We start from the raw sequence: 56,039 nt of genomic DNA, 5'->3' as shown, positions 1-56,039 counted from the left end.
CACTGTGGACAGGTAGTCGGCGTCGTAGTCGGAGGAGTCGGTGTCCTGGTAGTGGATCGGCGCCCAGCGCAGCGCCAGCTCGGCGTCGGAGACCGCGTGCGCGGGGTGGACGAGGGCAGCGGAGAGCGCGACGGCCGCGGACAGGGCGGCGACCGCTGTGCGTGCAGGGATCATGCTCCACCTCTCGGGATCGGGGGTGCCCGCCGTGGAGCGAACGGGCCGCCCGGAACCCTGGGGTGAACCACCGGCCAACACAAGGGGCGGTTCAGGTGATCTTTCCCCGCCGCGTCAGGCAGCGGGGAACATGCGCGCCATGCCGGGCGGCGGGGCGAACGGCCGCCAGCGGCCGTGCCGCTGGGCCAGCCGGTCGGCGATCACCCACAGCACGGTGGCGTTGTAGCCGTAACCGAGGTGGCTCGACGCCACGGCCACGTTCTCGCGCGGCGGCGCGGGTTCCTCAACGCAGGTCCGCCACGCCACGATGCCGTCGGAGCGGGAGTACACCGACGTGGCGGCCACCGGGAACGGCGGTCGGGTGTGCTCGGGCGGCGGCAGGCCCGCGCCCGCCACGTAGAACCGGGCCAGCAGCTGGTAGACCGGGTTGACGCGGGTCTGCCGCAGGTCGCGCATGGCGTACGGGCTGCCCAGCGTGATCACCTGCCGCACCAGGTCGGGGTACTGGCGGGCCAGCTCGCGGGCGAAGACCCCGCCCAGGCTCCACCCGACCAGGCTGACCTTCCCCCCGCGCGCCAGGGACAGCAGCAGCAGCCTCAGCCCCTCGACGACCCGGACGGAGGGGCCGATGTTGCGCCCCAGGCCCCAGCCGTGCACGTCGTAGCCCAAGCCCGCGAGGAACCCGCGCAGCACGGCGGTGGCGCTGTCGGTGGTGCCCAGGCCGGGCAGCACCAGCACGGTGTGACCGTCACCGCTGGGCGCGGCGCGCAGCAGCCGCCGGGCGGCGGTGTACTGACCGATGTCCACCACGGCGCGGGTCGGCTCGGTGAGGTACCACAGGAGTCCGGGCGGCGGCACCGCGTCCGGCTCCGCTCGGGTGCACGGCTGCTCCGACATGGCCACCCCCCGACTCGCCGTCGAGCCACCGGCCTCCATGGTGTTCGCCGCCCGGCGACCGCGCCAGCACCGGCGCGTCTCGATCGCGCACCACTTCGGGGCAGGCCGACGCCGTGGCGCGGTCCCGTCGGACCGCGCCACGGCGAGCGGTCAGCTCAGGCCCGCGCGCCGCAGCGCCTCGGCCATCGCGCCGTTGACCGGCGGCCGCTCCTGGCGCTGCGGGCGCTGCTGCTGGCGCGGCTTGCCGTTGCCGCCGCCACCGCCGCGCTGCTGCTCCTTGGGCTTGCGGCCCGGCTCGTCCTGCAACCGCAGGGTCAGGCCGATCCGCTTGCGCGGGATGTCGACCTCCAGCACCTTCACCCGCACCACGTCGCCGGACTTGACCACGTCGCGCGGGTCCTTGACGTAGGTGTTGGACAGCGCGGAGATGTGCACCAGGCCGTCCTGGTGCACGCCGATGTCCACGAACGCGCCGAACGCGGCCACGTTGGTGACCACGCCCTCCAGCACCATGCCGGGCTTGAGGTCGGCGATCTTCTCCACGCCGTCGGCGAAGGTGGCGGTCTTGAACGCCGGTCGCGGGTCGCGGCCGGGCTTCTCCAGCTCGCGCAGGATGTCGGTGACCGTCGGCAGGCCGAAGGTGTCGTCGACGAACTCCTCCGGCCGCAGCTTCTTGAGCACCGCGGTGTTGCCGATCAGCGGCTGGTCGCCCGCGCGCTGCTGGATGCGCCGCACCACCGGGTAGGCCTCGGGGTGCACGGCGGAGGCGTCCAGCGGGTCGTCGCCGTTGGGGATGCGCAGGAAGCCCGCGCACTGCTCGAACGCCTTGGGGCCCAGGCGCGGCACGTCCTTGAGCGCCTTGCGGCTGCGGAACGGGCCGTGGGTGTCGCGGTGCTGCACGATGTTCTCCGCCAGCCCCGCGGTGATGCCCGAGACGCGGGTCAGCAGCGGCGCGGAGGCGGTGTTGAGGTCCACGCCCACGGCGTTGACGCAGTCCTCGACCACCGCGTCCAGCGAGCGGGAGAGCTTGGACTCGGACAGGTCGTGCTGGTACTGGCCGACCCCGATGGACTTGGGGTCGATCTTGACCAGCTCGGCCAGCGGGTCCTGCAGGCGGCGGGCGATGGACACCGCGCCGCGCAGCGACACGTCCAGGCCGGGCAGCTCGGCGGAGGCGAACGCGGAGGCCGAGTACACCGACGCGCCCGCCTCGGACACCACGACCTTGGTCAGCTTGAGCTCGGGGTGGCGCTTGAGCAGGTCGCCCGCGAGCTTGTCGGTCTCCCGCGAGGCGGTGCCGTTGCCGATGGCGATCAGCTCGACGGAGTGCCGCTTCGCCAGCGCCGCGAGCTTGGCGATCGACTCGTCCCACCGGTTGGCGGGCACGTGCGGGTAGATCGTGTCGGTGTCCACGACCTTGCCGGTCGCGTCGACCACGGCCACCTTGACGCCGGTGCGGAAGCCGGGGTCCAGGCCCATCGTGGCGCGGGTGCCCGCGGGCGCGGCCAGCAGCAGGTCGCGCAGGTTGGAGGCGAACACCCGCACGGCCTCGTCCTCGGCGAACTGGCGCAGCCTGCCGCGCAGGTCGATGCCGAGGTGGACCAGGATGCGGGTGCGCCACGCCCAGCGCACGGTGTCGGTGAGCCACTTGTCGGCCGGGCGGCCCCGGTCGTCGATGCCGAACTTGGCGGCGATGGCCACCTCGTAGCCGCTGGGCCCGGTCTCGGGGGCCTGCTCCGGCTCCAGCGCGAGGTCGAGCACCTCCTCCTTCTCCCCGCGGAACAGCGCCAGGATGCGGTGGGAGGGCAGCTTGGTGAACGGCTCGGAGAAGTCGAAGTAGTCGGCGAACTTGGCGCCGTCGGCCTCCTTGCCCTCGCGGACCTTGGAGGTCATCCGGCCCTGCGCCCACATCCGCTCGCGCAGCTCGCCGATCAGGTCGCCGTCCTCGCCGAAGCGCTCGACCAGGATCGCCCGCGCGCCCTGCAGCGCGGCGGCGGGGTCGGCGACCTCGGCGGTGAGGAACTGCCGCGCGAACTCCTGCGGGTCGCGGGTCGGGTCGGCGAGCAGGCCGTCGGCCAGCGGCTCCAGGCCCTGCTCGCGGGCGATCTGCGCCTTGGTGCGCCGCTTGGGCTTGTAGGGCAGGTACAGGTCCTCCAGCCGCGCCTTGGACTCGGCGGCGAGGATCTGCGCCTCCAGCGCGTCGTCCAGCTTGCCCTGCGAGCGGATCGAGTCCAGCACCGCGGCGCGGCGGTCCTCCAGCTCGCGCAGGTAGCCCAGCCGCTCCTCCAGCGAGCGCAGCTGGGCGTCGTCCAGCGCGCCCGTCGCCTCCTTGCGGTAGCGGGCGATGAACGGCACGGTCGCGCCGCCGTCGAGCAGCTCGACGGCGGCGGTCACCTGGCCCGCCCGCACGCCGAGCTCGTCGGCGATCCTCTGGTGAATGGCTGTCGTCACAGCCGGTCATTGTGCCCGGTGGCGCGCGGCCGGTGGTTGCCCGGCTCCGAACGGGGTACAGCACCGGCATGGAGGTCGTCGTCACCGGTGCCAGCGGCAACGTGGGCACGGCCCTGCGCCGGGTGCTCGGCGCGCGTTCGGGCACCCGCGTCGTCGGCATCGCCCGGCGGGTGCCCGCCAGCGGCCACTGGGTGCGCTGCGACCTCGGCGACCCGACCGCCGAAGATCTGCTGACCAGGACTTTCACCGGGGTGGACGCGGTGGTGCACTTGGCGTGGGCGATCCAGCCGGGCACCGACGAGCCCGCCATGCGGCGCACCAACATCGACGGCAGCGCCCGCGTGCTGCGCGCGGCCGAGCGCGCCGGGGTGCCGCACGTGGTGGTCGCCTCGTCGGTGGCCGCCTACTCCCCCGGACGCCGCTGGGAGCGGGTGGGCGAGGACTGGCCGTGCGGCGGGGTGACCGGCAGCGCGTACAGCGAGCAGAAGGCCGAGCTGGAGCGGATGCTCCAAGATCACTCGAACGTGGCACGGGTGCGGCCGTGCGCGGTGGTCCAGCCGGACGCGGCCGGGGAGGTGGAGCGGTGGACCATGAGCCCGCTGCTGCCCGCCTCGCTGGCGGGCCGGTGGTGGCTGCCGGTGCCGCTGTGGTCCGGGCTGCGGCTGCAGCTGGTGCACGCCCAGGACGTGGCGCGGGCGATCGCGCTGATCCTGCGCGAGCGGGCGGTGGGCGCGTTCAACGTGGCCTCGGAGCCGGTGCTGGACGCCGACGAGCTGGCGCGGGCGTTCGGCGGGTTCCGGGTGCCGGTGCCGCTGCCGCTGGCGCACGCGGTGGCCTGGCCGACCTGGCGGGTGGGTCTGCAGCCGCTGCACCCCGGCTGGCTGCGCCTGGCCGACCGCGCCGCGCTGGTGGACACCGGGCGGCTGCGCGCGCTGGGATGGGCTCCCCGCCACGACGCCCGCGCGGCGCTGGAGGAGTTCGTCGAGGCGCTGGCGGCGGGGCGTGGCACGTGGGGACCGCTCGCGCCGGGTGGCGCGCGGCGGTGGCGCAGGCTGGGCTGGGGTCGCCCGGCCCGCCAGGACCAGGGAGGAGACCGGTGAGCGAGACCGTCGACGCGGTGGTGGTCGGGGCGGGGCCCAACGGGCTGGTGGCGGCGAACCTGCTCGCCGACGCCGGTTGGGACGTGGCGGTGCTGGAGGCCGCCGACCGGCCCGGTGGCGCGGTGCGCACCGAGGAGCTGACCGCGCCGGGGTTCCGCAACGACGTGTTCAGCGCGTTCTACCCGCTGGGCGCGGGCTCGCCGGTGCTGGCCGGGCTGGACCTGGAGCGGCACGGGCTGCGCTGGCGGCACGCGCCCGAGGTGCTGGCGCACGTGCTGCCCGACGACCGGGCGGTGCTGCTGTCGCGGGACGTGGACCGCACGGCGGCGTCGCTGGACTCCTTCGGCGCGGGCGACGGCGAGGTCTGGCAGGAGGAGTTCGCGCTGTGGCAGCGGATTCGCGACGACCTGCTGGACGCGCTGCTGCGGCCGTTCCCGCCGGTGCGGGCGGGCGCCCGGCTGCTGCGGGCGCTGGGCGCGGCGGACGCGCTGCGGTTCGCGCGGACGTTCGTGCAGTCGGTGCGGGCCTACGGTGACGACCGGTTCGCGGGCGAGGGCGCGCGGGTGCTGCTGGCGGGCAACGCGATGCACACCGACCTGGGGCCGGACCAGGCGGGCGGGACCGCGTTCGGCTGGCTGCTGACCATGCTGGGACAGGACGTCGGCTACCCGGTGCCCGAGGGCGGCGCGGGCGTGCTGGCCGAGGCCCTGGTGCGGCGGCTGGGCGGGGTGGTGCAGTGCGGGCGGCCGGTGGCGCGGATCGTCGTGGCGGGCGGCCGGGCGCTGGGCGTGCGGGACGCGGCGGGCGGGTTCGTGCGGGCGCGCAAGGCCGTGCTCGCCGACGTGCCCGCGCCGTCGCTGTACCTGGACATGGTCGGGGAGGAGCACCTGCCCGCGCGGTTCCGGTCGGACCTGGCCAAGTTCGAGTGGGACGACGCGACGATCAAGGTGGACTGGGCGCTGTCGAAGCCGATCCCGTGGACCGCGCCGGAAGCGCGCGGCGCGGGGACCGTGCACGTGGGCGGGGACCTCAACGGGCTGGCCGCGTTCAACACCGAGATCGCCTGCGGGCGGCTGCCGCGCACGCCGTTCCTGATCATGGGGCAGATGACCACCGCCGACCCGACCCGCTCACCGGAGGGCACCGAGTCCGCGTGGGCCTACACCCACGTGCCCAGGGGCGAGACGTGGACCGCCGACCGGCTGCGCAGGCGGGCGGACCGGATGGAGCAGGTGATCGAGCAGCACGCGCCCGGCTTCCGGGCCTCGATCCTGGCCAGGGCCGTGCACGGGCCGCAGGAGCTGCAGGAGCGCAACCGCGCCCTGGTGGCGGGGTCGACCAACTCCGGCACCGCGGGCATCCACCAGCAGCTGGTCTTCCGGCCGGTGCCGGGGTTGGGCCGCCCGGACACCCCCGTCGACCGGCTCTACCTGGCGGGCGCCTCGGCCCACCCCGGCGGGGGCGTGCACGGCGCGCCGGGGGCCAACGCCGCGCGCGCCGCGCTGGCCCGCAACGGCCTGGCGGGCGAGGCGTACCGCCTCACCGTCCAGTCCCTGCACCGCGCCCTCTACCGCTGACCCATGACGCCTGCAAGTACTACCCGCCGCACTCGTGAGGGCCGGTAACTACTACCCGGAAGCTCGGTTCCGGCACCGCGAACGCTCGGTTCGCGGTGCCCGAACACGCGACTCGCGGGATCAGCCGCCTTCCCGCCGCACGGCCAGGTCGGCGAGCCTGCGCAGCGCCTCCTTGTTGCGCGGGGCCAGGAACAGCGCCTGCACGGGCTCCGGCAGCACCGACAGCGGTCCCTTGATGACCTCTTCCACCATCCGCACCGTGGTCCCCGTCCCGCCGGGGTCCTCGGTCAGCTCCAGCCGCACCACGGCCGCCCCCAGCGGCCACATGCCCGCCTCCAGCTCCAGCAGCCGCTCGGGCTCCACCGCGCGCACCGTCGAGACGTCCTCCACCTGCACCGGCCACGCCCCGATGCTGTGGTGGATGCGCGCCCCCACCGCGGGCCACGTCGAGTCCACCTGGCGGATGTGCGACGCGCCGACCACCCACCCTGCGTAGGACCACCCGTCGGCCAGAACGGCGAAGACCTGGTCGGCTGGCGCGGGCACGTGCAGGCTGACGTCGCTCATGGTCAGCGGGTTTCCCCACGTCACCAGCCCGAAAACTACCGGGCGGGACTACCGGGCGCGGGTGCCCTTGAGCGGCACCAGCTCGGACTCGAACAGCTCCGCCACCACCTCCAGCCCGCCGGGCACGTCGCGGGAGGGCCTGGCCACGTAGGACTGCGTGCTGGAGGGCCTGCCCGCCAGTGAGAAGCGCAGCGGACCGGTCAGCCCGCCGGTGTCGACCGACGCGGTGTCCTGGAAGGCGCGCAGCACCCCGTCGCGGGTCAGGTCACCGGCCTGGCAAGCCTTCTCCAGCACGGTCGCGAACGCCGTGGCGGTGGCGTAGCCGTGGTCCACGAACGCGCTGGGCACCAGGTCCGGGTGGGCCTTGCCGAACGCCTCGGCGACCGCGCGCGGGCCGGGCTGGTCGGTGGCGAACGGCGCGATCGGCGAGACGACCAGCACCTGCTTGAGCACCGCAGGCGCGGCGGGCGTGTCGAGCATCTGCGGGTCGTAGCCCACCGCGTTGACCATGAACGGCACCTGCCAGCCCAGTTGCGCGGCGACGCCGACGGCGACCGCGGTCTGCGTCGGCGCGGTGCTGAGCAGGACCGCCTTCGCGCCTGCGGCCCTGAGCTGGGCGACCTCCTCGGCCAGGTCGGTGTCGGTCTCGGCGACCGACTTGGTCACCAGCCGCATCCCCCACTGCTGCGCGGCGAACTGGCTGCCCTCCAGCCCGTTGTCGCCGTAGTCGCTGTCGACGTGGATGTGCCCGATGGTGTCGCCGTCGCGGATGACGCCGTTGGCGCGCAGGTGGTCCATGCCGTTGATGACGTCGAGGTCGTAGGTGGTGCCGACGACCATCATGTGCGGGTTGCCCAGCAGGCTGGCCGACCACGACGCGGGCGCGGCCAACACGCGGGTCTGCAGGATCTCCGGTTCCAGCGCCTCGGTCATCGGCGCGCCGGTGATGTCGATGAACCCGAGCACCTCGGGTTCGAGGCGGAAGAAGCCCTCCAGCGCCCGGTTCACGTCGTAGCCGTGGTCGGCGGTGCGCAGTTCGACCTCGCGTCCGCACACGCCGCCGCGCGCGTTCAACTGCTCCAGGAACAGCTCGTAGGCGGTGATCCGGAGCTTCGCCGAGGTGGAGAACGGGCCGGTCATGTCCGTGAGCACGCCGAGGGCGATGCTGTCCTGGCCGACGCCCGGCCCGGCCTCGACCCGCGCATCGTCGCCTGCCGGGGAGGAGCACCCGCTCGCGAGCACTGCGGCGGCGGTCAGGACTAGGGCGAAAGCACGCACCGAATACTCCTACCGTCGTAGCTACTGGCCGGTAGGAGTATTCGGCGCGCCCCTCGGAAAACCTAATCCTGTGAGCGGCGGCACACCGCCGCGCTAGAGGTACGAGCGCTGCCCCCAGGGCATCGCCGCGGCCAGCTGCGCGCGGCGGCCGATGTCGAGCTTGCGGTAGATCCTGGTGATGTGCAGCTCGATCGCGCGGGTGGAGACCGAGAAGTGCTCGGCGATCTGGCGGTTGGTCATGCCCTCCAGCATCATCAGCGCGATCCGGTGCTCGTGCGGGGTCAGCGCCTCGCGCGGCCGCGACTCCGCGCCCCGCCCGTCGCGGGGCCGCACCAGGGACGGCACCCGCTCGTGGTCGGGCAGTCCGAGCAGCACGTGCCACTGCCGGATGCGCACCTCGGCCACCGACTGCGAGCGCACGTACGGGTCGCCGCGCACCAGGTCGCGTGCCGCCGCCTCGTCCGGCACCTGGCACACCAGCAGCACTCCGGACCCGTCGGCCCACGGCCCGGTGCCCACGAGCACTCCCTGCTCGGCCAGCGGCCGCCAGTATTCACGGTGCGCCAGGTGAATCGATCTGCGCACTTGGCGCGCATCGCGAAATGTCAACTCAACAGCGAAAGCCACTGGACTGATCCCCATTTCATATCCGCGGCCCGACTTTTCGTCATTACTCAACTGGGACACCCGAAACCTGTCAAGTGAGACAGATCACAGCTGATATACTGAACCCTAATGGACCCTATAGCCGCTTTTCGAACCAGTGCTCGGCGTAGCGGGCGTCGTTGAAGGCGGGCGCCTCGCGGTAGCCCTGCCGGGCGTACAGGGCGCGGGCCTCCACCAGGTCGTGCCGGGTGTCCAGGCGCACCGCCGTCGCGCCCAGCGCCGCGGCGGCCCGCTCCACCTCCGCCAGCAGCACCGCCCCGCCGCCCCGACCGCGCACCGCCGGGTCGACGAACAGCCGCTTCAACTCGACCACTCCCGGACGCGCCAGGCGGAACCCCGCGCACCCGCGAGGCGTCCCGCCCCAACTGGCGACGAAGAAGCCCACCAGGTCGTCGGTGGGGTCCTCGGCGATGGCCAGGTCCACTTCCGCCTCGGTGGCCGGGCGGCCGTAGTAGCGGCCGATGATGTCGGTCAGGTAGCGCCGCACCAGCGCGGTGGCGATCGCGCCGTCGTGCGGCACTCGTTGAACGGTCCACGTGGTCATCGGCGGATCATCGACAGCGGCGGGCCGTTCGGTCACCCGGTTTTCACCGCCGCGGGCGCGTGTAAAGTCCCCGCCCGTGGTTGACCAACTGGTCCGCGTGGAGCGGGACGCCGCCGGCCTGGCCGTGCTCACCGTCGACGCGCCCCCGCTCAACCTCTACACCGCCGAGTTGCAGGACCTGCTCGGCGCGGCGGTCGACGACCTGGCCGAGCGGCCCGCGCGGGCCCTGCTGGTGCGGGCCGAGGGCCGGGTGGTCAGCGGCGGCGTGGACGTCAACCTGTTCGCCGCGCAGCGCGACGCCGACGAGGCCAAGGCGCTGTTCGACGACATGCTCGACCTGCCGGAGCGGATCGCCGAACTGCCCTTCCCCACCGTCTTCGCCGCCCACGGCCTGTGCCTGACCTGGGCCTTCGAGGTGGCGCTGGCGTGCGACGTGCTGCTGGCCTCGGAACGGGCCTCCTTCGGGCTGGTGGAGCGGGTCATCGGGCTGACCCCGACCATGGGCGGCACGCAGCGGCTGGCGGCGCGGGCGGGCGTGGGCCGCGCCAAGGAGCTGGTGATGACCGGCGAGCGCTACGGCGCGGCGGAGCTGGAGCGCTGGAACGTGGTCAACCGGGTGCTGCCGCACGAGGGCTTCGACGACGCGGCGCTGCGCTTCACCCAGGACCTGGCGGCGGGCCCGACCAGGGCGCACGCGGCGACCAAGCGCGTGCTGGCGCACTTCGAGAGCGGCGGGGTGGCCGAGGCGACCGCGCACGTCACCGGGATCGCCGCGGAGCTGTTCGACACCGAGGACCTGCGCGGCGGGGTGCGCTCGTTCCTGACCGACGGGCCGGGCAAGGCGCTGTTCAGCGGTCGCTGACCCCGCGCGAGTCGCGCGTTCGGAACGCCGGGTGGTGGTCAGCGGCCCGCACGGGCACCTCGGGTGGTACTTGCCCGCGCACCGGTGGGAGGGTCAGCGCGGGTCGTAGACCGCGGAGCCGTACCAGGCCAGCGCCGACCGCAGCTCGACCACGTCCCGCTCACGCCGCTTGCGGTAGCGCTCGTGCGAGATCGGGTAGACCCGCAACCCGCCCTTGTGGGGCTGGAAGCTGCCGCGTCCCAGCGTCTCGGGCTTCTCGGCCGCGCCGACCAGCCACACCTTCAGCCACGGCCTGCCGCGATGCGATTCCACGCGCACCCGCTCGATGGCGTACCAGGGCAGCCTGCGCGTCCGCTCGCCGTTGGACAGCACGATCCCGTCCGGCCCGACCTCCAGCGACAGCGGCGTGCTCAGCACCCCCACCGCCAGCCGCAGCGTCATCGCGGCGAAGACCAGGAACGCCAGGAACGCCAGCAGGCGCAGCGGCGCCCCGACCCCGGAGGAGTCGTGGGCGATCGCCGCGGACAGCAGCGCCGCGAACCCGTTGACCAGCGTCCAGCTCAGCCCGACCACGCGGGAGGTCTTGAAGCGCACCCCGGCGGGCCGGACGACGTCCTCCCGCCCCGGCACCCGCGTCACCGGCACCTGCTTCACCGGCACCTGCTTCACCGGTGCGCTCGCCACCGGCTTGGCCACCGGCGCGACGGGCGGCACGAACGCGGCCGTGGGCGGGCGGTCCCGCACCATCACCCGCGTCGGCGGCTTGGCGGGCAGCTCCCGCAGCTCGGTGTGCCGCTGCTCGACCAGCGTCCGGATGCGCGCGGGCAGCCACGCGCCGTCCGACTGCGGCGGGCCCACCAGCTCCAGCAGCCGGGCGGGGGTGGGTCGGTGGGACGGCTCGCGCACCAGGCAGGGGACGATCAGCGGCACCAGGCCCGGCGGCACGCGGGACAGGTCCGGCTCCTGGTGCACCACCCGGTAGACCAGCGCGGACGTGGCGCCCTCGCCGAACGGGCCGGTCCCGGTGGCGGCGTAGACCAGCACCGAGCCCAGCGCGAAGACGTCGCTCTGCGGTCCGACCTCGGCCCCGACGACCTGCTCGGGCGAGAGGTAGCCCGGCGTGCCGAACACGGTCCCGGCCTCGGTCAGCGCGGAGTGCTCCAGCGCGCGGGCGATGCCGAAGTCGATCACCCTCGGCCCGTCGTCGGCCAGCAGCACGTTCGACGGCTTGAGGTCGCGGTGCACCAGCCCGGCGCCGTGGATGGCGACCAGCGCTTCGGCCAGCCCGCCCGCGAGCCGCCGCACGGCCCGCTCCGGCAGCGGCCCGAACTGCTCGACGGCCTGCTGGAGGGTGGGGCCCGCCACGTACTCGGTGGCCATCCACGGCCGCTCGGCGTCCGGGTCGGCGTCGACCACGGTGGCCGTCCAGAAGCCGCCCACCAGCCGGGCCATCTCCACCTCGCGGCGGAAGCGCTCGCGGAACTGGGGGCTGTCGGCCAGCTCGGGCTTGGCGACCTTCACCGCGATGGGACGGCCGCCTCGGGAGCGGGCCAGGTAGACCGACCCCATCGCGCCGCGGCCCAGCGCGGCGAGCAGCGCGTAGTCACCTACCCGCTGCGGGGCGTTGGGAGGCAGTGGCTGCACGGCATCCACACTAGATGTGTTCGGGAGCGGTTCGCCGCAAGACGACGAGTTCCACGTCTTCGGCGGGGAGTAAGACTACTCACCCCCCGGCGCGGGCGAGCAGGATCTCGGCCACCTCGCGGGCGCGGCGGGCGGCCCCGAAGTCGCCGCGGACCGCCGCGGAGGTGATGGCGCCCTCGACCAGGAGCAGCAGCTGTTCGCCCAGCTCCTCGGGGTCTGCGGCGAACCCGCGCACCAGGTCGACGAGGTAGTGCCGGAGGGCGTCCTTGTGCTCCTTGGCGGTCCGCGCCACGGCGTCGGAGGTGGCACCCAGCTCGCCGAAGGAGTTGACGAAGGCGCACCCCCGGAAGCCCGGCTCCCGGAACCAGTTCTCCAGCCAGTCGAACACCGCGGGCACGCGGTCGTCGCGCCGGGCGACCGACTCGGCCAGCGAGGCGCGCCACCGCTGGTCACGACGCCGCAGGTAGGCGACGACGAGCTCCTCCTTGGAGGGGAAGCACTGGTAGAGGCGCTTGAGCGGGACGCCCGAGGCGGCGCGGACCTCGTCCACCCCCACGGCCCGCACACCGCGTTCGTAGAACAGCCGCTCGGCGGCGTCGAGCAGCCGGGTCCGGTGATCCATGGCCACTCCCCTGGTGTCGAGAACGCGCGTTCTCTACAGTAGCAGTCCGGAGAACGCACGTTCTCCAGTGAGGAGGCGCCCGGTGGCGCGACCGCCCTTCCCCCCGTTCACCGAGGAAACCGCCGCGCAGAAGGTGCAGGCTGCCGAGGACGCGTGGAACACGCGCGACCCGGAGCGGGTGGCGCTGGCCTACACCGAGGACTCGGTGTGGCGCAACCGCGACCAGTTCATCACCGGCCGCGCCGAGATCGTGGAGTTCCTGCGCCGCAAGTGGGAGCGCGAACTGGACTACGCGCTGCGCAAGGAGCTGTGGTCGTTCAGCGGCGACCGGATCGCCGTGCGCTTCCAGTACGAGTGCCGCGACGCGAGCGGCCAGTGGTGGCGCAGCTACGGCAACGAGCTGTGGGAGTTCACCGCCGACGGGCTGATGCGCCGCCGCGAGGCCAGCATCAACGACTTCCCGATCACCGAAGCCGACCGGCGCGTCTTCGGCCCCCGAGCGGCCGACGAGCGCGGCGGGCTGATCCCGGTCCGATGACGCAGGTCTTCATCCAGCCCTCCTACGGCACCCGCGAGACGCGCAGGCACTGGGCGGACACCCTTGACGCGGAGGCGCGGTTCCGGGACCACGCCGACCTGCTCGACCCCGCGGACCTTGCCCGGCTCGACGAGCTGCACCCCGGCGGGCGGGCGCGGTTCTGGGGCGCGACGGCCAAGCACGACAAGCGGATGGACACGGTGACCACGGGTGACGTCGTGCTGATGACCGGGCAGAAGCACGTGTTGGCGATCGGCGAGGTCGGCCACTCCTTCCGCAACCCGGCGTTCGCGCAGCGCCTGTGGAACCCGGCCCCCGGCACGTGCCTGTGGAGCAACGCGTACTCCCTGCTGCGGTACTGGCCGGTCCGGATGCCCTACGAGGAGATCTGGGCGCTGCCGGGGTTCAACGCGGGCGACAACTTCATGGGCCTGCGCTTCCTCGACGCCGCGAAGGCCGCCGTGGTCCTGGCCCACACCGCCCCGGAGCGGCGGACGACGGGGTAGCCACCCGGCCGTGAGCACGAGGTGAGGACGCGGACGCGACGGCGGGCACGAGCCGCGCGACCGTCGAGGGACCGCTCCCCGCCGGAAGCGGAACGCTGAGCGCACAACCGAACCGGTGCGGCGTCCACAAGCGCCATTCCGCGCTGATCAGCAGCGAGTGGGCGAGCAGCCGCCGTCACCGGCAGACAGGTGCGGAATGCGTTCACGTTCCCTGACGGAAAGGTCGGTCGCTCATGAGTTCCCAAGTCACGTCCTCGTCCCGGAAGAGGGTGCTGGTGAAGGTCGGAAGCGCGCTGTCCGGCGCGGTCATCGCGCTGGGGGTGCTGACCGCTCCGGCGAACGCCGAGGCCACGTGGGACAGGTGTCCGCACGGCAGCTACTGCCTGTTCGAGCACCGCGACGGCGGCGGAGCGCTCTACCGGGTGTCCAACCCGAACGGGAACACGCGCGTCAACCTCCCCGGCTGGTTCAACGACAAGGCATCGGCCGTGTGGAACCGGAGCGGTCAGCTCATGGGGCTGTACAAAGACGCCAACTGCAAGGCCCCACTGGTCAAGGCGGGCCCGTACGGCAACCCCGAGAAATTGGGCGCGCACACGCAGGACCGCGCGAGTTCGATCTGCGGCCTGGCCTGAACCCCGCGCCGCCCCAGCGGCCTGGAAGGGATTTCACCTCGCCCGCCCGTGGTCGCGCATCGCGCCTGCGCACACCACGACCCGTCCATTATGGACCTGACAGGACGGTGGGATGCGCATCGACCCACGGCAGGCAAGCGGCGCTGTCAGAGGTATCCCACGCGGCGAAAATCCGGACTCCACAGGGTTTCCCGCCGCGTCAGAGGACTACCGGTCCGCATTCACGCGGACAGCATCCGGGATACCTCACCGGTGTTGGTCGCCGCGACTGCCGTGGGTCGTCCCGCCGCTGATGCGCTCGGTCCCCACCGTGGTGATGCCGATCAACCCGCCGCACGGGCACCGCCCGACAGCCCGCCCGACGGTCAACGCCCGCCGGCGGCGGAGACCACCCTGGCCTTCTCCCCGCTCACGGCCACCACGTCGCCGTGGTGCAGCTGCGCCCCGCGGCGGTTCTCCACGCGCCCGTTGACGGTCACCTCGCCCGCCTCCACCAGTTCCCTGGCGTGCACCCCGTGCTCGGCCAGACCGGCCAGCTTGAGGAACTGGCCCAACCTGATCATGTCGTCGGCGATCTCCACCTCGCGGATGCGCATCGCACCATCATCGCCCGACCCGGTTCCGGCCGCGCGACCGAGTCCGGTAACAGGGAATGCACGAGGTTGAAACGCAACTGACACGAAACATCCGTGGGGCCGGTTACCTTCTCAGGGCGTGGGCACAGCCAGTTCGGACTCCCAGCCGACCGGCGGGCGCAAGCGCCGCCGATCCTCGCGGGGCGAGGTGGGTGCCACCGGTGCCCGGTTCGGCTCCCCCGCCCTGCGTCGCAGCCTGGACCAGGAACCTCCGCAGGAGGAACCACCGCCCAAGACCGCCAAACCGCGGCGCTCGTTACGCGGCGAGGTCGGCGCCACCGGCGCCCGGTTCGGCTCGGCGGCGCTGCGGCGCAGCCTGGAGTCGGAGGAGCGGGTGGAGCCGGTGGGGCAGGCGGAGCAGACCGCCCCCTTCACCGACCCGTTCGCCGACGACCCCCTCGACGTGATGCCCCCCGTCGAACTGGACCCCGAACCGGAACCCGAACCGGAACCCGAGCCGGAGCCGCCCCACTCGCTGGTGCGCCCGTACGCCCGGACCGGTGGCCGCACCACGACCCGCTACGACCTGCGGCTGGAGACGCTGGTGTCGCTGGAGACCAACGGCATCACCACCGCCATGCGCGACACCAGCGCGGAGCAGCGTTCCATCGTGGAGGTGTGCGCGTCGGCGCCCCGCTCGGTGGCCGAGGTGTCCGCGCTGTTATCCATGCCGCTGGGCGTGACCAAAGTCCTGCTGGGCGACCTCATCGCGATGGGCGTGATGGCCGTGCACGACAACGCCGCCGCGCCCGGCGGCCCCGACCTCCCCCTGCTCGAACGAGTCCTCGCGGGTCTCCGCCGCCTCTGACCCGCGTCGGCAAGTACTACCCGTCCCACCACCGCCCACCGCCAACTACTACCCGACGAGTGCGGTCAGCCTGCGTCCTCCGCCGCCATGCCTGCCAGGATCGCGTCGACTTCCGGCTCGAACGGCAACGACTCCCGGCGAGAGCGGCCCCACCCCGGATGTGGTTCGTCGTCGGTGAAGGCGCCTTGACAAGACCTGTCGGCGGCTACGACGTCCTGCGCGGCCAACTCGCACACTTGTCCGACGCCACCGAGCAGTGGCCGCACATCATGGTTCAGGTGGTGCGGAACTGGCCCCCTGACCCCGTCTGCCGGGGTCTCGAGTAGCGCGGTGCTGTCGAGCGGCGCCGGGCCGGGTAGTGGTCAGCTGCCCTCCGGCGGGGTGCGGGTGGTACTTGCAGGCGCGACCTCGGCGCGCAGGGCGGCGAAGACCTCAGCCAGGTCCCGCAACGAGTAGTGGGCGTTGAGGCCGCTGGGGTTGGGCAGCACCCACAGCCGCGACTCGGCGATCCGCTCGACCTGCGGCCCCACCTTGGCGTCCTTGCGCCCGAACGCCGTCCGGTAGGCGGTGATGCCGACGACGGCCACCACCGACGGCCGCTGCGCGCGGGCCAGTTCGGTCAGCACCGCGCCGCCCTCGCGCAGCTCCTCGGCGGTCAGCTCGTCGGCCTTGGCGGTCGGGCGGGCGACCAGGTTGGTGATGCCGAGTCCGTAGTCGAGCAGCTCCTCCTGCTCGGACGGCTTGAGCAGGCGCGGCGTGAACCCGGACAGGTGCAGCGCGGGCCAGAACCGGTTGCCCGGCCGCGCGAAGTGCTGCCCCTTGGCCTCGGACATCAAGCCGGGGTTGATGCCGCAGAACAGCACGGCCAACCCCGGCTTGACGATGTCGGGGATGCTCACCCGAAGACCACCGGCTGCCCGTCCGCCACCAGCCGCCAGTCGGTGGAGGAGAACGCGGCCGGGTCGATCTCGCCCCGCGCCCGGACCCACTCGATGAGCAGCTGCCGGATCTCCAACTGCTGGTTGTGCAGCACCGGCGCGCCCGCGATGTGCGGGAAGTTCCCGCCGCCGGACTGGCGGTAGTTGTTCACCGCCACCGCGAACGCCTGGTCGGCCGCGACCGGCGCGCCGCCGTAGGCCAGGTTCGCGATCCGGCTGCCCACCGGTCGGGCGATGTCGATGTCGTAGGTCAGCGGCGCGTCCAGGCCCGCCAGCACGTCGTAGAGGTAGTCCGGCGTGCCGTTGGCGTTGGTCAGCGCGTCGGGCGCGTGCGGACCGGGGCCGGTGACCTGCTGGAAGTAGCTCGCCGAGCGCTCCAGGTAGTCCTTGATCTGCGCGCCGGTCAGCCGCACCCCGTACAGGGTGTTGTCGAAGGTGTAGAGACCGGCCACGTCGCGCACGGACACGTCCCCGGCCGGGATCGCCGCGGCCCGGTTGAACGGGGAGGCCAGCGACAGCACCGGCAACCCCTCCCCCAGCGACTCCTTGAGCTTGGCGGCCTGCACGTGGTTGATGAAGTCCAGCGCGGCGGTGTCCTCGTACCGGGCGTTGGCCCCGGACATGGTCGCCTTGCAGGTGCCGACCTTGGAGTTGACGTAGGCGACGACCTTGTCGTGGTCGCCGCGCAGCAGCCGCACCACCCGCGGGTCCTCGGGCACGGTGTTGCTGTTGAGCACCTGCGACCGGGACGCCCGCAGCCGCCACCCGCCGCGCGGGGCCCACTCCAGGTCGAACTCCACCAGGCTCAGCCGCTTGCCCCAGAACAGCGGCTCGGTCAGCAGCACCTGCCTGCCGGTGGCCTTGTTGGTGACGAACCGCTGCGCGATCTCCTGGTGGGCGTGGCCGACCAGGATCGCGTCGATGCCGGGCACCTCCTCGGCCACCAGCGCGGCGCAGTTCTCCGGGAACGGCAGCTGATCGCCCAGCGAGGACGACAGGTCCGCGCCGGAGTGCGCGGCCACCACGACCAGGTCGGCACCCGCCCGGCGCACCGCGGGCACCCACTCGCGGGCCTGCTCCAGCAGGCCGGGGAAGGTCATCCGCCCCTCGACGTTGGCCTTGTCCCAGACGGCGATGCCGGGGTTGGTCAGGCCCAGCACGCCCACCCGCAGCGGAGGTCCCCCGGTGCGCCACACGGTCTTGATCACGTACGGCCGGAACGCGGGCCTGCCGGTGGCCGCGTCCAGCGCGTTCGCCGCCAGCAGCGGGAAGTCCAGCTGCTTCTCGAACTGGCGCAGCAGGGGGATGCCGTAGTTGAACTCGTGGTTGCCCAGCGCCGCGGCGTCGTAGCCGATGGCGTTCATGGCCGCGGCCATCGGGTGCACGCGACGCCCGCCGATCGGCTCGACCTTGGCGTAGTAGTAGGCCAGCGGGGTGCCCTGGATGGTGTCACCGGCGTCCAGCAGCAGCACGCGGTGCGCGCCGCGCTCCTCCCGCACCGCCTGGACCAGGGTGGAGATCTTGGCCAGGCCCACGTCGTTGCGCCCGGAGTCGTCGAACTCCCGGTCGGCGTAGTAGTCCCAGTTGAAGACGTTGCCGTGCAGGTCGGTGGTGCCCAGGACGGTCAGGGTGAACGTCCGCCGCGACTCGGTCGCGGGGGCGGCGGAGGCCGTCGCCGGGCGGAATCCGGCGGCGGCGAGCACACCGGCCGCGCCGCCCGCGAGCAGGGCACGACGGTGCAGAGGGGTTCCGGTCATGCCCGGCACGGTAGTCATTGACCGTTGACGAACGGGCTATTCGGCCGACCCGGTGTCCCCCTGAGGTCGGTCCTCGCGCTTGCGCCGGACCAGCGCCACCACGACCGCCGCCGCCACGAGCGCCCCCAGCCCGACCAGGGTCCACAGCAGCACCGACGAGCCGCCCTCGTCGTCGACGGTCGACGTGGGAACGCTGCTGGTGGTCGCGCCGGTGGCGCTGCTGGTCGTGGTGGCCGCGCTGTCGCCGGAGGCCGTCGTGGCACCGGTGGTCTCCGTCGGAACGGCGGCACCGGTCGTGCCGGTGGGAGGCGGCGTCGGGGTGGTGATGCCGGGTTGGGCGGCGGGCGCGTCCAGCGTGAAGCCGATGGCGCCGCTGACGAAGTCGCCGTCCAGCGACTCCACCCGCCAGCTCACCCGGTGCTGGCCCGCGGCGGCGGGACCGGGGTCGACCGACACGACCAGCGCCGTCCCCCGCGCCACCACCTCCGTGGTGCCCCACGCCCGGTTGTCCGGGCCGGTGACCTGGACCTGGGCGCTCTCGGCGGGCACCGGTTCGCTGAAGGTCAGCGTCAGCTGCCGGGGCACCTGCGCGGCCCGCGACCCGTCGGCCGGGTCGCTGGAGACGAGCCGGGTGTGCGCGAACGCGGGGGTCGCCACGCCCAGCGCGGCGAGGCAGGCCAGCAGTGCCGAGAGCGCCAGTCGGGTCATGCGCCAGTTCTACCGCGTCGGCGGCGCCTGCTGCCCGTTCCACGGCCCGCCACGCCGCTGGTGCCCCGAGGCGTCCCGCTCGGTGATCGCTTCGGCGGTGCTCTTGCCGCTGTCGTCGGTGGAGGCGACGACGGTGACGGTGTCGCCCTTGGCGATGTCGCTGATGTCCCGGTCGCGCATCGGCTCCCCGCCCATCGCCCCGATGAGGGTCTCCGAGTCGACGGTGTAGGTCTTGGTGTAGCCGTCGGCGCTGCGCACCGAGATGGACGAGTCGCTGACCTCGGTGACCTCGCCGACCTGGAACTCCCCGTGCTGGGTGTCCCCGAACAGGGGCCCCATCTGGCGCAGCCCCGGACCGCCGATCATGCCGTAACCGCGCGGACCGCCCATCTGGGCGTCGGTCCCACCCGCGGCCCAGATCACCCCGCCACCCGCCGCGGCGATGCCCACGGCGACCGCGACCGCCGCCAGCGTCTTGCGGCCGGACCAGCCGTTGCCCTCGGGCGCCGGGGACTGACGCGGGGCGGGTTCCTCGCCCCAGATCGGGTTCTCGGTGTTGTCAGTCATGGGCACAGCGTGGCCGGGGAAGCTGTGCGTGGGCTGTGGGAGCTTTGGGCGTCACCTGTGCGTCGGGCGATTCCGGTTCACAGGTGTTACACAGGATCGCCACAGGGTTCGCTCATCGGTCCGCGTGACGATTCGGAGGTGCGCCCAGTGACCACCGCGGGGAACTCCCCCGAACTGCGCCGCCCGGACGGCAGCCCGGTGCGGGTCCTCGTCGTCGACGACGAGCCCACCCTGGCCGAGCTGATGTCCATGGCCCTGCGGATGGAGCGGTGGGACGTGCGCACCGCGCCGGACGGGGCGAGCGCCGTGCGCGCCGCCCGCGAGTTCCGCCCGGACGCGGTCGTGCTGGACATCATGCTGCCCGACTTCGACGGCCTGGAGGTGCTGCGCCGGATGCGGGCGGACGCGCCGGGCCTGCCGGTGCTGTTCCTGACCGCGAAGGACGCCGTCGAGGACCGCATCGCCGGGCTGACCGCGGGCGGCGACGACTACGTGACCAAGCCGTTCAGCCTGGAGGAGGTGGTGCTGCGGCTGCGCGGCCTGCTGCGCCGCACCGGCGTGACCGAGTCAGGCGCGGGCACCGAGCTGGTGGTCGGCGATCTGGTGCTGGACGAGGAGACCAGGGAGGTGCGCCGGGGCGGGGACGCCGTCGAGCTGACCGCCACCGAGTTCGAGCTGCTGCGCTTCCTCATGCGCAACCCCAAGCGCGTGCTGAGCAAGGCGCAGATCCTGGACCGGGTGTGGAGCTACGACTTCGGCGGCCAGGCCAACATCGTCGAGCTCTACATCTCATACCTGCGCAAGAAGATCGACGTGGGCCGCGCACCGATGATCCACACGATGCGGGGTGCCGGGTATGTCCTCAAGCCCGCGCCGTGACCGCTGGTCGCCCAGCCGCTGGCCGCTGCGCACGAGGCTGGTCGTGGAGCAGGTGGTGCTGCTGTCGCTGGTGTCGGTGATCATCGGCGTGGTCACCGGTTTCGCGCTGCGCGACTTCCTGGTCCACCAGCTGGACGAGCAGCTGGTCAACACGGCGGGGCGGGTCGAGCGGGCGCCGATGCCGGAGCTGCCCGGCAGTGCCCGGCCGCTGGACCGGCCCGGCTTCGGACCGGGCACGCTGCTGGTGGTGGCGCGCGGCGGCGTGGTCGACGCGGGCAGGCTCACCCCCGTGGCGGGCGAGCGCGAGCCGCTGACCGCGCGGCAGCGGGCGCAGGTGATGGCGATCCCGGTGGACGGCGAGCCGCACACCCTGACGCTGGACGGCCTGGGCGGCTACCGGCTGGTGGCCACCACCAACCCGCGCGGCGAGGTGCTGGTCACCGGTCTGCCGCTGGACGAGGTGGACGCCACCGTGGTGCGCATGGGGCTCATCCTGGGCGGGGTGGCGCTGGCCGGGCTGATCGCGGTGAGCCTCGCGGGCGCGCTGATCACCCGGCGCACCCTGGAACCGCTGGAGCGGGTCGCCGCCACGGCCACCAGGGTGGCCGAGCTGCCGCTGGACCGCGGCGAGGTCGCGCTGGCCGAGCGCGTGCCCGAGCAGGACACCGACCCGCGCACCGAGGTGGGGCAGGTCGGCTCGGCGCTGAACCGGATGCTCGGGCACATCGGCAACGCGCTGGCGGCGCGGCACGCCAGCGAGACCCGCGTGCGGCAGTTCGTCGCCGACGCCAGCCACGAGCTGCGCACCCCGCTGGCCGCGATCCGCGGCTACGCGGAGCTGACCCGGCGCGGCCGGGACGAGGTGCCGCCGGAGGTCGCGCACGCCATGCGGCGGGTGGAGTCCGAGGCGGTGCGGATGACATCCCTGGTGGAGGACCTGCTGCTGCTGGCCAGGCTGGACGCCGGTCGGCCGCTGGACCGGGCCGGGGTGGACCTGTCGCGACTGGTCGTGGACACCGTCAGCGACGCGCGGATCGCGGGCCCCGACCACGACTGGCGGCTGGAGCTGCCGCCGGAGGCGGTGTCGGTGCGCGGGGACGCCGACCGGCTGCACCAGGTGCTGCTGAACCTGTTGACCAACGCGCGGGTGCACACCCCACCCGGCACGACCGTGACGACCTGCCTGGCACCGCCGCGCGGCGGTGCCGTGGTGCTGACCGTGACCGACGACGGCCCCGGCATCCCGGCTGGGCTGCGGCCGGAGATCTTCGAGCGGTTCGCCCGCGGCGACTCCTCGCGGTCCCGTGCGGCGGGCGGCACCGGCCTTGGCCTGTCCATCGTGGCCGCCGTGGTCGCCGCGCACGACGGCACCGTCGAGGTCGACAGCCGTCCCGGCGCCACCACCTTCACCGTCCGCCTGCCCGCCCTGGACGTGCAGCGGTGAAAGCAGGCGCGCGTGGGATACCGGGCACCGGAGCACTGGAAGCCGGACAAGGGGCGATGGCTGTGACCACAGCACGGCGTCTGGATGGCTACACGCTGGACGATTGGGAGAGCCTTGAGCCCGTCGAAGGCCACCGGGTGGAACTCGTCGACGGGCGTTTCGTCGTGAACGCCGCCCCCTCGGCCAAGCACCAGCGGGTGGCCGACCGGCTGTGCCGACTGCTCGACGACGCGGTTGCCCCCGAGGGCATGGAAGCACTTACCGCCACCGGCGTCCGCGTCCGCGAAGGGCTGGCCTATATCTCCGACGTGGTGGTTTCCACCGAACGGGTGGAGACCACCACGGTGGGCGTCGACACCGTGGCCCTGGTTGCCGAGGTGGTCAGCCCGTCAACCAAGAAGACCGACCGGTTGGAGAAACCCGCCGCTTTCGCCTCGGCGGGGGTGCCCGCCTACTGGCGCGTAGAGCTGGACGAAGCGGACGGCCCGACGGTCTACTGCTACCAGTTGCACGACGGCGTTTACTCCGAAGTCGCCGTACTGAACCCCGGCGAGGCAGGCCAAGTCGCCGTGACCGGGGCCGTGTCGGTCACCTTCGACCCGAAGGACCTGCACCAGCGCCGCAAGTGAGCCGCGCAGCCGCGCTCACCGAAGTTCACGGTTCGCCCGCCAGTCCCGCGGGCACGCCCAGCGGCACTCCGATCCAGGCACAGGTGGCTCACAGGCAAGGCACAAGGGGCGCCAAGGTGGGCTCGGCACCGTGGTCGCCATGCGAGCGCGACTACCCCTGCTGCTGTTGCTCACCGGCACCGCCGTCCTCTACCTGTGGCGCCTCGGCGATTCCGGCTGGGCCAACGCCTACTACTCCGCCGCGGCGCAGGCGGGCGCGCAGAGCTGGAAGGCGTGGTTCTTCGGCTCCACCGACGCCGCGAGCTCGATCACGGTCGACAAGACCCCCGCCGCGGTGTGGGTCATGGGCCTGTCCGCGCGCCTGTTCGGGGTGAACGCGTGGAGCATCCTCGTCCCCCAAGCCCTCATGGGCGTGGCCGGCGTGGGCCTGCTGCACGCGGCGGTGAAGCGCACCAGCGGTGAGGCCGCGGGCTTGATCGCGGGGACGGTGCTGGCGCTCACGCCCGCCGCCGCGCTGATGTTCCGCTTCAACAACCCCGACGCGCTGCTGGTGCTGCTGCTCATCACCGCCGCCTACTGCGCGGTCCGGGCGACCGAGGCGGGCAGTGGCGGGTGGTTGGCGCTTGCCGGGGTGGCGGTGGGTTTCGGCTTCCTGGCCAAGATGATGCAGGCGTTCCTGGTGCTGCCCGCGCTCGTCCTGGTCTACCTGGTCGCCGCGCCCACGACCACCCGCAGGAAGGTCCTGCACCTGTCCGGCGCGCTCGGCGCGGTGGTGGTGGCCGGGGGCTGGTGGGTGCTGGCCGTCGAGCTGGTCCCAGCGGACCAGCGGCCCCACATCGGCGGTTCGCAGACCAACAGCGTGCTGGAACTCGCCCTCGGATACAACGGCCTGGGCCGCCTCACCGGCGAGGAGGTGGGCAGCGTCGGCGGTGGCGGCGGCTGGGGCTCAACGGGGTGGGACAGGCTCCTCGGTCCCGAGATGGGCGGTCAGATCGCCTGGCTGTTGCCGACCGCCGTGGTGCTGCTGGTGGCGGGCTGGTGGGCGGGCCGCGAGCGGGACCGCGCGGGATTGCTCCTGTGGGGCGGCTGGCTGCTGGTCACCGCCGTGGTGTTCAGCTTCATGAACGGCATCATCCACGCCTACTACACCGTCGCGCTGGCCCCGGCGATCGGCGCGATCACCGGCACCGGGGCGGTGGCGCTGTGGCGGCGCAGGCGGGAACCCGTTGCGGCGGCTGCGCTTTCCGGTGCGCTCGCGGTGGCGGCGTTGCAGTGCTACCTGCTGCTGCTCGACTGGTCCACCGGGCTCGCGGTCACCGTGCTGGTGCTCGGTCTGCTCGCCGCCGTGGGGCTGTTCCTGTCCACTGTGGCCCCGGCCGTGGTCGTGGTGCCGGTCGCGCTGGTCGCGGCGCTGCTCGGTCCCGGCGCGTACTCGGTGGCCACCGCCGCCACACCGCACTCCGGCGCGATCCCGTCCGCGGGTCCTGTGCGGGCGGGTCGGGATGGCGGTGGCACCCGCATGCTCCCCGCCGGCCTCAACGGGGCCGGCGGCGTCGGCGGCGCTCCGGCCATGCGCATGGGCACCCTGCTCAACGCGCCCACGCCCGGCGAGGAGCTGGTGTCCCTCCTGCGAGCAGACAGCGGTGCCCACACCTGGGCGGCCGCGGCGGTCGGGTCCAACAACGCAGCGGGCTACCAGCTCGCCAGCGGGGTGCCGGTGGTGGCGGTGGGCGGCTTCAACGGCACCGACCCCGCCCCCACGTTGGAGCGGTTCCAGCGGTACGTCCAAGAAGGACGCATCCACTACTTCCTGGGCGGCATGGGCATGTCCGGCGACAGCGGCAGTGACGCCGCCGAGCGCATCGTCGCCTGGGTCGAGGAGAACTTCACCGCCACCACTGTCGACGGCCTGGCCGTCTACGACCTCACAGCGCGGGCACAGGCATGACGCACCGAGCACCCGACTCCCGCCCCCGTGATCGGGGACACCGGCTGGTGCCTGCGCAGCGGTCCGGCGGGCGACGGGCGGCCCAGCCGACCACCGCCGTCACGGCCGACCTGCTCGCCACCGTCGTGCGGTCCCCGTTGCCGCGCAACCGGCTCTTCCGCACCCGTCCCTCCCAGGAGACCACCTCATGACCACCCTGACCGCCGACGGGTCCGCCACCGACATCCCGCCCGCCGAGGGCGGCGCGCACCGGCGGCGCGACCCGCAGTGGTGGACCACTCCCGCCCTGTTCGCCCTGCTGGTCGGCACGGCCGCCCTCTACCTGTGGAACCTCACCGACTCCACGTGGGGCAACGAGTACTACGCCGCGGCCACCCAGGCGGGCGCGCAGAGCTGGACGGCGTGGCTGTTCGGCGGACTGGACGCGGGCGGTGTGATCACCGTGGACAAGCCGCCGGTCTTCCTGTGGGTCAGCGGCCTGTTCGCCAGGGTCTTCGGGTTCTCCAGCTGGACGGTGCTGGCGCCGCAGGCCGTCGAGGGGGTGCTGGCGGTGTGGCTGCTGCACGCCACGGTCAAGCGCACCTCCGGCGCGGTCGCGGGCCTGATGGCGGGCGCGGCGCTGGCGCTCACGCCGGTCGCGGTGCTGATGTTCCGGTTCAACCTGCCCGACGCGCTGCTGGTGCTGCTGCTCGTGGCCGCCGCCTACTGCGCGGTCCGCGCGCTGGAGCACGCGCGGGTGCGCTGGCTGGTGCTGGCGGGCGTGGCGATCGGGTTCGCGTTCCTGACCAAGATGGGGCAGGCGTTGCTGGTGCTGCCCGCGCTGGCCGGGGTGTACCTGCTGGCCGCGCCGACCACGCTGGTCAAGCGCTGGCTGCACGTGCTCGCGGCGGGGGCGGCGGTCGTGGTGTCGGCGGGCTGGTTCCTGGTGCTGGTGGAGCTGTGGCCCGCCCAGTCCCGTCCCTACATCGGCGGTTCGGCCGACGACTCGCTGTGGGAGCTGGCCGTCGGCTACAACGGCCTCGGCCGCATCTTCGGCGGCCAGGGCAACGCGGGCGGCGGCATGGGCGGCAACATCGGCTTCGGCGGCAGCACCGGACTGGGCAGGCTCTTCGGCGCGAGCATGGGCGGGGAGATCTCCTGGCTGCTGCCCGCGGCGCTGATCGGTCTGGGTGCGGGGCTGTGGTTCACCCGCAACGCGCCGCGCACCGACCGCACGCGGGCCGCGTTGCTGCTGTGGGGCGGCTGGCTGCTGGTCTCCGGTGTGGTGTTCAGCTTCATGAACGGCACCGCCCACCCCTACTACACCGTCGCGCTCGCCCCGGCGATCGCCGCGCTGGTGGCCATCGCGGGCCGCGAGCTGTGGCGGGGCCGCGCGCACCCGCCCGCCCGGATCGCGCTGGCGCTGATGGTCGCCGCGACCGGGTTCTGGGGCTTCGCGCTGCTCGACCGGGTGGCCGACTGGCTGCCCGCGCTGCGCTGGTCGCTGCTGGTGCCGACGGTCCTGGTCAGCACCGCCATCGTGGTGGGCGCGCGCCGCGTCGCGGCGCTGGCGCTGGTCACCGCCGCGCTCGGCACGGGTGCCTACGGCGTGGCCACCGCGGCGACCCCGCACGCGGGCTCGATCCCGATGTCGGGTCCGGGGGATCACGCCATCTCGGGCACGGCAGGCGCGGGCGGCGGGTTCGGCGCTGGGTTCGGCGCTGGGTCCGGCGCCGCGGGCTCGACGTCGGCGGCGCTGGTCAGCGCCCTGCGCGAGACCACCGGCACCTGGGCGGCGGCCACCACCAGCGCGCAGGGCGCCGCGAGCCTGGCGCTGAGCAGTGGCAAGGCGGTCATCGGCATCGGCGGCTGGAGCGGCGGCGACCCGGCGCCCACGCTGGAGGAGTTCCAGCGGTACGTGGCCGAAGGGCGCGTCGGCTACTTCGTCCAGGGTGACGGCATGGGCGGCGGGCGCGGGAGCGGGGGCGAGATCGCGACCTGGGTCGCGGAGAACTTCGAAGCAACCTCCATAGGGGGCCGAAGCGTCTACAAGTTGAGCTGAGCTTTCTCGAAGAGGCGGTGGTCGCTGCACAGCCCGCGCGGCCGCCGCCTCGCACGTCCGCGCGCCATCGTCCGGACACCACCGGCCGGGCGCTACCGGAAGGCCGGGTACAGCGGCAGCTCGGCCGCCTGCTCGCCGAACCGCGCCACCAGCGCGATCAGCACCTCTTCGGCGTGCGCGGCGACCTGCTTGGCCCCCAGCGCCAGCGCCTCGGATCGCATCCGCGCCCACCGCGAGGTCAGCACCGTGCTGCGCGGCGGCGAGTCCAGCGGGCGGTGGCCGCTGGTCTGCCGCGCCGACGAGCTCAGGTTCGGCAGGCCGCGCCAGGTGCTCAACCACAGCCACAGCAGCTGCGCCTCCAGCAGCCGGGGCAGGAACACCGCGTCGTCGTCCAGGTCCGGCCACACCGAGCTGACCTCGGCCCGCCACGCCGCGACCATCGCCTCCGACATCCCCGGCGGCAACCCGTAGGCGCACCAGCAGGACGGGAACGGCACGCGCAGGCAGGCCGCGTCGAACACGATGTCGCGCACGCAGCCGCCCTCGAAGTCCAGGAACCGCACGCCCCGACTGGTCACCAGGTGGTTGTCCGGGCAGGAGGTGGACGGGCTGAACGCGCGCCGCCGCGAGGTGACGAACCCGCGCACCGCCTGGTCGGCGAACTCGCGCACGGCGGGCGGGGTCTCCACCCCGAGCACCTCTTCCAGCAGGCCGGGCAGTCCCGCCAGCGCCACGTGCACGTCCACCGCCACCGGGTCGGCGCAGCACTGGCTGCCCTGGCGGCGCATCAGCGCGTCGAAGTCGGCGTCGCGGCCCGCCGTGGTGGCGTGCAGCCTGCCCATGGCGTGCGCCCAGGACAGCAGCCCGCGCTCGGCCGCCCGCGCGTCCGAGCCGAGCAGCTTCTCCGCCAGCCGGGGCGCCTTGCCCAGGTCCTCCAGCACCACCAGCCGCTTGCGGTTGTCCTGCGCCACCAGCTCCGGGGTCAGCCGCTCCTCCGAGGGCAGCGCGGTCAGCAGCTTGTGGCTGACCGCCTCGTGTGCGAACGGGTCGCGGTCGGCGATCGGCGAGGGGTAGCGCTTGACCACCAGCGTGCGGGGCAGCGAGAACGGCGTGGCCGCGACCCGCACGCGCACCACCACCGACCGGCCCGCGCCCCCGAGGTCCTCGGGGTCGGCCAGCCGCACCGGCGCGCCGAACCGGCCGCTGAGCACGGCTTCGGCGGCGAGCACCGCGTCCCGCAGGTCGGAGGGGGCGTCGTCGTCCATGTCCGAGAGGCCAGCGGTGCTCTGCAAGCTCATCCCCTCCGACCCTACTCCCGGTGGCCACCGGCCAGTGCGAGCTGACAGAACCCGTCCGGGCACCGTGACGGTAATCGGCGGACGTCGCCGGAACCACCACTCGTTGATAACGGAATCACCCCGTCCGGGGCTACCCGTCGGACAGGGGTCTACCCGTGTCCCGGACGGGGGCGCGGCGGTTGCGCAGCGCGAGCACCAGTGCCGCCGCGGTCACGACGCCCACCAGGTTCACCGCCAGCTGGGCCGCGGACCTGGCGCAGATGCCCCACTCCCCCAGGACCGCGCCGATGGCGGCGTACCCGGCGGCGGGCACCGTGGTGACCGAGATGAACACGCCCACCAGCGCCGCGGACTTGGCCGAGGTCATCGACAGCATCCCGGCCGCGCCCGCCAGCAAAGCCACGATCAGCGAGAACGGCCCCACCTGGAACACGAAGTCCAGCTCGTCCCCGGCCAGCACCTCGTCGCGCCGGAACAGGCCGGTCGCCGCGCCCAGCAGCGCGCCGCCCGCGGTGACCAGCATGGCCGCCGGGAAGCCGACGGCCAGCGCCACCGCCGCCCGCCGCACCAGGTCCCGGCGGCGCAGCACCAGGCCCACCGCGAGCGCGGCCAGCGGCCCGAACTCCGGGCCCACCACCATCGCGCCGACCAGGGTGATCGTCGAGTCGGTCACCACGGCGACCCCGGCGAGCAGGCAGGCGATGGACAGGAACGCCAGGAACGTGGCGTTGAGCCGGGACTCCTCGCCGGTGCGGGCGACCAGCTCCTCCCACACCACCGCGTCGGCCGCCTCACCGGGCGCGGCCTCCTCGGCCCGGTCGGCGGCGTCGGAGACCGAGGTGTCGACCTGCTCCAGCGCCACGCCACCGACGCGGTCCACGCCCAGCGCGCACAGGGAGGCCACCACTCCGTCGGCGGCCTCCCTGGCCACGTCCGCCTGGAGCACGTCACCGGCCGGGTCGATCCCGGCGCCGCGCAGCAGCACCACGTGCGTGACGCCGGGGTCGGCCCTGAGCGCGGCCAGCACCTGGTCGGTGGACCCGACCGGGCTGATCACGCGCAGGTGCAGCACGCCGGGCTACTGGGCCTGCTTCTGGGCGGGCTTGGCGTCCACGCCCGCCTCCTTGCGCTGCTGCGCGGTGATCGGCGCGGGCGCGGCGGTCAGCGGGTCGTAGCCGCCGCCGCTCTTGGGGAAGGCGATGACCTCGCGGATCGAGTCCGCGCCCGCCAGCAGCATGGTGATCCGGTCCCAGCCGAACGCGATGCCGCCGTGCGGCGGGGCCCCGTACTTGAAGGCGTCGAGCAGGAAGCCGAACTTCTCCTGCGCCTCCTCCGGCGTGATGCCCATGACCTGGAACGCCCGCTGCTGCACGTCGGCGCGGTGGATACGGATCGAGCCGCCGCCGATCTCGTTGCCGTTGCAGACGATGTCGTAGGCGTAGGCCAGCGCGTTGCCGGGGTCGGTCTCGAAGCGGTCGACCCACTCCGGGGTGGGCGAGGTGAAGGCGTGGTGCAGCGCGGTCCACTTGCCGCTGCCCACAGCCACGTCGTCGCCGATCTTGTCGACCGCCTCGAACATGGGGAAGTCCACGACCCACACGAACGACCAGGCGTCCTCGTCGATCAGACCGACGCGCTGGGCGATCTCGTTGCGGGCCGCGCCCAGCAGCGCGCGGGCGTCGTCGGGCTCGCCCGCGCCGAAGAAGACGCAGTCGCCGGGGTTGGCGCCGACGGCCTTGGCCAGGCCCTCCCGCTCGGCTTCGGAGATGTTCTTGGCGACCGGGCCGGTGAGCGTGCCGTCCTCACCGATCAGCACGTAGGCCAGGCCCTTGGCGCCGCGCTGCTTGGCCCACTCCTGCCAGGCGTCGAGCGTGCGGCGGGGCTGGGAGGCGCCGCCGGGCATGACCACCGCGCCCACGTACGGGGCCTGGAACACCCGGAAGGGGGTGTCGGAGAAGTACTCGGTCAGCTCGGTCAGCTCCAGGCCGAAGCGCAGGTCCGGCTTGTCGGTGCCGTACTTGGCCATCGCCTCGGCGTAGGAGATGCGCCGGAAGGGCCGGGGGATGTCGTGGCCCGCCAGGTCGCGCCACAGCGCGGTGATGATCTTCTCGCCCAGCGCGATCACGTCGTCCTGCTCGACGAAGCTCATCTCGATGTCGAGCTGGGTGAACTCCGGCTGCCGGTCGGCGCGGAAGTCCTCGTCGCGGTAGCAGCGGGCGATCTGGTAGTACCGCTCCAGGCCGCCGACCATCAGCAGCTGCTTGAACAGCTGGGGCGACTGGGGCAGCGCGTACCAGGAGCCGGGCCGCAGCCGGGCGGGCACCAGGAAGTCGCGCGCGCCCTCGGGCGTGGAGCGGGTCAGGGTCGGGGTCTCGACCTCGACGAACTTCTCCGCGTGCAGCACCTCGCGGGCGATCCGGTTGGCCTCGCTGCGCAGCCGCATCGCCTTGGCCGGGCCGGAGCGGCGCAGGTCGAGGTAGCGGTGCTTGAGCCGGGCCTCCTCACCGACCTCCAGGTGCTCGTCGAGCTGGAAGGGCAGCGGGGCGGCCTCGTTGAGGACCTCCAGCTCGGTGGCGTAGACCTCGATCTCGCCGGTGGGCAGGTCGGGGTTCTCGCTGCCCTCCGGACGGCGGGTCACGTCACCGACGACCTTGACGACGAACTCGGCGCGCAGCCGGTGGGCGCGCTCGGCCATCTCGCCCTCGCGGAAGACCACCTGGGCCACACCCGAGGCGTCGCGGAAGTCGATGAAGATGACGCCACCGTGATCGCGCCTGCGGGCCACCCACCCGGTCAGGGTGACGGACTGCCCGGCGTGCTCGGCGCGGAGCGTCCCGGCCTCGTGCGTGCGCATCACGGGTACTGCTCTCCTCGTGGTAGCTCAACTGGCGATTAGTCGTCAAGGCTAGCCAACGACCCGGTAGCCGACGCCACCAGGTTTCCCGTGCGACGCCGCTGCCCCGGTCGGCGGGGGAAAACGGCCGGGGCCGCCTCCCGGTGGGAGGCGGCCCCGGCGTCGTGCGGGTGGATCAGGCCGAGGGGGCCAGGTGGAGCAGGCGGTTCGGCGAGCCGCTGCCGGGGCTGCCGACCACGTTGGTGGTGGCCTGGCCGGTCAGGTAGCTGGACACCTGGGCCGGCGTGGCCGACCGGTTGGTGGACAGGTACCGGGCCGCCGCGCCCGCCACGTGCGGGGTCGCCATGGAGGTGCCGGAGATGGTGTTGGTGGCCGAGTCGCCGGTGTGCCAGGCCGAGGTGATCGACGTGCCGGGCGCGAAGATGTCCAGCACCGAGCCGTAGTTGGAGTAGCTGGCGCGGGCGTCGGTGTTGGTGGTGGCGCCGACCGTGATCGCCTCGGTCACGCGGGCCGGGGAGTAGCTGGAGGCGTTGGCGTTGCTGTTGCCCGCGGCGATGGCGTAGGTGACGCCCGCGGCGATCGACCGGCGCACGGCCGCGTCGAGGGTGGTGGACGCGCCGCCGCCCAGGCTCATGTTCGCGACGGCGGGCTTGACGTGGTTGGCGGTCACCCAGTCGATACCCGCCACGACACCCGCGGTGGTGCCGCTGCCGGAGTTGTCGAGCACGCGCACGCCGTAGACGGTCGCGCCCTTGGCCACGCCGTGGGCCGAACCGGCGATGGTGCCCGCCACGTGCGTGCCGTGGCCGTTGCCGTCCTGCGCCACGTTGTCGCCGTCCACCGCGTCGTAGCCGTTGCGGGCCCGGCCGCCGAAGGCGGAGTGGCTGATCCGGACACCGGTGTCGATGACGTAGACGTTCACGCCCGAGCCGGTGGAGGTGTAGCTGTAGGAGGAGTTCAGCGGCAGGTTGCGCTGGTCGATCCGGTCCAGGCCCCACGACGGCGGGTTGGTCTGGGTCGCCTGGAGGCGGAAGACCTGGTCCTGCTCGACGTACTCGACCGCCGGGTTGGCGGCCAGGCGCTTGGCCTTGGCCTCGGACAGCGAGACGGTGAAGCCGCGCAGCGCGCTGCGGAACTCGTGCTTGACCTGGCCGCCGTACTGGTTGGCCAGGGAGTTGGCGGACGCGGTGGTGCCGTCCTTGAGCTTGACGATGAAGCTGTTCTGCACCTTCTCGGCGGCGTCCGCGGCGCGGATCTCGCCCTCCGCGGCCTGCGCGGGGGAAGCCAGCAGGGAGGTCGCGGCGGCGACCATGCTCGCCACCCCGACACCGGCCAGGAAGCGGACCTGTCGTGACTGTCGCATGCGTTGTCCGTTCTCGATGCGGTGGCCTGACGTCACCCTCCGCAGTGCCTGCAGGGCTCGGGAAGTGACGGAGGGCCACCTGGCCCTCGCTTACGGTCACCGACTCTAGGAAAACGCAACTCCACCCGGAAGTGTGAAAGATTGCCAGTTTATGTTTAAGCGTGAACAAGAGCTCTGATCTGGGCTTTCCCAATAGGTGAACGCCCTGGTAGAGGCCGTGCCGGACAGCCGGCGCCGAGAACGGCGGCGAACGCCGAAGACTGCCCGATCATCCCTTCACGGGATGACGGGGATTCACCATCACTACACCGAGTGATCTACTCCGCTGGACCGTTCGACCCAGCTGAGACACCTCGGGAGTGGCGTCGCGGCCCAGGACGCGAAGCGGCCCCGGCGCGGGTGCGCCGGGGCCGCGTTCGGTGTGACCCGCGGGGTCACATGCCGCGAGTCACATGCCCTGGGTCACAGCATGGGCGAGCAGTAGAGCAGCCGGTTCGGGGAGCCGGGACCGGGGTTGACGACCACCCCGGTGGTCGCGGTGGCGGTCAGGTAGGCCGACACCACCGCGGGCGTGGCCGACGGGGCGGTCTGGAGGTAGCGGGCCGCGCAGCCGACCACGTGCGGGGTCGCCATGGAGGTGCCGGAGATGGTGTTGGTGGCGCTGTCGCTGGTGTGCCAGGCCGACAGGATGTTCGACCCCGGCGCGAAGAGGTCGAGCACCGAGCCGTAGTTGGAGTAGGCGGCGCGGGCGTCGGTGCTGGTGGTGGCGCCGACCGTGATCGCCTGGGTGACGCGGGCCGGGGAGTAGTTGGCGGCGTTGTCGTTGCTGTTGCCCGCGGCCACGCCGTAGGTCACCCCTGCGGAGATCGACCGGCGGACCGCCGTGTCCAGCGACCTGGAGGCCGGACCACCCAGGCTCATGTTCGCCGCGGCGGGCTTGACGTGGTTGGTGGTCACCCAGTCGATACCCGCGATGACGCCGGCGATGGTTCCGCTGCCGGAGTCGTCGAGCACGCGCACGCCGTAGACGGTCGCGCCCTTGGCCACGCCGTACGTGGAGCCGGCGACGGTGCCCGCCACGTGCGTGCCGTGCCCGTTGCCGTCCTGCGCCACGTAGTCGTCGTCCACCGCGTCGTAGCCGTTGCGCGCCCGGCCGCCGAAGTCGTTGTGGGTGGTGCGCAGGCCGGTGTCGATGACGTAGACGTTCACGCCCGCGCCGGTGCTGCGGTAGGTGTAGGTGCCGCTCAGCGGCAGGGTGCGCTGGTCGATCCGGTCCAGGCCCCACGGCGGGTTGTACTGCGTGGCGGCCATGCGCACGACCCGGTCCTGCTCGACGTACTCGACGGCCGGGTCGACGGCCAGGCGCTGGGCGGCCCGCTCGGACAGCGTGGCCGCGAAGCCGTGGAAGGCCGCCGCGTAGACGCGGTCGACCCGGCCGCCGACCTTGGCGACCAGGTCGTCCGCCTCGGCGGTGGACATGTCCTTCACCTTGACGAGGTAGCTGTCGGGAACCGCGTCGGGCGCGCCTGCGGCCAGCACCGGCCCCTCGGCGGCCTGGGCGGGGATCATCGCCACGGTCGTGGCCAGGACCGCGGCGCTGAGCGCCGCGGTCCACGTGAGCTTGCGCATGGAGTAGTCCTGTCGTTCGCGAGGAACGGTTCGAAGGACCCGGAGTCGGCACAGGGGACGGCGGGACCCGGTCGACCGCGCGGATGTGACTGATCTCACCCCGCGTCCAGAGGCTACGGCCGTCCGCGCAGGCGGGGAAGCATCGAAAGGGTCAGATCGGGCATAGCCACCCGCTAGGGTGACCGACCTTCACACGGACGATGTTAATGAGAATTCAAACATTCCGCCACCGACCCGGGATTTCGCCCGCCGATACGGTTCAATTCACCCCGGCAAACCCGATCGGCTGTACCGCGCGGGTGATTTAACACGATACCGTCGCTCGCCTTGTCCTCAAACCAGAACGGGAGCGCAGATGTCTACGCAAGTCGTCAGGCAGGAATCCCCTGCGGACGACCTCCGGCGGATCGGCGGGGGAGGCGACCAGTTCGCCAACGCATTGCGGGCGGCGATCCGGGCCAAAGGGCTGAGCCTGGAGCGCATCCAGCACCGGCTGCGCGCCAGGGGGGTGGCGGTGAGCATCGCCGCGCTGAGCTACTGGCAGTCCGGGCGGCGCAGGCCGGAGCGGCCGGACTCGCTGGCCGCGCTCGCGCACCTGGAGGAGATCCTGGAAGTCGGCGAGGGTGCGCTGCGCACCCTGCTGGGACCGCCCCGCCCGCGCGGCAAGGCAAGGCCGAGGGGGCTGCCCCCGGCCAACCCGCTGGGCTGGGCGCCCGCCGCCGACCACGAGCCCATGGCCGAGCTGCTGGCCGACGTGGACACCAGCGCCGACCAGGACCTGACCCGGCTCAGCCTGCGCGACCAGGTGGAGCTGGCGATGGACGGCAGCACCCGCCGGGTGCGCTCGCGGCAGGTGCTGCGCGCCGAGCGCACGGGCGTGGACCGGGTGCTGCTCAGCTACGACACCCGGCTGCCCGGTGACCCGCTGCCGGTCATCGGCACGCTGCGCTCGTGCAGGCTGGGACGGGTCTCGGCGGACCCGCGCAACGGCCTGATGGTCGCCGAGCTGCTGTTCGACCGGCCGCTGCGGCGCGGCGAGCGGACCGCGGTGGAGTACGAGCTGATCCACGTCGCGCCCCACCACCCGACCTTCGACAACTCCCACACGCGCCGTTTCCGGCACACCGTGAAGGAGTACGTGCTGGAGGTCCGCTACGACTCCCGCTGCCGCCCGGCGCGTTGTGAACAATTCACCACTTCGCTGACCGGTGGAGAACCAACCGACATCCGCGAAACTCCGGTGGACGCATGGGGCTACGCCTACGCGGTGGCCCTGGACTTCGGCCCCGGCGTGGTCGGGCTGCGCTGGGAATGGCGCTGAGCCGACCGCCTGGTCAGTAGGAGCGCGGCAGCCCCAGGGTGTGCTGCGCCACGAAGTTCAGGATCATCTCCCGGCTGACCGGGGCGATCCGGGACAACCGGGACGCGGCGAGCAGGGCGCCCAACCCGTACTCCGCGGACAGCCCGTTGCCGCCGTGCACCTGGATGGCCTGGTCCACCGCCGCCGCCACCGCTTCCCCCGCCGCGTACTTGGCCATGTTGGCCGCCTCGCCCGCCGCCCGGTCCTGACCGGCGTCGTAGAGCGCCGCCGCCTTCTGGGTCATCAGCCTGGCCAGTTCGACCTGGACGGCGCACTGCGCCAGCGGGTGCGCCACGCCCTGGTGGGCGCCGATGGGCGTGCCCCAGACCGACCTGGTGCGGGCGTACGCGCTCGCCTGGTCGAGTGCGCGGCGGGCCATGCCGGTGGCCAGCGAAGCCGCCATGATCCGCTCCGGGTTCAACCCGGCGAACAGCTGCGCCAGCCCGGCGTCGGGGGAGCCGACCAGCGCGTCCAGCGGCAGCCGCACGTCGTCGAAGAAGCAGGTGAACTGCTTCTCCGGGGACACCACCTCCATGGGGATGTGCCGGTAGGTGAAGCCGGGGGCGTCGGTGGGCACGACCACCAGCGACGGCAGCAGCCGCTGGCCCTCGGCGTCGACGTGGCGGGCGACCACGAGGACCGCCTCCACCTCGTCCACGCCGGAGATGTAGTACTTGCCGCCGGAGAGCACCCACCGGTCGCCCTCGCGCCGCAGGGCGGTGGACAGCCGGTGGGAGTTGGACCCGGCCTCGGGCTCGGTGATGGCGAAGGCCATCTTGGTGGTGCCGTCGGCGAAGCCCGGCAGCCAGCGCAGCTTCTGCTCCTCGGTGCCGAAGCGGGCGATGACCGTGGCGCAGATGGCGGGTGAGACGACCATCAGCAGCATCGGGCAGCCCGCCCTGGCCAGCTCCTCGCACACCGCGGCCAGGTCGCCGATGCCGCCGCCCCCGCCGCCGTACTCCTCCGGCACGGCCACGCCGAGGTAGCCCAGCCTGCCCGCCTCGGCCCACAGCTCGTCGGTCTTCTCCCCGGCGCGGGCCTTGGCCGCGAAGTACTCCTGCCCGTAGCGGGCGGCGAACGCGGCGACGGCCTCGCGCAGCGCCTGCCGCTCGGGGCTCTCGGTGAAGTCGGTCATCACGCCTCCACGACGGCGAGCACGTCGCCCGCGTCGACCTGCTGCCCGCGCCGGGCGGACAGCCGGGTGACGGTGCCGCCCGCGGCGGCGAGCACCCGGTGCTCCATCTTCATGGCCTCCAGCACGAGCAGTTCCGCGCCCGGCTCGACGCGCTGGCCCTCGACGACCGCGACGCGGACCACCGTGCCGGGCACGGGGGCCACCGCCGCGCCCTCGACGACCTCGGCCCGCGGGTCCGGGAAGCGCGGGAGCAGCTTCAGCGACACCGCGCCGACCTCGACCCGGTCGCCGTGGACGGAGACCGGGAACGGTGTGCGCACACCGTCGCGCTCCAGCACGACGACATTCGCGGAGGTATTAACAACAGTGACTCCAAAACTCGTCTCCACCCCCGAACGGGCGTGCCGATAGTCCACCTCGATGATTTCTCCGTCGTGTTCGAATACCGTTTTTTGCGGTTGCGAAACAATGTTCCGCCATCCCAGTGGGAGGGTTCCGCGCCGCCGCTCGGCCAGCGCCAGCGCCGCGGCCAGCGCCGCCGGGCGCGCGTCGACCTCCGGGCGGGCGGTCAGGCCGTGCTCGTCGAGGAACCCGGTGTGCGTGGCGCCGCGCTCGAACTCCGGGTGCCGCAGCACCCGGACCAGCAGGTCGCGGTTGGTCACCAGGCCGTGCACCTCGGCGCGCTCCAGCGCGGCGGCCAGCTTGCGGACCGCGGCGGCGCGGGTGGGCGCCCACGCGATCACCTTCGCCAACAGCGGGTCGTAGTGCACGCCGACTTCGCTGCCGTCCTCCACGCCGCTGTCCACCCGCACGTCGCCGGGCACCCGGAAGCGGTGCAGGGTGCCGGTGGAGGGCAGCCAGTCCCGGCCGGGGTCCTCGGCGCACAGGCGGGCCTCCACGGCGTGCCCGCGCGGCGCGGGCGGTCGCTGCGGCAGCCGCTCCCCCTCGGCCACGGCCAGCTGCCAGGCCACCAGGTCCAACCCGAAGACCGCCTCGGTGACCGGGTGCTCGACCTGCAGCCGGGTGTTGACCTCCAGGAAGTGGAACCGCCCGTCGTCGGCGAGCAGGAACTCCACGGTGCCCGCGCCGACGTAGCCGATGGCCTCGGCGGCCCGGACCGCGGCCTGGTGCAGCCGCTGCCGCACCTCGGCGGTGATCGTCGGGGCGGGGGTCTCCTCGACGAGCTTCTGGTGGCGGCGCTGGATCGAGCACTCCCGCTCCCCCAGCGCCCACACCGCGCCGTGCGCGTCGGCCAGCACCTGCACCTCGACGTGCCGAGCGCGCTCCAGCAGCGGTTCGCAGAACACCGTGCCGTCGCCGAAGGCCGACTCGGCCTCGCGCCGCGCGGCGGCGACCTGCCCGGCCAGCTCGTCCGCGCCGCGCACCACGCGCATCCCGCGCCCGCCGCCGCCCGCGGAAGCCTTGACCAGCAGCGGGAACTCCGTCGCCGACTCGGGGTCCAGGTCGGGCAGCACCGGCACGCCCGCGGCGGCCATCCGCCGCTTGGCCGCCACCTTGGCGCCCATCGCGTCGATGACCTCGGGGGCCGGTCCGACCCAGGTCAGCCCGGCGGCCAGCACCGCGCGGGCGAAGTCGCCGCTCTCCGACAGGAACCCGTAACCGGGGTGCACCGCGTCGGCGCCCGCCTTCCGGGCGGCCGCCACCAGCAGGTCTGCGCGCAGGTAGGTCTCGGCGGGCGCGGCGCCGGGCAGCCGCACCGCCGCGTCGGCCTCGCGCACGTGCGGCGCCCCCGCGTCCGGGTCGGAGAACACCGCGACCGGCGAGATGCCCAGCTCCCGGCAGGTGCGGATGACCCGGCGGGCGATCTCGCCCCGGTTGGCGACCAGCAGCTTGCGGATCATCACGCCCTCACATCCGGAAGACGCCGTAGCCCTCGGCGCCCTCTATCCGCCCGCTGTGGACGGCCGACAGGCACAGGCCGAGCACCGTGCGGGTGTCGCGCGGGTCGATCACGCCGTCGTCGTAGAGCCGCCCGGACAGGAAGGCGGCCAGCGACTGCTGCTCGACCTGCCCCTCGACCACCTGCCGCATGGCCGCGTCCTGCTCCTCGTCGTAGTCCTGCCCCCGCGCGGCGGCGGCCTGCCGCGCCACGATCGACAGCACCCCGGCCAGCTGCGCCGGCCCCATGACCGCGGACTTGGCGCTGGGCCAGGTGAACAGGAACCTCGGGTCGTAGGCCCGGCCGCACATGCCGTAGTTGCCCGCGCCGTAGGACGCGCCCATCACCACGGTCAGGTGCGGCACGCGGCTGTTGGACACCGCGTTGATCATCATGGCGCCGTGCTTGATGATGCCGCCCTGCTCGTACCGCGCGCCGACCATGTAGCCGGTGGTGTTCTGCAGGAACAGCAGCGGCGTGCGGCTGGCGTTGGCGAGCTGGATGAACTGGGTGGCCTTCTGCGCCTCCTCGCTGAACAGCACGCCGCGCGCGTTGGCCAGGACGCCGACCGGGTAGCCGTGCAGGTCGGCCCAGCCGGTGACCAGGCTGGTCCCGTAGTCGGGCTTGAACTCGTCGAACCGCGAGCCGTCCGCGATCCGGGCGATCACCTCGCGCGGGTCGAACGGGACGCGCAGGTCGGTGGGCACCAGGCCGAGCAGCTCCTCCTCGTCGAACAGCGGCTCGTCCACCGGTTCGGGCGGCGGTCCGAGCTTGCGCCAGTTGAGCCGGGCGACGATCCGCCGGGTCAGCCGGATCGCGTCCACCTCGTCCTCGGCCACGAAGTCCGCCAGGCCGGAGGTGGTGCCGTGCATCCGCGCGCCGCCCAGCGACTCGTCGTCGGCCTCCTCGCCGGTGGCCATCTTCACCAGCGGCGGCCCGCCCAGGAACACCTTGGCCCGGTCCCTGACCATCACCACGTAGTCGGACATGCCCGGCACGTACGCGCCGCCCGCCGTGGCGTTGCCGAACACCGCGCTGATGGTCGGGATGCCCGCGGCGGACAGCCGGGTCAGGTCGCGGAAGGCCCGGCCGCCGGGGATGAAGATCTCGCTCTGGCCCGCCAGGTCCGCGCCGCCGGACTCGACCAGCCCGATCAGCGGCAACCGGTTGTGCAGCGCGATGTCGTTGGCGCGGAAGGTCTTGCGCAGGGTCCAGGGGTTGCTCGCGCCGCCGCGCACGGTCGGGTCGTTGGCGACGACGACGCACTCCACGCCCTCGACCACGCCGATGCCGGTGACCACGCTCGCGCCCACCGGGTAGTCGGTGCCCCAGGCGGCCAGCGGGGACAGCTCCAGGAACGGGCTGTCCTGGTCCACCAGCAGCTCGATCCGCTCGCGGGCCAGCAGCTTGCCGCGCTCGTGGTGCCGCTGGGTGTACTTGGGGCCGCCGCCCGCGAGCGCCTTGGCGTGCTCGGCGTCCAGCTCGGCGAGCTTGGCCAGCAGCGCCTGGCGGTTGCGCCGGTACTCGGCCGAGGCGCTGTCCAGCGCCGAGCGCAGCACGGTCATGCCGAGAACCCCAATCGCCTGGCCGCCAACTCCGCCATCACCTCGGTCGCGCCGCCGCCGATGCCCAGCACGCGCGCGTCCCGGTAGTGCCGCTCCACCTCGGCGTCGCGCAGGTAGCCGAAGCCGCCGTGCAGCTGCACCGCCGCGTCCACGACGAAGGAGCACGCCTCCACGGCGGCGTTCTTCGCGAAGCACACCCGCGCCACGCACTCCCGCCCCTCGGCCACCATGGCGGCGACCTCCCTGGTGTGGGTGCGGGCCACGTCGGTGCGCTGCGCCATCTCGACCAGCTTGTGCCGGACCACCTGGCGGCCCACCAGCGGCCTGCCGAACGCCTCGCGCCCGCGCACGTAGGCGGCGGTCAGGTCCAGGCACCGCTGGGCCGTCGCGTACGCCTGCACCGCCAGCGAGACCCGCTCGACCTGGAACTGCCGCATGATCAGCCCGAACCCGGCGTTCTCCGCACCCACCAGGTTGCCCACCGGCACTCGCGCGTCCACGAAGGACAGCTCCGCGGTGTCCGAGCAGTGCCACCCCATCTTGTCCAGCCTGCGGTCGACGCCGAACGCGCCCTTCTCCACCACCAGCAGGCTGATGCCCCGGTGGCCGGGGCCGCCGGTGCGCACCGCCGCGGTGACGAAGTCGGCCCGCGCGCCGGAGGTGATGAACGTCTTGGTGCCGTTGACGACGTAGTGGTCGCCGTCGCGCCGCGCGGTGGTGCGCAGCGCCGCCACGTCGGACCCGCCGCCGGGCTCGGTGATCGCCAGCGAGCCGATCAGCTCGCCCGCCAGCGCCGGACGCGCGAACCGGTCGATCAGCCGCCGGTCGCCCGAGTCCACGATGTGCGGCACCGCGATGCCGTGCGTCATCAGCCCGGCGACCAGACCGGACGAACCGCCCGCCTGGATCAGCTCCTCGGTGACCACCACCGTGTCGAGCAGGTCGCCGCCCGCGCCGCCGACCTCCTCCGGGAACCCGACGCCCAGCAGGCCGATCCCGGCCGCCGCCCGGTGCAGCTCGCGGGGCAGCTCGCCCTCGCGCTCCCACCGCGGCAGCGAGGGCACGACCTCCCGCTCCACGAACCGGCGCACCAGGGCGCGCAGGTCGCGCCGCTCGGGCGTGTCGAACAGGTCGGAGGTGATCACAGCAGCGCCTCCGGGATGTCGACGTGCCGCGACCGCAGCCACTCGCCCAGCGCCTTGGCCTGCGGGTCGAACCGCGTCGATGCGGCCACGCCCTCGCCGAGCAGCCCGCGCAGCACGAAGTTCAGCGCCCGCAGGTTGGGCAGCTCGAACCGCTCCACCTCGCCTGCCTCGGGCAACAGCTCCTTCAGCCGCGCCGCGGTCAGCTCGCCGACCAGCCACGCGTACTGCTCGTCGGTGCGCACCCACACGCCGAGGTTGGCGTCCCCTCCCTTGTCCCCGGACCGCGCGCCCGCGATCGCGCCCAGCGGCAGCCTCATACCCGCACCACCTCACCGCCGGGCAGGACAGCTTGGTGCGCCACGGAGTCGCGCGGCACGTAGGCCGCCTCGCAGACCCCGTAAGGCGAGCCGTCGCCAGGCGGGGCGGTGACGTGGAAACCGGGGTAGGAGGCCAGCGCCAGCTCGACCGCCGCCCGCGAGAACGCCTTGGCGCGCCGGGGATCGGTGGTCCTGATGGTGGCGTGCAGCAGTGCGCTGGCCGCCTCCTGGGTGTCCGCGTCGACGTGCTCGGTGCGGGCCAGGGTCCAGCTCAGCCCTTCCGCGCCGATCGCAGCTTCCAGCTGCCGACGCACCAGGGCGGCCTTGCGCTCGATCTCCAGTCCACAGAGGACGAACGTGGTGGCGTTGCGGAAGCCGCCAAGGGAGTTCAGGCACACCTTCAGCGTCTCCGGCGGCGCGCTGCCCCGCACGCCCGAGATCCGCACGCCCCGCGCGTGCGGCGCCAAGCGGATGGTGTCGAAGTGGCTGACCACATCCGGCCCGAGGTAGGCGGGCGGGCCGATCTCGTACAGCAGTTGGGCGGTGACCGTGTCGACGGTGACCGCGCCGCCCGTGCCGTCGTGCTTGGTGATCAGCGACGACCCGTCCGCCTCGACCTCCGCGATCGGGAAGCCGGGCCGGTCGGCGTCGATCTCGGCGAAGAACGCGTAGTTGCCGCCGGTGGCCTGCGCGCCGCACTCCAGCACGTGCCCGGCGACCGTCGCGCCCGCCAGCGCGTCGAAGTCCTCGCGCCCCCAGTCGAAGTGCGCCGCCGCCGGGCCGACCACCAGCGAGGCGTCGGTGACGCGGCCGGTGACCACGACGTCCGCCCCGGCCCGCAGGCACTCCGCGATGCCCCACGCGCCCAGGTAGGCGTTCGCGGTCAGCGCGTCCGGGAACCGCTCGCGCAGGTCGTCCCCGGTCACGTGGGCCACCCGCGCGCCGAGCCCGAGCCGGTCGATCGCGCGGGCCAGCCCTGCGGGGTTGAGCCCGCCCGCGTTGCTGACGATCCTGACGCCGCGCTCCAGCGCCAGTCCGAGCGCGTCCTCCATCTGCCGCAGGAACGTCCTGGCGTAGCCGAGATCGGCGTCCTCGAGGCGGTCCCGGCCCAGGATCAGCATGGTCAGCTCGGCCAGGTAGTCGCCGGTGAGCACGTCGAGGTGGCCGCCCTCCAGCATCTCCCGCACCGCCGAGAAGCGGTCGCCGTAGAACCCGGAGGCGTTGCCGATGCGGATCACGCCTTCGCCCGCCCCGCTCCGGGCGGTCCGGCGAAGGCCTGCGCGATCGGCAGCCACGCCTCGGCGGCCGGGCCGGACGCGGTGACGGCCAGGTCGTCGCGGTGGCGGCGCTGCGCGGCCAGCAGGCAGAAGTCCAGCGCCTGCCCGGAGATCCGGTCGGTCGCGTCCTCCGGCCCCCACGCCCACAGCCCGCCGTCCGGCGCGGTCAGCTCCACCCGCACCGGCGTTCCCGGCACCGGCAGCCCGTTGACCAGGAAGGCGTAGCCGAAGGCGCGGACCGCGATGTGCGCGACGTGCTTGAGCCGGTGCGTGGGCTCGCGGACCACGCCGAGCGCGTCGGCCACGTCCTGGCCGTGCGCCCACGTCTCCATGATCCGCGCGGTCGCCATGGAGGCCGCGCTCATCGGCGGACCGAACCACGGCAGCTTCACGCCCCTCGGCACGGCCGCCAGCGCCTCGGCCAGCACCGCCCGCCCCCGCCGCCACTGCTCCAGCGTCACCGGCTCCTCGGCCCCGCGGTCCACCGCGTCCGCGCCCGCCCCGCGCAGCGCCTCGGCGAAGGCGTCCGGGTCGGTGACCGCCAGGTGCGCGATCCGGTCGGTCCACCTCAGGTGGCTGATCTGGTGCGCGATGGTCCAGCCGGGCGCGGGCGTGGGGGTGGTCCAGTCCGCCCCGGCCACCAGGTCGTCCAGCTCCTGGCCCTCCGCGCGCAGGTCGTCGAGCAGCTGCCCGATCACAGCACCGCCTCCAGCATCTGCGCCCAGTGCCGCACGAGCCGCTCGCGCCGCCTGGCGTCGTCGGTGAGCTGGTTGGCCAGCGCCAGACCGCGCACCAGGTCCAGGGTGATCTGCACGGCCTCGCGGACGCCGGGCCTGGTCTCGTCCGCGCCCAGCAGCTCGACGGCCAGCCGGTGCGTCTCACGGCCGATGCGGGCCTGCAGCGGCACCACCACCGCGCTCAGCTCGGGGTCGGTGCGCGCGGCCACCCACAGCTCCAGCGCGGCGGTGAACAGGTCGCTGGCGTAGAAGTCGGCGATCAGCTCGACGACCGCGGCCGTGCTGCCGCCGACCCGGCTCGCCCGCTCCTTCAGCTGCAGCACGCTCTCCGCGCCGAGGTGCTCGACGGCGGCGGCGACCAGCTCGCCGCGGGTGCGGAAGTGGTGCAGCTGCGCCCCGCGCGAGACGCCCGCCCGTTCGGCGACCATGGTCGTCGTGGTGCCCGCCCAGCCGCGCTCGACCAGGCACTCGACCGTCGCCGCCATGAGCTTGCGGCGGGTCTCGCGGCTGCGGTCGACCTGCCGCTGCCTGGTCTCGGTGGGCATCGACCGAGTGTCGCGCGTCACTTACAAACAGTCAAGACTGTTTGTAAGTGACGCGCGAGTGGACTACCAGCCGCCCTGCGCCATGGTCTGGAACAGCCAGCGACCATCGGACTTGACCAGCAGGTCGCCGTAGCGCACCGCCTGCGAGCCGCCCTCGAAGGTGAAGGTGGCGTCGGTGATCACGAAGACCAGGTTCTCGTTGATGAAGTGCGGAGTCCGGGTGGACTCCATCTTCACCTCGCCCTCCCCCAGCGACGCGGCCATGTCCCGCAGGAACCGCTCCCGGTCCCACTGCTCGGCCGAGCCGTCGGTGACGGCGTTGACCGGGAACAGCGCCATGTCCGCCATCGCCTCGACGTCCTTGGCCGCCGCCAAGGCGTCCCACCGCTCGAACCACTCCAGCACATCCGCCACGTCCCGCTCGGTGGGCACGAATCCAGCACTCATGCCACCCACTATACCGTACGGCGTACGAAGTACGGGGTGCCGCGGGTTCACCCCGCGGCACGACCAGAGCAGTTGTGGCTGACCAGGCCGTTGGCGATGACGTCACCGGTGCCCGTGGCGATGTCGTACAGCCGGTGCGTCACCCCCAGCGGCTCCACCGACACCACCCCCAGCCGCGCCGCCCTCGGCACCGGCACGCCCTCCAGCACACCCGCCCGCGCGGTCGCCGGGTCGACCAGGTGCAGCAACCGCAGCCGCTCGGCCGGCCCGCCGGTGATCCGCACCCCGCGCACCTCCACCGCGTGCGGGACCTCCAGCCGCGCCAGCGCCACCAGCGCGGCGTCGAACACCGCGCTGTCGGAGCTGGACAGCACCAGCTCGCCCGCCACCGCGCTGCCGCGCGCGTCGAACAACCCGGCCAGGAAGCCCCTCACCCAGTCCTCGTCCGCCGCGGTGGGCCACTCGACCAGGTCACCCTCGCGCGGCAGCTCGCCCCGCGCGTACGCCCGCGCCCGCGCCAGCACCTCCGGGAGGGCGGGCAGCCCGCCGCGCACCACGCCCCACAGGTAGCCCCGCCGGTACCGCTCACCCGGCGCGGGCGGCTCGGCGAACCGGCCCGTCCCCACCAGCCTGGTCCCCTCGGTCAGGAACGGCCGCTCCTCGAAGTCCGCGCGCCTGCCGGGCGCGAGGTGCCGCCAGCCGTCCTCGGCGAGGAACCGGTGATCACCGCCCGCCACCACCCGCGTGCCGTCCTCCAGGGTGACGCGGTAGGCGGGCTCGACCGCGGACCAGTGCGCCAGCACGCGCGTGGCGGTGTAGCGGCCCTCGCGCGTGCCGAAGACCTCGTCGCCGACCGCCAGCTCCGCGATGGGCTTGGCGCGGCCGTCGGCCAGCAGGACCGGCGTGTCCCCGGCCAGGCAGTGGGCGCGGGCGCGCGGGCGGCCGCGCCGGGGTGTGGCGTTCACCTCGTGGGACACCACACCCCCGAAGCCGTTCGGAGTTCGTACGCTGCGCACCAGTCCCGGCGGACCCGACAGACCCCGTCGCGGGCCCACCCCGTCCCCCTGCCCACCCCACCGCATTGCCCCATTCGAACACGTGTTCGATCTACCGTCAATCGGAGTGCCCGTGTCCCCGCTGGACCTCGTCCTGGTGCCCTACAACACGCCCGCGCTGTCGTTCGCGGGTGCCACCACGAGCTGGGGGGAGGTGATCGGGTTCGTCACCGGCGCGCTCTGCGTGTGGCTCGTGGCCAGGCAGAACCCGTGGAACTGGCCCATCGGCATCCTCAACAACCTCGCCTTCCTGGTGCTGTTCGCCACCAGCGGCCTGTTCGCCGACTCCGGCCTGCAGGTCGTCTACATCGTCCTGGCCCTGTACGGCTGGTGGGCCTGGCTGCGCGGCGGCGACGAGCACACCGCCCTGCCGGTGAGCACGACCTCCCGCGCGCAGTGGTGGTGGCTGCTGGCGGCGGGCGTGGCGGGGACGCTGCTGCTGGTGTGGGTGCTCACCTCGTTCACCACCTCGACGGTGCCGTGGGGCGACTCGGTCACGACCGTGCTGTCGCTGCTGGCGACCTGGGGCCAGACCCGCAAGAGGGTCGAGTGCTGGTGGCTGTGGATCGCCGCGGACGTGATCTACGTCCCGCTCTACGCCTACAAGGACCTGTGGCTGACCGCGATCCTCTACGTCGGGTTCATGGGGCTGTGCGTGCTGGGCCTGGTCAACTGGCGCAAGGCGCTGCGGGAACCGGTGGCGGCGTGACGGAGTTCGACCACGCCCTGGTGCTGGGCAAGTTCTACCCGCCGCACGCCGGGCACCACCACCTGATCCGCACCGCCGCGGCGCGCAGCGCCCGCACCACCGTCACCGTCCTGGCCTCCTCCGCCGAGTCGATCCCGGTGGCCGACCGGGTGGCGTGGCTGCGCGCCGAGCACGCGGGCACGCCGGGGCTGGTGGTGCTCGGCGACCTCGACGACCACCCGATGGACTTCCACAGCGACGAGGTGTGGCAGCTGCACATCGGGGTGGCCCGCGCGGTGCTGGCGCGCCGGGCGATCCTGGACGGGGCGCCCGCGACCGCGCCGGTGGACGCGGTGTTCTCCAGCGAGGACTACGGCGACGAGCTGGCCAAGCGGCTGGGCGCGCGGCACGTGCCGGTCGACCCCGACCGCACCGCGTTCCCGGTGTCGGGCACGGCGGTGCGGGCCGACCCGCGCGGGCGGTGGGCCGACCTCGCGCCCGCCACCCGCGCGGGGCTGTGCGCGCGGATCGTGGTGGTGGGCGCGGAGAGCACCGGCACGACCACGTTGTCCCGACAGCTCGCGGAGCACTTCGGCGCGCCCTGGGTGGCCGAGTACGGACGCGCCCACACCGAGCACAAGCTGGCCGCCGCACGCGCCTTCGACCCGTCCGCCACGCTGGAGGATCTGGTGTGGACGGTGGGCAACTTCGCGGACGTGGCCGCGCGGCAGCGGGAGCTGTCCGACGCCGCTGTGGACGGACCGGTGCTGGTGTGCGACAACGACGCCTGGGCGGCGACGGTGTGGGCGCACCGGTACCTGGGCGCGCCGCACCCGGAAGTCGCGCCGGACGCTCCCCTGCCCGCCCTGTACCTGCTGACCGACCACGTCGGCGTGCCGTTCGAGCAGGACGGCTGGCGCGACGGCGAGCACCTGCGCGGCTGGATGACCGACCTGTTCCGGGAAGGGCTGGCCGCGCGGGCAGCGCCGTGGGCGGTGGTGAGCGGAACGGCCGAGGAGCGGTTGCGCACGGCGGTGGAACTGGCGGAAGCGGCCGTGGAACGGCACTTCCGCTTCTCCGCGCCCCTGTTGCCCAGGGGTTGAGGTCCGGGTTCATCGGGCACTATGTGCGACGTGCGCGCCAAGGACCTCATCGCAGCCCACGGACACGGCCACGGCCACGGGCACGGCCACGGGCACTCGCCCGCTCCCCCGGCGTCCGCGCGCGTCCGCAAGCTGCTGCTGGTCCTGCTGCTGCCCCTGGTGCTGGCCACCGCGCTCGGCGCGGTCCTGCTCTACCCGTTCGGGCACGACCAGCGGACCGGCGCGGCGGTGGGGCTGACGCAGACGCCGGTGCGCGGCGAGGTCACGGCGGTGGCCCGCAGCGGGTGCGGCGGACCGTCGGTCGACCAGCCCGGCGACGGCGGGTGCTTCCAGGTCACCGTGAAGATGACCGACGGCGCGGCGGCCGGGCGCGAGGTGCGCATCCCGATGCCGGACGAGCCGGGCACACCGCTGTTCGAGGTCGACGACGAGGTGGTGCTGTCCTTCGCGGGCGGCGACCCGAACGCCAGCGAGTCCTACCAGCTGGTGGACTTCCAGCGCGGCGCGCCGATGGTGCTGCTGGTGGTGCTGTTCGTGGCCGCGGTGCTGCTGCTGGGGCGCTGGCAGGGTCTCAAGGCGCTGGGCGCGCTGGTGCTCAGCTTCGCCGTGCTGCTGCTGTTCGTGCTGCCCGCGCTGCTGGCCGGGGAGAGCCCGCTGGCGGTGGCGGTGGTCGCGGCCGGGCTGATCATGTTCGTGGTGCTGTACGCGACGCACGGCGTCAGCGCGCGCACGTCCACCGCGGTGCTGGGCACGCTGGGCAGCCTGGTGCTCATCGGCGGGCTCGGGGCGCTGTTCTCCGCGGCCACCGAGCTGACCGGGCTGGACCAGGAGACGGCGAACCTGGTGGGCGTCCTCGGGCACGGCATCGACGCCCGCGGGCTGCTGCTGGCGGGCACCATCATCGGCGCGCTGGGCGTGCTGGACGACGTGACGGTGACCCAGACCAGCGCGGTGTGGGAGCTGCGGCGGGCCAACCCGGCGCTGGGGTTCCGCGAGCTGTACGCGGCCGGGTCGCGGATCGGCCGCGACCACCTGTCGTCGGTGGTGAACACGCTGGTGATGGCCTACGCGGGCACGGCGCTGCCGCTGATGCTGGCGTTCGCGCTGTCCGGGCGGGACCTCACCGACATCCTGACCGCCCAGCAGGTGGCGCAGGAGGTGGTGCGCACGCTGGTGGGCAGCATCGGCCTGGTGGCGGCGGTGCCGATCACCACCGCCCTGGCCGCGTTCGTGGCGGGCCGGGAACCCGTGCCCGAAGCCGAGCCCGAACCGGAACCCGAGCCGGAGCCGGAGCCGGAACCCGCTCGGCCGCAGCCCAGGACGCGGATCACCGGCGACCTGCGCACCGGCTACGACCCGGCCAAGGGGCCGTGGCGTCGAGTCAGCGAGCCAACACCGCGACCAGCAGCGCGACCGCGGCGGGCGCGCTCTGCACCACGAGAATCCGGCGGCTCACGGTGAACCCGCCGTACAGGCCCGCCACGATCACGCATACCAGGAAGAACACCGCGAACGCGAACCCGGTGCTCCCGCCCGCGACCAGCGCGAACACCAGGCCCGCGACCAGGAACCCGTTGTAGAGGCCCTGGTTGGCGGCCAGCGGGGCGGACTCTGCGGCGAACTCCTCGGTGGTGCCGAACACCGCGCGCCCGCGCGGCTTGCTCCACAGGAACATCTCCAGCACCACGATGTAGACGTGGATCAGCGCGACCAGCGCGATCAGGACATCCGCCAAGATCTTCACCGCGGCAACGTACCCGCCGCCGCGCGCGCCTGCCCCACCAGGCTCGGAGGTGCCGGGGAGCGTCCCGGATAATGAGCCGGTGGGACGCACCCGGAAAGCCGACGAAACCCTCACCAGGGAGGTCGACTCGGGCATCGCCGAACTCGTCCCCGACCCCTACGTGACCAACGCGTGGACGCTGCACCTCAACGGCACACCCCAGTCGCACGTCGACCTGGACGACCCCCGGCACCTGGAGTTCGAGTACGTCCGCAGGCTGGGCCACGTGGTGGACCTGATGCGCGAGCCCGGTGAGCCGATCCGCGCGCTGCACCTGGGCGGCGGGGCGCTGTCGCTGCCCCGCTACATCGCCGCCACCCGCCCCCGGTCCACCCAGCAGGTGGTGGAGGTGGACGCGGCGCTGATCGAGCTGGTGCGCGGGCTGCTGCCGCTGGACCGGGGCTGGCGGGTCAAGATCCGCAACGGGGACGCGCGCGAGGTGCTGTCCCGCGCGCCCGAGGACACCTTCGACCTCGTGGTGACCGACGTGTTCGCGGGCGCCCGCACACCCGCCCACCTGACCTCGGTGGAGTACGTGGAGCTGGCCGCCCGGACCATGCGGGCGGGCGGGGTCTACGCGGCCAACATCGGCGACGGCGGCAAGCTGGCGTTCGCCCGCGCCCAGGCGGCGACCGTGCGGCGGGTGTTCCGCCACGTGTGCGTGCTGGCCGAGCCCGCGGTGTTCCGCGGTCGCCGGTTCGGCAACTTCGTGATCGTCGCCTCGCAGGCGGTGCTGCCGATCATCTCGCTGGCCCGGCTCACCGCGGGCGACCCGTTCCCCGGCCGCGTCGAGCACGACGACTCCCTGGAGAAGTTCATCGGCGGCGCTCCCCCCACCACCGACGCCACCGCCACCCAGTCCCCGTCCCCGCCCAAGGGCACCTGGGGTCTCCCCGACGACTGACCCGCGCGAACCGAGCGTTCCGACACCGCGAACCGAGCGTTCCGACACCGCGAACCGAGCGTTCGCGACGCCGGGTGGTGGTTACCGGCCCTCCCCGGCGCGACGGGTGGTACTTGCCGACGTGTTCAATCGAGGCTGGACACGAAGCGGGAGATGGCGTCCGGGGTGAGCTTCTGCGCCAGCTTCCCCGACGGGGCCAGCGTGCCCAGCCGGTACAGCGGGCGGTCGGCCGCCGCCGCGCCGCGCGCCTCCGCCTTCAGCTGCGCCACCAGCAGCTCGGAGAACACCAGCCCGCGGGTGTCCCCCCGGCCCGCCAGCACGTCGGCCAGCGTGCGCAGCGCGTACACGCCCTGCTCCCGCCCGCCGGTGCCCGCGTAGATGGCCAGCGCCAGGTTGATCGCCTTGCCGCCGCCCCGGACGAACAGCCCGATCGTGCGGGTGCCGCGCACGTCGGTCACCAGCAGGTCCAGCTGGTCGGCCGCGCGCAGGTCCACCGAGCGGGTGCCGAAGGCGCGCACGGACAGCACGTGGCCCTCCAGCCACACCCGCCTGCGCGCCTCCGACCACGCCAGCAGCAGCAGCGGCACGGCGAACACCGCCGCCGTGACCAGTCCGGCCGTCCGCCCGGCGAGCAGCCCCAGCAACCCGCCGAACGCCGCGGCCACGATGAGCGCGCCGACGGCGACCGTCCGCGCGCGCTTGCGGACCGCCGCCGGGTCCAGCAGGTCCAGAGGGGTGCGCTCGCTCACCGGCCCAACGCCTCCCGCACCGCGACCACCGCGTCCACCAGCGGCACCTCCCGCTGGTCGCCGGTCGCCAGCTCCTTGAGCTGCACCACGCCCGCCTCGATGTCCCGCTCGCCGAGCACCAGGGCGAACCGCGCCCCGGACCGGTCCGCGCCCTTCATCGCGCCCTTGAGGCCCTTGCCGCCGTAGGCTAGGTCGAACCGGACGCCCGCCGCGCGCAGCGGCGCGGACAGCGCCACCAGCCGCGCCTTGGCCGCCTCCCCCAGCGGCACGCCGTAGACCTCGCAGCGCGCCGGGTCACCGGGCACCACGCCCTCCACCTGGCAGGCCAGCAGCGCCCGGTCCACGCCGAGGCCGAAGCCGACGCCGGACAGCGGCTGCCCGCCCAACTGCTCCATCAGCCCGTCGTAGCGCCCGCCGCCGCCGATGCCCGACTGCGCGCCCAACCCGTCGTGCACGAACTCGAAGGTCGTCTTGGTGTAGTAGTCCAGCCCGCGCACCATCCGCGGGTTCTCCGCGAACTTCACGCCCAGCTCGCCCAGGTAGCCCTTGACCCGCTCGTAGTGCTCGCGGGTCTCCGGCGAGAGGTGGTCGACCATCAGCGGCGCGTCGGCCACCAGCTCGCGCACCTCGGGGCGCTTGTCGTCGAGCACCCGCAGCGGGTTGAGCTCGGCGCGGCGGCGCGTCTCCTCGTCCAGCGGCAGCTTGGCCAGGAACGCCTGCAGCTTCTCCCGGTACTGCGGGCGGCACGTCGAGTCGCCCAGCGAGGTCAGCTCCAGCCGGTACCCGGTCAGGCCCAGCGCGCGGAACCCGGCGTCGGCCACCGCGATGACCTCGGCGTCCAGCGCCGGGTCGTCGACCCCGATGGCCTCCACGCCGACCTGGTGGAACTGCCGGTAGCGCCCGGCCTGCGGCTGCTCGGCGCGGAAGAACTGGCCCGCGTAGGCCAGCTTCACCGGCAGCTGGCCGCGGTCCAGGCCGTGCTCGATCACCGCCCGCATCACGCCCGCGGTGCCCTCGGGGCGCAGCGTGATCGACCGGCCGCCGCGGTCGGTGAAGGTGTACATCTCCTTGCTGACCACGTCGGTCGACTCGCCGACACCACGCGCGAACAGCGCGGTGTCCTCGAAGACGGGCAGCTCGATGTAGCCGTAGCCCGCCCGGCGCGCGGACTCCACGAGGGTCTCGCGGACCGCCAGGAAAGCGGCGGAGCTGGGCGGGAAGTAGTCCGGCACGCCCTTGGGCGCGGAAAAGGTGCTCACTTCTACAGTCCTCGGTGCGGTGCGGCCTGCGCGCCCTGGCCCAGCTCCAGCAGGAACGGGTTGCTCGCGCGCTCGCGGCCGATGGTCGTGGTGGGCCCGTGGCCGGGCAGCACCACCGTGTCGTCCTGCAGCGTCAACACCTTGCGGCGCAACGACGTCAGCATGGCCCGGTGGTCCCCGCCCGGCAGGTCGGTGCGGCCGATCGAGCCCGCGAAGAGGGTGTCGCCGGACAACACCAGCCGCCCGCCCTCCTCGGTGCCCGCGCGGAACATCACCGACCCGCCGGTATGGCCCGGGGTGTGGTCGACGACCAGCCGCAGGCCCGCCAGGTCCAGCTCCGCGCCGTCGGCCAGCTCGCGCACCTCGCCCGGCTCGCGCATCTCCAGCTGCCCGCCGAAGAACGCCCGCGACTCGGCGCTGATGCCCTTGAGCGGGTCCGACAGCAGTTCGCGGTCCTGCGGGTGCACCCACGCGGGGATGTCGTTGCCGTCGCAGACCGGGGCGACGGAGAAGCAGTGGTCGAAGTGGCCGTGGGTGAGCAGCACCGCGACCGGGGACAGGCGGTGCTCGCGCAGCGCCTCGGCGATCGGCTCGGCGGCGTCCTGGCCGGGATCGACCACGACGCACGCGCCGCCCGCTTCGGCCGCCAACAGGTAGCAGTTGGCCTGCAGGGCGCCGGTGGGGAACCCGATCACCAGCACGCGGACACCTCTCGACGGCAACAGATCGACAACGGATCGCGAAGGACCCCGGCACCAGCCTATCCGGCACACACCAGTCATATGCGAGCCCCCTAGACTGCTGGCCGGTCGTCGCCGTCAACACAACGAGGTCAAGGAGGGTGCAGGGTGCCGAACAACGTGCAGCGCCGCGAGCAGGCCAAGCGGAAGCTGGAGCGGCAGATCGCCCGGCGGGCGGAACGCGCGAAGCGGCGCCGGATCACCGCCGTCATCGCCACCGCCGTCGCGGTCGTGCTGGTCGCGGGCGGCATCTACTTCCTGGCGACGTACGACTTCAGCGGCGGCGACGACGCGGCCGCCAGCACCACGCCGTCCGCGCCCGACGACAAGCCCTCGTCCATCCCCACCGCGCTGCACCCGGCGGTGAAGCGGCCCACCCCGCTGGCCGCCAAGGTCAACTGCGAGTACCCGGCGGGCCAGGAGCAGGCCAGCAAGCAGGTCAACGCGCCCGCCGCGGGCGAGGTCTCCGCCGAGGGCACCGTGGGCGCCACCCTGGCGACCTCCATCGGCGACCTGAAGCTGACCCTGGACCGGGCGCTGGCGCCGTGCGCGGTCAACAGCTTCATCAGCCTGGCCGAGCAGGGCTTCTACAACGACACCACCTGCCACCGGCTGACCACCTCCGGCATCCAGGTGCTCCAGTGCGGCGACCCGAGCGCCACCGGCCGCGGCGGCCCCGGCTACAGCTTCAAGGACGAGGTGTTCCCCGAGCTGAGCTACGGCCGCGGCGTGCTGGCCATGGCGAACTCGGGCCCGGACACCAACGGCAGCCAGTTCTTCATCGTCTACGGCGACGGCTCGAACCTGGAGGCCAAGTACACCGTGTTCGGCACGGTGGACGAGGAGAGCCTGAAGAAGGTCGACGAGGTCGCCATGCAGGGCACCGACAGCGGCTCCGGTGACGGGAAGCCGAAGACCCCGGTGGACATCAAGACGGCCACCGTCGTCAAGTAACCCCCTGGACGGCGATCGGGCGGGCCATCCCCGGATGGCCCGCCCGATCTCGTTCCCGGCGTCGTTCCCGGCTCGGAACGTCCCTCAGGACGCCGAAGTCACCCGGTAGACGTCGTAGACGCCCTCCACGCTGCGCACCGCCTTGAGCACGTGGCCCAGGTGCTTCGGGTCGCCCATCTCGAAGGAGAACCGGCTCACCGCCACCCGGTCGCGCGAGGTGGTCACCGACGCGGACAGGATGTTGACCTTCTCGTCGGCCAGCACCTTGGTCACGTCCGACAGCAGCCGGTGCCGGTCCAGCGCCTCGACCTGGATGGCCACCAGGAACACCGAGGACGACGAAGGCGCCCACTCCACGTCCAGCAGCCGCTCGGGGGTCTTGAGCAGCTCGTCGGCGTTGGTGCAGTCGGTGCGGTGCACGCTCACCCCGCCACCGCGGGTGACGAACCCGAGGATGTCGTCACCGGGCACGGGCGTGCAGCAGCGGGCCAGCTTGACCCACACGTCGGCGGCGTCCTTGACGATCACGCCCGCGTCGCCGGTGACCCGCCTGCGGGCCACCGTGGACGGGGTGGACCGCTCGGCCAGCTCGTCCTCGGCGTGCTCCACGCCGCCGAGCTGGGCCACCAGCCGCTGCACCACGTGGCGGGCGGAGGTGTGGCCCTCCCCCACCGCCGCGTACAGCGCGCTCACGTCCGGGTAGTGCAGCTCCTTGGACAGCGCGCCCATCGCGTCGGCGGACACCAGGCGCTGCAGCGGGAGGCCGACCCGCCGCACCTCCTTGGCGATCGCGTCCTTGCCGACCTCGATGGCCTCTTCCTTGCGCTCCTTGGCGAACCACTGCTTGATCTTGGCCTTGGCGCGCGGCGAGGCGGCGAAGCTCAGCCAGTCGCGGCTGGGCCCGGCCCCCTCGGCCTTCGAGGTGAAGATCTCGACGACCTCGCCGTTCTCCAGCTTGCGCTCCAGCGCGACGAGGCGGCCGTTGACGCGGGCGCCGATGCAGCGGTGCCCGACCTCGGTGTGCACGGCGTAGGCGAAGTCGACCGGCGTGGACCCGGTGGGCAGGGTGACCACGTCGCCCTTGGGGGTGAAGACGAAGATCTCCCGCGCGGCCAGGTCGAAGCGCAGCGACTCCAGGAACTCGCCGGGGTCGGCGGCCTCGCGCTGCCAGTCCAGCAGCTGGCGCATCCAGGCCATCTCGTCGACCTCGACGCCCTTGCCGCTGTGCGTGCCCCTGGTCTCCTTGTACCGCCAGTGCGCCGCGATGCCGTACTCGGCGGTGCGGTGCATGTCGTAGGTGCGGATCTGCACCTCCAGCGGCTTGCCGTCCGGGCCGATGACGGTGGTGTGCAGCGACTGGTAGACGCCGAACCGGGGCTGGGCGATGTAGTCCTTGAAGCGGCCGGGCATGGGCTGCCACAGCGCGTGCACGACACCCATCGCGGCGTAGCAGTCGCGCACCTCGTCGACCTGGATGCGCACGCCAACCAGGTCGTGGATGTCGTCGAAGTCGCGGCCCCGGACGATCATCTTCTGGTGGATCGAGTAGTAGTGCTTGGGCCTGCCCTCGACCTTGGCCGCGATCCGGGCGCCCTCGAGCTGGCTGCTCAGCTCCGTGATCACCCCGCTGAGGTAGGTGTCGCGGGACGGGGCGCGGTTGGCGACCAGGCGCACGATCTCGTCGTACTTCTTGGGCTGGAGGATGGCGAAGGCCAGGTCCTCCAGCTCCCACTTCACCGTGGCCATGCCCAGCCGGTGCGCCAGCGGGGCCAGCACCTCCAGCGTCTCGCGGGCCTTGCGGGCCTGCTTCTCCGGCGGCAGGAAGCGCATGGTGCGCATGTTGTGCAACCGGTCGGCCAGCTTGATGACCAGCACGCGCGGGTCCTTGGCCATGGCGATGACCATCTTGCGGATGGTCTCGGCCTCGGCCGCGGCGCCCAGCTTGACCTTGTCCAGCTTGGTCACGCCGTCGACCAGCAGGGCGACCACGTTGCCGAAGTCCTCGCGCAGCTGGTCCAGCGAGTAGTCGGTGTCCTCGACCGTGTCGTGCAGCAGGGCGGCGACCAGGGTCGTGGTGTCCATGCCCAGCTCGGCCAGGATGGTGGCCACGGCCAGCGGGTGGGTGATGTAGGGGTCACCGGACTTGCGGCGCTGCGGCCGGTGCTTCTCCTCGGCCACGTCGTAGGCGTGCTGGAGCAGCGCCAGGTCGGCGTTCGGGTGCATGTCGCGGTGCACGGTGGCGAGCGGCTCGAGCACCTGCTTGACCGGTGCGGCCCGCTGGGCGGTGATCCGCCGGGCGAGCCGCGCGCGCACGCGCCTGGTTGCCGACGGTGGCCGTGCGGGCACGGGCTGCGCCGCCGCTGCGGGTTCGGTGTCCTGGCTCAACCACGCTCCTAGAGGTCTAGGTCCCGAGGATAACTCCGCTCGCGAGCGCTCCTCGCCGAGGAACCGGTGAGCGGCGCGGTTCGCACGACGAGCAGCACCACCCGATCGGTCCAACCCGTCACGGAGTCGTCCATCACGACGCCCCCTGGGTACCCCGCTCGGTCCCCCACATCCTGAACTGACCGTTCCGCTCCCAACCCCCCACCGCAGCGCGTCGGCAAGTACTACCCGAGGGGCGTGCGGGAGTCGGTGACTACTACCCGGTGGGTGGGGGGTTCAAAAGCGGCGCTCGCGGGGGCCCGGCTGCGCGCGCTCCGCGCGCGCTCCTCTGGTGCGTGGGCAAGTACTACCCGGCGGGGCTGGCAGGGCCGGTAACTACTGCCTGAGGGGCGCGGAAGCGCCGGTCAGGGCGCGAAAGTGCGGGTCGGGTGT

The 56,039-nt window shown here is 73.2% G+C and carries 52 protein-coding genes and 1 pseudogene (1 of these 53 running past the window's edge); 20 read left to right on the top strand and 33 right to left on the bottom strand.

Annotation, left to right across the window (positions count from 1 at the left end; genetic code table 11):
• The 3 genes from IEZ00_RS25445 to IEZ00_RS25435 form a co-directional block, all read right to left on the bottom strand.
• Positions 1-174, bottom strand: the start of a protein-coding gene (locus IEZ00_RS25445; RefSeq protein WP_189225855.1) for a hypothetical protein. It extends 759 nt beyond the left edge of the window; the window shows 174 of its 933 coding nt (coding positions 1-174); the start codon lies at positions 172-174; its stop codon lies off the left edge, out of view.
• Positions 175-288: 114 nt separating this feature from the next.
• Positions 289-1,071 carry a lipase family alpha/beta hydrolase gene (locus tag IEZ00_RS25440; protein ID WP_189225854.1) on the bottom strand — a complete coding sequence of 261 codons (783 nt, stop codon included), beginning with the start codon at positions 1,069-1,071 and terminating at the stop codon, positions 289-291.
• A gap of 150 nt (positions 1,072-1,221) precedes the next feature.
• Positions 1,222-3,522: a Tex family protein gene (locus tag IEZ00_RS25435; RefSeq protein ID WP_189225853.1), complete on the bottom strand. Its 2,301-nt coding sequence runs from the start codon at positions 3,520-3,522 to the stop codon at positions 1,222-1,224.
• 68 nt (positions 3,523-3,590) lie between these two features.
• Between IEZ00_RS25435 and IEZ00_RS25430 the strand changes: the two genes are divergently transcribed.
• Together IEZ00_RS25430 and IEZ00_RS25425 are read left to right on the top strand one after the other, a co-directional pair.
• Complete coding sequence (locus IEZ00_RS25430) at positions 3,591-4,622, top strand: NAD-dependent epimerase/dehydratase family protein (RefSeq protein ID WP_189225852.1); 1,032 nt, start codon at positions 3,591-3,593, stop codon at positions 4,620-4,622.
• On the top strand, positions 4,619-6,199 hold the full coding sequence (locus IEZ00_RS25425; RefSeq protein WP_189225851.1) for a phytoene desaturase family protein: 1,581 nt from the start codon (positions 4,619-4,621) through the stop codon (positions 6,197-6,199). Before IEZ00_RS25430 ends, IEZ00_RS25425 begins: the two co-directional genes overlap by 4 nt.
• 120 nt (positions 6,200-6,319) lie before the next feature.
• Here IEZ00_RS25425 and IEZ00_RS25420 read toward each other — a convergent pair whose 3' ends face one another.
• The 4 genes from IEZ00_RS25420 to IEZ00_RS25405 all read right to left on the bottom strand — a co-directional run bounded on the left by IEZ00_RS25420 (position 6,320) and on the right by IEZ00_RS25405 (position 9,254).
• Complete coding sequence (locus IEZ00_RS25420) at positions 6,320-6,766, bottom strand: SRPBCC family protein (RefSeq protein ID WP_189225850.1); 447 nt, start codon at positions 6,764-6,766, stop codon at positions 6,320-6,322.
• Between the two features lie 48 nt (positions 6,767-6,814).
• Positions 6,815-8,044: an ABC transporter substrate-binding protein gene (locus tag IEZ00_RS25415; RefSeq protein WP_189225849.1), complete on the bottom strand. Its 1,230-nt coding sequence runs from the start codon at positions 8,042-8,044 to the stop codon at positions 6,815-6,817.
• 93 nt (positions 8,045-8,137) lie between these two features.
• Entirely contained in the window at positions 8,138-8,629 is a 492-nt protein-coding gene (locus tag IEZ00_RS25410; protein WP_229796074.1) for a LuxR C-terminal-related transcriptional regulator, read from the bottom strand.
• 157 nt (positions 8,630-8,786) lie between these two features.
• Positions 8,787-9,254, bottom strand: coding sequence for a GNAT family N-acetyltransferase (locus tag IEZ00_RS25405; RefSeq protein WP_189225847.1), 468 nt, complete (start codon positions 9,252-9,254; stop codon positions 8,787-8,789).
• A gap of 76 nt (positions 9,255-9,330) precedes the next feature.
• Between IEZ00_RS25405 and IEZ00_RS25400 the strand changes: the two genes are divergently transcribed.
• Positions 9,331-10,116, top strand: coding sequence for an enoyl-CoA hydratase/isomerase family protein (locus IEZ00_RS25400; RefSeq protein WP_189225846.1), 786 nt, complete (start codon positions 9,331-9,333; stop codon positions 10,114-10,116).
• A 93-nt stretch (positions 10,117-10,209) separates the two neighbouring features.
• Here the strand turns inward: IEZ00_RS25400 and IEZ00_RS37845 are convergent, their stop codons facing one another.
• Together IEZ00_RS37845 and IEZ00_RS25390 are read right to left on the bottom strand one after the other, a co-directional pair.
• Positions 10,210-11,760: a serine/threonine-protein kinase gene (locus IEZ00_RS37845; protein WP_189225845.1), complete on the bottom strand. Its 1,551-nt coding sequence runs from the start codon at positions 11,758-11,760 to the stop codon at positions 10,210-10,212.
• Between the two features lie 79 nt (positions 11,761-11,839).
• Positions 11,840-12,382, bottom strand: a complete 543-nt coding sequence (locus IEZ00_RS25390) for a TetR/AcrR family transcriptional regulator (protein ID WP_189225844.1) — start codon at positions 12,380-12,382, stop codon at positions 11,840-11,842.
• 82 nt (positions 12,383-12,464) lie between these two features.
• Here IEZ00_RS25390 and IEZ00_RS25385 point away from each other — a divergent pair, with 82 nt between their 5' ends.
• The 3 genes from IEZ00_RS25385 (at position 12,465) to IEZ00_RS25375 (ending at position 14,061) form a co-directional block, all read left to right on the top strand.
• Positions 12,465-12,920 carry a nuclear transport factor 2 family protein gene (locus IEZ00_RS25385; RefSeq protein ID WP_229796073.1) on the top strand — a complete coding sequence of 152 codons (456 nt, stop codon included), beginning with the start codon at positions 12,465-12,467 and terminating at the stop codon, positions 12,918-12,920.
• The gene (locus IEZ00_RS25380) at positions 12,917-13,426 is read left to right on the top strand and encodes a hypothetical protein (RefSeq protein WP_189225842.1); all 510 of its coding nucleotides are present in this window, start codon (positions 12,917-12,919) and stop codon (positions 13,424-13,426) included. The genes IEZ00_RS25385 and IEZ00_RS25380 overlap by 4 nt, the downstream gene beginning before the upstream one ends.
• A gap of 233 nt (positions 13,427-13,659) precedes the next feature.
• Positions 13,660-14,061 carry a peptidase inhibitor family I36 protein gene (locus IEZ00_RS25375; protein ID WP_189225841.1) on the top strand — a complete coding sequence of 134 codons (402 nt, stop codon included), beginning with the start codon at positions 13,660-13,662 and terminating at the stop codon, positions 14,059-14,061.
• Positions 14,062-14,426: 365 nt separating this feature from the next.
• Here the strand turns inward: IEZ00_RS25375 and IEZ00_RS25370 are convergent, their stop codons facing one another.
• The gene (locus tag IEZ00_RS25370; protein ID WP_189225840.1) at positions 14,427-14,657 is read right to left on the bottom strand and encodes an RNA-binding S4 domain-containing protein; all 231 of its coding nucleotides are present in this window, start codon (positions 14,655-14,657) and stop codon (positions 14,427-14,429) included.
• 118 nt (positions 14,658-14,775) lie between these two features.
• On the opposite strand from IEZ00_RS25370, the gene IEZ00_RS25365 reads away from it, so the two are divergent.
• Positions 14,776-15,504 carry a DUF742 domain-containing protein gene (locus IEZ00_RS25365; RefSeq protein ID WP_189225839.1) on the top strand — a complete coding sequence of 243 codons (729 nt, stop codon included), beginning with the start codon at positions 14,776-14,778 and terminating at the stop codon, positions 15,502-15,504.
• 59 nt (positions 15,505-15,563) lie between these two features.
• Entirely contained in the window at positions 15,564-15,830 is a 267-nt protein-coding gene (locus tag IEZ00_RS37110) for a Scr1 family TA system antitoxin-like transcriptional regulator (protein WP_229796072.1), read from the top strand.
• A gap of 36 nt (positions 15,831-15,866) precedes the next feature.
• Here IEZ00_RS37110 and mug read toward each other — a convergent pair whose 3' ends face one another.
• Genes mug through IEZ00_RS25345 form a run of 4 tightly spaced genes read right to left on the bottom strand, consistent with a single transcriptional unit; the run spans position 15,867 to position 19,474 of the window.
• Positions 15,867-16,403, bottom strand: coding sequence for a G/U mismatch-specific DNA glycosylase (gene mug / locus IEZ00_RS25360; RefSeq protein WP_229796071.1), 537 nt, complete (start codon positions 16,401-16,403; stop codon positions 15,867-15,869).
• A complete protein-coding gene (locus IEZ00_RS25355; RefSeq protein WP_189225838.1) occupies positions 16,400-18,199 on the bottom strand; it encodes a bifunctional metallophosphatase/5'-nucleotidase in 1,800 nt (599 codons plus the stop codon). Before IEZ00_RS25355 ends, mug begins: the two co-directional genes overlap by 4 nt.
• A gap of 36 nt (positions 18,200-18,235) precedes the next feature.
• The gene (locus IEZ00_RS25350; protein WP_189225837.1) at positions 18,236-18,907 is read right to left on the bottom strand and encodes a copper resistance CopC family protein; all 672 of its coding nucleotides are present in this window, start codon (positions 18,905-18,907) and stop codon (positions 18,236-18,238) included.
• Between the two features lie 9 nt (positions 18,908-18,916).
• Positions 18,917-19,474: a hypothetical protein gene (locus IEZ00_RS25345; RefSeq protein ID WP_189225836.1), complete on the bottom strand. Its 558-nt coding sequence runs from the start codon at positions 19,472-19,474 to the stop codon at positions 18,917-18,919.
• A 147-nt stretch (positions 19,475-19,621) separates the two neighbouring features.
• On the opposite strand from IEZ00_RS25345, the gene IEZ00_RS25340 reads away from it, so the two are divergent.
• The 6 genes from IEZ00_RS25340 to IEZ00_RS25320 all read left to right on the top strand — a co-directional run bounded on the left by IEZ00_RS25340 (position 19,622) and on the right by IEZ00_RS25320 (position 26,415).
• Complete coding sequence (locus IEZ00_RS25340; RefSeq protein ID WP_276530108.1) at positions 19,622-20,353, top strand: response regulator transcription factor; 732 nt, start codon at positions 19,622-19,624, stop codon at positions 20,351-20,353.
• A complete protein-coding gene (locus IEZ00_RS25335; RefSeq protein WP_189225835.1) occupies positions 20,331-21,797 on the top strand; it encodes a sensor histidine kinase in 1,467 nt (488 codons plus the stop codon). The genes IEZ00_RS25340 and IEZ00_RS25335 overlap by 23 nt, the downstream gene beginning before the upstream one ends.
• 62 nt (positions 21,798-21,859) lie before the next feature.
• Positions 21,860-22,426 carry a Uma2 family endonuclease gene (locus tag IEZ00_RS25330; RefSeq protein ID WP_189225834.1) on the top strand — a complete coding sequence of 189 codons (567 nt, stop codon included), beginning with the start codon at positions 21,860-21,862 and terminating at the stop codon, positions 22,424-22,426.
• A 139-nt stretch (positions 22,427-22,565) separates the two neighbouring features.
• Positions 22,566-24,374, top strand: coding sequence for a glycosyltransferase family 39 protein (locus IEZ00_RS25325; RefSeq protein WP_189225833.1), 1,809 nt, complete (start codon positions 22,566-22,568; stop codon positions 24,372-24,374).
• Positions 24,375-24,421: 47 nt separating this feature from the next.
• Positions 24,422-24,565: a hypothetical protein gene (locus IEZ00_RS37105; protein WP_209617194.1), complete on the top strand. Its 144-nt coding sequence runs from the start codon at positions 24,422-24,424 to the stop codon at positions 24,563-24,565.
• Positions 24,562-26,415, top strand: a complete 1,854-nt coding sequence (locus tag IEZ00_RS25320) for a glycosyltransferase family 39 protein (RefSeq protein WP_189225832.1) — start codon at positions 24,562-24,564, stop codon at positions 26,413-26,415. The genes IEZ00_RS37105 and IEZ00_RS25320 overlap by 4 nt, the downstream gene beginning before the upstream one ends.
• A gap of 92 nt (positions 26,416-26,507) precedes the next feature.
• Here the strand turns inward: IEZ00_RS25320 and IEZ00_RS25315 are convergent, their stop codons facing one another.
• From IEZ00_RS25315 to IEZ00_RS25295, 5 genes are all read right to left on the bottom strand, one after another.
• Positions 26,508-27,713 carry a hypothetical protein gene (locus tag IEZ00_RS25315; RefSeq protein ID WP_189225831.1) on the bottom strand — a complete coding sequence of 402 codons (1,206 nt, stop codon included), beginning with the start codon at positions 27,711-27,713 and terminating at the stop codon, positions 26,508-26,510.
• A 130-nt stretch (positions 27,714-27,843) separates the two neighbouring features.
• The gene (locus IEZ00_RS25310; RefSeq protein WP_189225830.1) at positions 27,844-28,785 is read right to left on the bottom strand and encodes a DUF389 domain-containing protein; all 942 of its coding nucleotides are present in this window, start codon (positions 28,783-28,785) and stop codon (positions 27,844-27,846) included.
• 6 nt (positions 28,786-28,791) lie between these two features.
• A complete protein-coding gene (gene aspS / locus IEZ00_RS25305; RefSeq protein ID WP_189225829.1) occupies positions 28,792-30,570 on the bottom strand; it encodes an aspartate--tRNA ligase in 1,779 nt (592 codons plus the stop codon).
• 172 nt (positions 30,571-30,742) lie between these two features.
• The gene (locus IEZ00_RS25300) at positions 30,743-31,930 is read right to left on the bottom strand and encodes a S8 family peptidase (protein WP_189225828.1); all 1,188 of its coding nucleotides are present in this window, start codon (positions 31,928-31,930) and stop codon (positions 30,743-30,745) included.
• Between the two features lie 462 nt (positions 31,931-32,392).
• The gene (locus IEZ00_RS25295; RefSeq protein ID WP_189225827.1) at positions 32,393-33,559 is read right to left on the bottom strand and encodes a S8 family peptidase; all 1,167 of its coding nucleotides are present in this window, start codon (positions 33,557-33,559) and stop codon (positions 32,393-32,395) included.
• Positions 33,560-33,914: 355 nt separating this feature from the next.
• Between IEZ00_RS25295 and IEZ00_RS25290 the strand changes: the two genes are divergently transcribed.
• Positions 33,915-34,880: a hypothetical protein gene (locus tag IEZ00_RS25290; RefSeq protein WP_189225826.1), complete on the top strand. Its 966-nt coding sequence runs from the start codon at positions 33,915-33,917 to the stop codon at positions 34,878-34,880.
• 13 nt (positions 34,881-34,893) lie between these two features.
• Here the strand turns inward: IEZ00_RS25290 and IEZ00_RS25285 are convergent, their stop codons facing one another.
• From IEZ00_RS25285 to IEZ00_RS25245, 9 genes and pseudogenes are all read right to left on the bottom strand, one after another.
• Positions 34,894-36,054 (bottom strand): acyl-CoA dehydrogenase family protein, encoded by a 1,161-nt coding sequence (locus IEZ00_RS25285; RefSeq protein WP_189225825.1) that lies wholly within the window; start codon positions 36,052-36,054, stop codon positions 34,894-34,896.
• Positions 36,054-37,916 carry an acetyl/propionyl/methylcrotonyl-CoA carboxylase subunit alpha gene (locus IEZ00_RS25280; protein ID WP_189225931.1) on the bottom strand — a complete coding sequence of 621 codons (1,863 nt, stop codon included), beginning with the start codon at positions 37,914-37,916 and terminating at the stop codon, positions 36,054-36,056. Before IEZ00_RS25280 ends, IEZ00_RS25285 begins: the two co-directional genes overlap by 1 nt.
• 7 nt (positions 37,917-37,923) lie before the next feature.
• Entirely contained in the window at positions 37,924-39,519 is a 1,596-nt protein-coding gene (locus IEZ00_RS25275; protein WP_189225824.1) for an acyl-CoA carboxylase subunit beta, read from the bottom strand.
• Positions 39,516-40,664 carry an acyl-CoA dehydrogenase family protein gene (locus IEZ00_RS25270; RefSeq protein ID WP_189225823.1) on the bottom strand — a complete coding sequence of 383 codons (1,149 nt, stop codon included), beginning with the start codon at positions 40,662-40,664 and terminating at the stop codon, positions 39,516-39,518. Before IEZ00_RS25270 ends, IEZ00_RS25275 begins: the two co-directional genes overlap by 4 nt.
• A pseudogene (locus IEZ00_RS25265) lies at positions 40,661-42,219 on the bottom strand (acyclic terpene utilization AtuA family protein). Before IEZ00_RS25265 ends, IEZ00_RS25270 begins: the two are co-directional and overlap by 4 nt.
• Entirely contained in the window at positions 42,216-42,956 is a 741-nt protein-coding gene (locus tag IEZ00_RS25260; RefSeq protein WP_189225822.1) for a TIGR03084 family metal-binding protein, read from the bottom strand. Before IEZ00_RS25260 ends, IEZ00_RS25265 begins: the two are co-directional and overlap by 4 nt.
• A complete protein-coding gene (locus tag IEZ00_RS25255) occupies positions 42,953-43,540 on the bottom strand; it encodes a TetR/AcrR family transcriptional regulator (protein WP_189225821.1) in 588 nt (195 codons plus the stop codon). The genes IEZ00_RS25260 and IEZ00_RS25255 overlap by 4 nt, the downstream gene beginning before the upstream one ends.
• 63 nt (positions 43,541-43,603) lie before the next feature.
• Positions 43,604-43,987: a nuclear transport factor 2 family protein gene (locus IEZ00_RS25250; RefSeq protein ID WP_189225820.1), complete on the bottom strand. Its 384-nt coding sequence runs from the start codon at positions 43,985-43,987 to the stop codon at positions 43,604-43,606.
• Between the two features lie 47 nt (positions 43,988-44,034).
• Complete coding sequence (locus tag IEZ00_RS25245) at positions 44,035-44,964, bottom strand: hypothetical protein (RefSeq protein ID WP_189225819.1); 930 nt, start codon at positions 44,962-44,964, stop codon at positions 44,035-44,037.
• 145 nt (positions 44,965-45,109) lie between these two features.
• Between IEZ00_RS25245 and pnuC the strand changes: the two genes are divergently transcribed.
• Genes pnuC through IEZ00_RS25230 form a run of 3 tightly spaced genes read left to right on the top strand, consistent with a single transcriptional unit; the run spans position 45,110 to position 48,294 of the window.
• A complete protein-coding gene (gene pnuC / locus IEZ00_RS25240; protein ID WP_229796070.1) occupies positions 45,110-45,751 on the top strand; it encodes a nicotinamide riboside transporter PnuC in 642 nt (213 codons plus the stop codon).
• The gene (locus tag IEZ00_RS25235) at positions 45,748-46,833 is read left to right on the top strand and encodes an AAA family ATPase (protein WP_189225818.1); all 1,086 of its coding nucleotides are present in this window, start codon (positions 45,748-45,750) and stop codon (positions 46,831-46,833) included. Before pnuC ends, IEZ00_RS25235 begins: the two co-directional genes overlap by 4 nt.
• Before the next feature lie 21 nt (positions 46,834-46,854).
• A complete protein-coding gene (locus IEZ00_RS25230) occupies positions 46,855-48,294 on the top strand; it encodes a YibE/F family protein (RefSeq protein ID WP_189225817.1) in 1,440 nt (479 codons plus the stop codon).
• On the opposite strand, the gene IEZ00_RS25225 is transcribed toward IEZ00_RS25230, so the two are convergent.
• Positions 48,215-48,577 carry a DUF1304 domain-containing protein gene (locus tag IEZ00_RS25225; protein ID WP_189225816.1) on the bottom strand — a complete coding sequence of 121 codons (363 nt, stop codon included), beginning with the start codon at positions 48,575-48,577 and terminating at the stop codon, positions 48,215-48,217. The two genes, IEZ00_RS25230 and IEZ00_RS25225, sit on opposite strands and share 80 nt — an antisense overlap.
• 79 nt (positions 48,578-48,656) lie before the next feature.
• Between IEZ00_RS25225 and IEZ00_RS37840 the strand changes: the two genes are divergently transcribed.
• The gene (locus IEZ00_RS37840) at positions 48,657-49,520 is read left to right on the top strand and encodes a spermidine synthase (RefSeq protein ID WP_189225815.1); all 864 of its coding nucleotides are present in this window, start codon (positions 48,657-48,659) and stop codon (positions 49,518-49,520) included.
• Positions 49,521-49,645: 125 nt separating this feature from the next.
• On the opposite strand, the gene IEZ00_RS25215 is transcribed toward IEZ00_RS37840, so the two are convergent.
• From IEZ00_RS25215 to IEZ00_RS25205, 3 genes are read right to left on the bottom strand one after another with little or no spacing between them, the layout of a single operon-like run.
• A complete protein-coding gene (locus IEZ00_RS25215; protein WP_189225814.1) occupies positions 49,646-50,269 on the bottom strand; it encodes a hypothetical protein in 624 nt (207 codons plus the stop codon).
• A complete protein-coding gene (hisS, locus tag IEZ00_RS25210) occupies positions 50,266-51,528 on the bottom strand; it encodes a histidine--tRNA ligase (RefSeq protein WP_189225813.1) in 1,263 nt (420 codons plus the stop codon). Before hisS ends, IEZ00_RS25215 begins: the two co-directional genes overlap by 4 nt.
• Before the next feature lie 2 nt (positions 51,529-51,530).
• Entirely contained in the window at positions 51,531-52,229 is a 699-nt protein-coding gene (locus tag IEZ00_RS25205) for an MBL fold metallo-hydrolase (RefSeq protein ID WP_189225812.1), read from the bottom strand.
• Between the two features lie 147 nt (positions 52,230-52,376).
• Here IEZ00_RS25205 and IEZ00_RS25200 point away from each other — a divergent pair, with 147 nt between their 5' ends.
• Entirely contained in the window at positions 52,377-53,222 is an 846-nt protein-coding gene (locus IEZ00_RS25200; RefSeq protein WP_189225811.1) for a peptidylprolyl isomerase, read from the top strand.
• 84 nt (positions 53,223-53,306) lie between these two features.
• Here IEZ00_RS25200 and IEZ00_RS25195 read toward each other — a convergent pair whose 3' ends face one another.
• Complete coding sequence (locus tag IEZ00_RS25195; RefSeq protein ID WP_189225810.1) at positions 53,307-55,607, bottom strand: RelA/SpoT family protein; 2,301 nt, start codon at positions 55,605-55,607, stop codon at positions 53,307-53,309.
• Between the last annotated feature and the right edge of the window lie 432 nt (positions 55,608-56,039).

Source organism: Saccharothrix coeruleofusca (assembly GCF_014648515.1).
Taxonomy (GTDB): Bacteria; Actinomycetota; Actinomycetes; order Mycobacteriales; family Pseudonocardiaceae; genus Actinosynnema; species Actinosynnema coeruleofuscum.
This window is presented reverse-complemented; position numbering and strand designations above follow the sequence as displayed.

What these genes read in the sequence shown, in the direction of transcription:
- IEZ00_RS25345 (WP_189225836.1), bottom strand. Translation starts at nt 19,474, where the DNA reads ATGACTGACAACACCGAGAACCCGATCTGGGGCGAGGAACCCGCCCCG.
- IEZ00_RS25280 (WP_189225931.1), bottom strand. Translation starts at nt 37,916, where the DNA reads ATGATCCGCAAGCTGCTGGTCGCCAACCGGGGCGAGATCGCCCGCCGG.
- IEZ00_RS25420 (WP_189225850.1), bottom strand. Translation starts at nt 6,766, where the DNA reads ATGAGCGACGTCAGCCTGCACGTGCCCGCGCCAGCCGACCAGGTCTTC.
- IEZ00_RS25250 (WP_189225820.1), bottom strand. Translation starts at nt 43,987, where the DNA reads ATGAGTGCTGGATTCGTGCCCACCGAGCGGGACGTGGCGGATGTGCTG.
- IEZ00_RS25285 (WP_189225825.1), bottom strand. Translation starts at nt 36,054, where the DNA reads ATGACCGACTTCACCGAGAGCCCCGAGCGGCAGGCGCTGCGCGAGGCC.
- IEZ00_RS25290 (WP_189225826.1), top strand. Translation starts at nt 33,915, where the DNA reads ATGTCTACGCAAGTCGTCAGGCAGGAATCCCCTGCGGACGACCTCCGG.
- IEZ00_RS25380 (WP_189225842.1), top strand. Translation starts at nt 12,917, where the DNA reads ATGACGCAGGTCTTCATCCAGCCCTCCTACGGCACCCGCGAGACGCGC.
- IEZ00_RS25370 (WP_189225840.1), bottom strand. Translation starts at nt 14,657, where the DNA reads ATGCGCATCCGCGAGGTGGAGATCGCCGACGACATGATCAGGTTGGGC.
- IEZ00_RS25230 (WP_189225817.1), top strand. Translation starts at nt 46,855, where the DNA reads ATGTGCGACGTGCGCGCCAAGGACCTCATCGCAGCCCACGGACACGGC.
- IEZ00_RS25375 (WP_189225841.1), top strand. Translation starts at nt 13,660, where the DNA reads ATGAGTTCCCAAGTCACGTCCTCGTCCCGGAAGAGGGTGCTGGTGAAG.
- IEZ00_RS25300 (WP_189225828.1), bottom strand. Translation starts at nt 31,930, where the DNA reads ATGCGACAGTCACGACAGGTCCGCTTCCTGGCCGGTGTCGGGGTGGCG.
- IEZ00_RS25430 (WP_189225852.1), top strand. Translation starts at nt 3,591, where the DNA reads ATGGAGGTCGTCGTCACCGGTGCCAGCGGCAACGTGGGCACGGCCCTG.
- IEZ00_RS25355 (WP_189225838.1), bottom strand. Translation starts at nt 18,199, where the DNA reads ATGACCGGAACCCCTCTGCACCGTCGTGCCCTGCTCGCGGGCGGCGCG.
- IEZ00_RS25255 (WP_189225821.1), bottom strand. Translation starts at nt 43,540, where the DNA reads ATGCCCACCGAGACCAGGCAGCGGCAGGTCGACCGCAGCCGCGAGACC.
- IEZ00_RS25390 (WP_189225844.1), bottom strand. Translation starts at nt 12,382, where the DNA reads ATGGATCACCGGACCCGGCTGCTCGACGCCGCCGAGCGGCTGTTCTAC.
- IEZ00_RS25335 (WP_189225835.1), top strand. Translation starts at nt 20,331, where the DNA reads ATGTCCTCAAGCCCGCGCCGTGACCGCTGGTCGCCCAGCCGCTGGCCG.
- IEZ00_RS25325 (WP_189225833.1), top strand. Translation starts at nt 22,566, where the DNA reads ATGCGAGCGCGACTACCCCTGCTGCTGTTGCTCACCGGCACCGCCGTC.
- IEZ00_RS25275 (WP_189225824.1), bottom strand. Translation starts at nt 39,519, where the DNA reads ATGACCGTGCTGCGCTCGGCGCTGGACAGCGCCTCGGCCGAGTACCGG.
- IEZ00_RS25315 (WP_189225831.1), bottom strand. Translation starts at nt 27,713, where the DNA reads ATGAGCTTGCAGAGCACCGCTGGCCTCTCGGACATGGACGACGACGCC.
- IEZ00_RS25405 (WP_189225847.1), bottom strand. Translation starts at nt 9,254, where the DNA reads ATGACCACGTGGACCGTTCAACGAGTGCCGCACGACGGCGCGATCGCC.
- IEZ00_RS25350 (WP_189225837.1), bottom strand. Translation starts at nt 18,907, where the DNA reads ATGACCCGACTGGCGCTCTCGGCACTGCTGGCCTGCCTCGCCGCGCTG.
- IEZ00_RS25295 (WP_189225827.1), bottom strand. Translation starts at nt 33,559, where the DNA reads ATGCGCAAGCTCACGTGGACCGCGGCGCTCAGCGCCGCGGTCCTGGCC.
- IEZ00_RS25320 (WP_189225832.1), top strand. Translation starts at nt 24,562, where the DNA reads ATGACCACCCTGACCGCCGACGGGTCCGCCACCGACATCCCGCCCGCC.
- IEZ00_RS25440 (WP_189225854.1), bottom strand. Translation starts at nt 1,071, where the DNA reads ATGTCGGAGCAGCCGTGCACCCGAGCGGAGCCGGACGCGGTGCCGCCG.